Source organism: Gilliamella sp. A7 (genome assembly GCF_002142015.1).
Lineage (GTDB): Bacteria > Pseudomonadota > Gammaproteobacteria > Enterobacterales > Orbaceae > Gilliamella > Gilliamella apis_A.
Genome location: NZ_NASN01000011.1, coordinates 1 through 57,671, shown reverse-complemented (window position 1 = coordinate 57,671; position 57,671 = coordinate 1). Strand labels below are relative to the sequence as shown.

Sequence of the window (57,671 nt, the reverse complement as noted above, 5' to 3'; positions counted from 1 at the left end):
ACTTGTCGCTTCATCAAGAAATAACAAGCAAGGTTTACGATATAATGCCCTAGCAATCAATAAACGCTGTTTTTGCCCACCTGATAAACTATTACCTAATTCGCTGACTAAGGTTTCATATCCCATGGGCATTTTCATAATTTCATTATGGATGTTACAGTGCTTAGCACATTCAACCAGCCATTCATGATTTTTTTCATTATCGAAACTGGCGATATTATCAGAAATAGATCCGGCAAAAAGTTTATCATTTTGTAATACACTGCCAACAATATCTCTATAATTATTGACACCAAACTTATAAATATCAATACCATTTATCAGAACTTCCCCTTGAGTTGGTTCAAGTAGGCCATTCATGACTTTAATCAAGGTTGTCTTTCCTGCACCTGATGGTCCAATAATTGCGACACTCTCACCAGCCTTAATTTTCATATTTATATTAGAAAAAATAGGCTGCGAAAGGTTATCATACTGATAAGCTATATTATGCAGTTCAAATTCAACAGGAATATCTTTCGGTAATTGATTTTTTGATTCAATATCATTTTCAGTATTGGTTAATACAATATCGGTTAACCGTTCGGTATGTAAATTTAGCATTTTCAAATCTAATACCATATTTATCAAATTTGCTGCTTGTTCCGAAAATTGAGATCTATATGCGGTAAATGCGATAAACATACCAAGTGTCATTTTATCATTCATTACCAACGATGCACCAACCCATAATATTAAGGTTTGCTCAACCAGCATAATTAATGTGTTCACACCATTAAATATCATATCTAATTTGGTTAGGCGAATATTGGCGTTAGTTGTATCAATATTCATATTAAGCCAATATTGAGCTCTAGACTCAGTGAGTTTTAATGATTTTAGTGTATCAATACCATATAAACTCTCCATAAAATGGGAATTAGCTTTGGCCTCTTTCACAATCTTTTCTTCAGATGCTTGTCGATAACGCTGATAAGTTACCACTCTTAATATTATATAAATTAGAGTAAAACCGCAGACAATCCAAACCAACCAGCCACCATACAGTAGCATCATGATAAAGACACCGATTGTCATCAAAATGTTAATAATACTACTTACGATACTTTTTGTTAGCGTTGAACGTATTATCTCTAATGAAACAAAACGAGACTGAATGTCACCTAGTTTTCTTTTTTCAAAATAGGCTAAAGGTAACTTCATTAGATGCCCAAAAAGCCCGGCTTTCCATTGAATATCAACTAAAGATTCCATAATCAATGATGACCAAGATCGTAACATGGCAATAAAAGTTCTAAATAAAATAAAGAACAGTAATCCAATGCAGATTAAACCTAATAAACTATGATCTTTGGCGATAATTACATGGTCCATAACCAATTGCGTTCCAATCGGAAGTAATAAATTAATGGATTCAATAATAAGAGATAGTGACAGAATTTTAACTAAAAACCCTTTTAAACCATCAATTTGAAACAACATTTTTAGCAAACTAAGCTGACTACGTTGTGTCCGTGGTTGAAACTCTTTATCTGGCCATAACTCAAGTGCTATCCCACTGAAATGCTTTGACATTTCATTTATACCCACTTCTCGACGACCAAATGCCGGATCATGTAAAATAAATTTGTTTCTTTTAACGGCAACTAATACCACAAAATGATTGAGATCCCAGTGTAAGATACAGGGAGTTTTTAACTGGTTTATCTCATTTAAATCTAATGAAAGTGGGCGGCTTTGTAATTGAACGCAAGCAGACATATCAATTAATGTCGCAAGAGTGACACCATGTGATGAAACACCTATCTGATTTCGGAGGCTAAATAAATCAACATTCATGCCATAATAGCGACAAATCATGGTTAAACAGGCTAGACCACATTCAGCAGCTTCGGTTTGCAAAATTTGTGGTATTTTTCTTCGCCATCCAAAATGTAAACTTTGAAGTATATGCTGAAATTGATTTCTAGCCATTGATTGGTCCTGTAATACTTTTCTGAATATCATAAAAAGGTGATAGCATCCATTGATAAATAGGTCTTTTCTCTAAAAATAGAGTAATATCAGCTTTCATACCATTAGTTAATTTAATCTTATTATTGAACTTAGCCATTTGCTGTTTATCAAGCGATACCATTACTTTGTAATATGCTTGGTAATTAATGGTGTTTTGCGATAGTGGAGAACTGCTATAAGTCGACATTTCTTGATTAGAAGCCGGCACCTTAGATATTGACATAATTTTACCGGAAAACTGACCGAATTTTTGATAAGGATAGGCTTCATAACGAATATTAAGTTTATCATTAACCGAGATATAAGGAACGCTATCATTAGGAACCCAAAGTACTAAATAATAACCATTAGTGTTCGCTGGAATAATTTGCGCAAGACTATCATCATTTTTTACCATCTGTCCTTCTGTAACACTTAGTGATTCAATACGACCATCACTAGGCGCACTTATAATTAACATTCCTCTGGCGTTAACTTCAGTTAATTGACGTTGTAAATCATTTAATTGATATTGGTATTCAGATATTTTGTTATCAAAATCAGCTATCTTGGTCACTAATTCACTGTTGAGCTGAATAATACCTAATTTTTCTTGGATGATTTGATTCTGTAGTGATTGATAGGCGTTTTGTTGTTGATAGTATAAATATCTTTGATTATTAAATTGTTCATTATTAATAAGTCCCTTCTTTTGGTAAACAGCAAAGTTCTGCATGCTTTCATACATATCTGTCATACCTTTTTCGGCATTTTTAACCAAAGATAAAGATTCTTGATGGGATTTATTATACTCGTCTATTTGTTGCTGTAGCGCATTTAATGTGATCTGCTTGTTTTCAGTTAGTGTGGCAATAATTTTCGATATATTATTAATTTGATTATTAATTGCTTCAACTGTTATTTGGGTTACATTACCTGACTGTGTGGTTCGGCTTACATCTAATTCATAAATAGGATCGCCTTTTTTAACTATATCGCCAACTTTAACATGACTATTAGTAATGAAACCTTGCTGTGGTGCAAATAGATTAATAGCTCTTGGTTGAGTGGTAATTTCACCAGCGACATTAATTCGTCGAGTATAGGTGCCGAATATTACCGTGAGTAATAAAATGATAATAAAGATAATTGATAATAAGAAAACTAACCATGCTGAACATCCTTTAAGTAATAATGCCTTTCCCATCCATTTAGCTTTTTGGTAATTAACAGCTTCTTGACGAAACAATCGACTATCTTCCATACAATATGTTACCTATTCTTTCTTATCATTAAGTAGCTACGATAGATTTATTATTTATTTTTTCTAATTATTTAGTTAAGTATGTATACTCTATTTTTTATAAGACTATCATATTGAAAATATGCTAATTATTTTCGACTTTATTGTGATATTTCAATTTTTTAATGTATAAACAAACCAATTAAAGGGTGTTAAAAAATTTTTAAAATAATTAAAACTAGCATCTAAATTAATTAGGTATTTTATAATTTAAAAATAATCACTTATTGAAAAATTGCTAAATCTTAGTTTAAGATGTCTTTGTTTCAATTCACTAGATGACATTTCAAAATAAAACGAGAAACGAATCTCGCTTCCCGTTTTACCACTTTAAACAATATAAATTAAGGACAATCAGCTACTACTATCTTCTACCAAGACCGATTAGGCCTAAACCTGCACCGATAATTTGGCTAATAGCACCGATACCAGCTTCAACGATTTGACCGATACCTTGGCCTAAAGCACCACCAGCTTGTTGACCTAAACCACCATTGTCTGGGTTCTTAGCATCAATGATCCAACCAATACCTTTACCTAAAGCACCACCAGCATCAGCGATGAAACCAGCACCAGATACTTGTTCAACTTCTACTTTGTTTAATTCTTTCATTTTGTTTTCCTTATTCCAAAATAGTTAATTTTAAATTTGAATCTAAACGATACCAATTAATACATGGTGTCGCTTAAATTCCTCTTTATTTAAGCAGAAAAGAAAATGCCAATCAAGTCAAATTTTAACAAAAAAACCCTTATTTATAAATAAATTAATTATTTCAATAAACTAAGATAAATAATCAAACAAATTAGTGTAAACGTTAACAATTAAAACTGATTAAAAATCACTCGTTTTAACGAAATCAGTAACAAAATAGGTAATATGGTTAATTCTCATTCAGAAACCAAAATAGGAATTCTTAACAACGCTTTTTAACCGAAATTGTGACGTATATTTTCTTCATTTTTAGCTGTTTTGGTGATCAATTTTTTATACATCACACGCAACTAGCTAAGCTAATTTAAACTTAGACAAAAATTAGCCTGACCTTTTTATTAAATTTTTTACTTTTTATCCCATTATAAAAACTATAGTCACAATATAGTTAATAAAATATCATCAGATAAAAATATTAAGTTGTCGTTAAAAGTGTCAATTTGCAAGCTAAATAATCGATTTAAAGACTATCTAAACGAGAAATTTCGACAGTTTTAATCTTCAATAAATTAGAATAAGCATTTCTTTTATGACGCCACTTATCCAATATTACTAGATAAGAAATCATGTTTAATTATGATCTATTGAAAACGACTATTTGATTGATTTGAATGTAATGGATAAGTTAAGCATTTGCTCACTTTTTAGAAAGTACAAACTCAGTGAATTTATATAATTAACACTTGAAGCTATCTACTAATCTATAAAATACAACTACATCCAATATTCATATTGCAGATAAATCCATATATCTTTATGAATTTTTATATCAAAATAAGATATTGCTGGTAGATACCAGCAATACTTTTATAAAATACCATAGCTAACTTTATTAAGCAAAACCTTTCAAGCCAACGACATGAACATGTTCTTGGTTATTGATAACTTTACGAACTAGTTTATAGGTTGTACCTTTTTCTGGGCTAATGTTTTCTGGTGCAGCAATAATAAGCTGCATTTCTAATCTTTCGCATAACTCAAAGAGTGTAGCAATCGATTTAGCATCAAGACGAGCGGCCTCATCCAAAAATAATAGTCGACATGGTGAAATATCTTTATTACGTAAACGTTTAGACTCTTCTTCCCAACTTTGAATTACCATTAGTAGAATAGACATACCTGTACCAATCGCTTCACCGGTTGATAAAGCACCACTTTCAGCACGTAACCAACCATCAGCACCACGATTAACTTCCACATCCATCTCTAAATAGTTTCGATAATCTAGCAACTCCTCACCAATATTTTGTGCAGTTCGTTGTCCCATATCAATATGTGGATTTAAACGTTGATAAAGTTTGGCTAACGCTTCTGAGAAGGTAATACGATTATTACTAAATAGATCCTGATGTTCATTTTGATCATCAGCTAATGCAGCTAATAATGAAGAGTGTGCCTCACGAATACTAACATTCAAACGAACACCATTAACCTGGCCAAATGCCACTGCTTGTAATCCTTGATTAAGCATACGAATACGGTTTTGTTCACGTTGTATAGTTTTACGAATAATATTAGCCACACTTTTTGAACTAATAGCCAATTGCTGTTCTCGTGAAGTCAGTTCTTCAGTTAATCGTGACAACTCAATTTCCATTTGTTCAATGGCTTCAATCGGATCATCAGTTTTGACGATATCTTGGCGAATTCGTTCACGTAGATGTTTATAAACCGCAATATAAAACTGGATTTTACGTTCTGGTCTTTTCGGATCTTCGGATAATCTTAATACGTCACGTAAGTGTTCATTATCATTTACCGCTAAACGCAATGAACCAAGTGCCTTATCCGACATAGAACGTAGTTCATCAGCACTCAGATAAGCCAATTCTCGTCGATGTAATCGTCGTTCTACACTGTTTTCTTTAACAAGGCGTAGCACTAAACACCAACCAGCTTTTGCTTCAACAACTTGTTCACGTAACTGTTTATAATCACGCAGCGTTTGTGTTAAGCGTTTTTGCATTTGCGTCATTTCGCTTTCACACATAATAAGTTGTTTTTCCAAAGACGTGCATTGTTGGCGATTACTATTGAGTTTTTGATGAATTTCATCACGACGGATATGTGCTCGCTCTTCAGTGATTGCATCCGCTTTAACACCAATTTGTTCGATCTCTTTATGCAATTCATTAAGCATTTCTCGCTTAGTTTCAAATGCACTTTTAAGTGATGCTAATGTTTGATTATATTGATTATATTTATCTTGATACTGTTGCATTTGACGACGGGCTTCACCTCGTTGTCCTTCAACAACTTCTAATCGAGCACGTAATTTTTCATTGAGATCGCTATTTTCATTCAACATACCAGCAGAATCTTCATAGCTAAAATGTGCTCGACGTTGCATCACTTCTGTTAAAGCAAAAACTTGTTGGCGAATAGTTTGCTGCTGAGCTTTTACCGTATTGTACTGTTCACGTAACGATTCGTTCTGCTCAGGATCACTTTGCAATACCGCAACAATAGGTTCAAGTTCTGCAATGGTATGGCGATGACGACTAACATATTGCGCTGCCTCTTGCGCTTCAGCAACTTGCTCACGTAGATCATCAACCCGATCCGCTAAATCATCATCAGCCAATAAATGCATTTGAGCTATCAAACGATTTACTGTGATTAACTGCTCTTTACAATTTGCAACTTGTTGTTGATTTTGTTTATCAATACTTTCTTGTGCCAAGAGCTGACGTTCGATTTCATTACGTCTTGTCGATAATTTTTGCGCTTCAGCTTCTGGATCGATATCAAATGCTACAGATAGATATTCACCAATAAACTGCCCAATATTTTGCTCAATACGTTGTAATTTTTGCAGATCAAATGAAATTGTTGCATAACGTTCATGTAGTTCATCGCGTTCTGCCGATAATTTTTCAAGATGAATTTCACGTGCTGCTCGGCCAAATAAAGGCACCTTAGGAAAACTGGAGAAGCGCCATTGACGATCACCAGTTTTAACCAACACTGATTTGGTCATTTCTTCACAATCAAAAACACTATCGTCAAATGACGATGGATCACCTTCGATAAAATAGATATCTTCTGGATAATCTTCTTCACTACTTGTCAGGCTTTCAAGTTGAGCTTTTACCAATGATAAATCAGGTACCACAATAGCTTGTCTTGATGGGCCATATAATGCTGAAAAGTAAGGTGCATCATCAATCGTTACATCTTCATAAATTTCAGAAAGTAATACACCATTAAACCTTTCTGCTAACGTCGATAAACGGCCATCATCAACACCACTTGGTTGATTGAGTTGTTCAATTTGTGCATCAAGTTGATTACGTTTGAAGTTTATTTGATCACGTTGTGTAACTAAAGTACGTTCCTGTTCCAGCAATTGTTGCATATGTTGCGTGACAGCATGACTGTTAGTAAACGTTTGCTCTGTTTGTTCTTGTAATGCGATAAGTGCATCTTGGGCTTTTAACCATACCGGTGCTTTTTGTCGATAAGCACCTATTTGAGTTTGAATTTGCTCAAGCTCTTGCCTAAATTCAATACGTTTTTCACTTGATTCATTGGCAAGCTCAGCATTTTGATCTAGTTGAACTTCTAGCTCTTGTTTGAATTCATCAAGCTCATCATAATTAAGTTGACGACCAAAACGCTTACAAAATTGAGTTAATAATGATTCAGCTTCTTTTTGCTCAAAAAAGCGTTGCTCTAATTCATCTAATTGCAGTTGTAAATGTTCTGCTTGATCGGCTTGGTAACATTGTGAAGGCCACTGCTTTAATGCTTCTCTAGCGGCACTCCAAGCATCACTACGCACTACGTCTCCTACTAGTTTAATAACTAGTTGATAAGCTCTATCAAATTGATTAATTGCGGCATCTGAAACACTTAGTCTTTGCTCTAATTCTAATAGTTGTTCAGTAACTTCTTTTTGTTTTTCTTCAAAAATTTCAAAATGATTTTCAACGTTACTTATACCTAATTTTGGTAATTGGCATAGTTGTTGAGCATTTTTTAAAGCTTGAATAGCTTGTTGGTATTGGATTGCCCGAGTCTGCTGCACATCTAAAGCTTGTTGATAATCAGCTAATTGGGTTTTTATTTCATCAACTTCTTGCTCAGTCTGCTCAACCTGATCACGGTAATTTTGATACTGTTCATTGGCTTCGAGGACAACTTCATTTTGCTCTTCAAGTTTCAAATTCAGATCATCTAAGTCCGCTTGATAACGGTCTATTTTTTCTTGTTGACGTAAAGCTGTTTGCGCAAGGTTAAGATGATCATTGGCAGCCTGAAGATCCGTTTCTAAGTCGCTTTGAGCATCTTGATATTCTTTTAATTCTTTTGCCATTTCAATTTGGCGAAATTGATTACTAATCAGCAGATCTTGCGTTTTAAACATGTCACGACGCAATCCTAAAACCGATTCAATATGGACTCTACGTTCATTAGCATGACGCATATAGTCAGCAGCAACGTAGTTGGTAGACTCAGTAATAAGGTGTTTGAATAAATCACGATCCGATTGTGTTACTCGAATAGCTTCAAGTGTCATTCTATTTTCACGTAATGCTGCTTCCATATCTTGGAAGGCTTTTCTGACGCCACTATTTTCCGGCAACAAATAATCACGCAATGATCGTGTAATAGCACTTGAAATCCCCCCATATAGAGAAGCTTCAATCAAGCGATAATATTTACTTCGGTCAGATGAAGAGCGTAACCGTTTCGGTAATATACCAAAATCAAACATGACTGAATGATAATCGGTAATAGAGTTAAATTGTTTAAAAATAACGCCTTCCATTGACTCAATTTTATCTTTTAATTCTGGTAGTGATAAAATTCGAGCCTGTTTATCATTTAAACGTTCCGTTACCAATTCAGTTGGACTAATATTGACAGGTAAACCTTGTATTAAAAAAGGTTTAATATCTACTTTTTTGTCACGCCCTGCTACTTGCTGTAAACGTACACCACAGATAATTCGCTGATTACGAGAGTTGATAACATCTAGCATTGAGTAACAAACACCAGGCTTTAACTTACCATGTAAACCTTTATCTCGAGAACCTGAAGTTGCACCCGCTTCAGTGGTATTTCTAAAATGTAATAAAGTCAAATCAGGAATTAGCGCTGTGACAAATGCAGCCATAGTCGTTGATTTACCCGCGCCATTACCACCTGAAAGCGTGGTAACCAGCTGATCAAGCTCAAAGGTTCGAGCAAAAAAACCGTTCCAGTTAATTAAGGTTAATGAGTGAAATTTACCGTGTCCCATCATCATTATTCAATCTCCTCATTAACATCTTCATCTTGTTCTTCACTATTATCATCATCCAAAATAAGTGATGATTCTATTTTAATCGCTTCACCGTCACGAATTAAGCGTAATTGCGCCTCTTGCGCATCATCACTACTGCGAACATCAGCGCCAAAGCGGAAAATAGATTCATTTATACGAAAACGACTACTGTCATTACCTACAATAAAGAAGATCATGCCTAGTCGACGTAAGCGATTTAATGCAGTTTTTACTTTATCAAACAGTTTTTGACGATCTAAGTCAGATCCCGTTGAACGTTGATTAACTAATTTCAACAATTTACTTTCATCCGCTAAGGAAACCAGTTCATCAAAAAGTTCTTGCAAAGTGAAGATACCTTCATGCGCTAATCGTTCAGGGCTTAAATAGAGATAACACAACACTTTACCCACTAGCATGTCTAATTCAGAAAGAACTGAACGGGGAATTAAAGTGGTTGAACGAGGACGAAGATAAAAAAAGCCTTCTGGAGCACGAATAAGCTCAACATTATAACGTTGATAAAACTGTTCAAGTTCAAATTGAAAATCCATCAAAAATGCATGATTGTCCAGCTCATCAATACCAATATGGCGGCCTGAGCGTAATAAACTATCTAGTTCAGGAAAAATTGGATTGGCAATAGCTTGAGCCAATTTCACTGGCATATATTTATCTATAGACGCTTGAGAACTTACAGCAATACGTCCCATGACTTCATCGAGATGATGAGCAGTTTGTTCCATTTCTATATCTTTAGTATCTGTTGATGACATGTGCTTGTACCTTAGCTCCATAATCGTTAATAGGTTTCCATTCGGCAGGAATACCAAGTAAATCACTTTCGGCAATACCTAATCGAATAGCCTGATCAATAAACAATCTTGCAATATCAAAATGCTGTTCTCGAGGGAACTGTGCTAAATAACTATGAATAGCAATACTCATATCAAGTGGTTTATTTTCTTGTTTAAAGATCAATAAATTTTGTTCAATATGTGCAACTATGTGCTCTTGAATTTCTTCAATCATTTCAAATTCGAGTTCGGAAGGTAACTCGCCTGTCACTTCAGCTTCATGTAATGCCAATTCTTCATCACGCATATCCAGTAAACGTTCAGCATTCGCAAAAGTAAGTGACCATGGTGAATCAAAATAGCTTTGGATCGATTTGCGTAATCGTTGAGAAAAAACTCGATTCTTATCTAAATCAATTGCAGTACGAATAAATTTATGAACGTGCCTATCATAACCTATCCATAGATCTATTGCTTTTTGTCCCCAACCAATAATTCGGTCTAATTTACTTTGTAAATCAATAACTACATTATTAATTTTATCTAACTCAGGATTATCTAAAGTCGCATCTTGTATTAAAAGCAAACTAGCTTGTAGTTTATCACCAGCGGCGGCTAATGTGTCTTGCAATTCACGTAAGGTTTGTGATGTTTCTGTCAGTAAACCCTCACAACTACTAATTGCCGCCTGCCAATCTTGACTTAATAATGCAGAAATATTTTGTTTTACATCAGCTTGTTGTTCATCCATCACTCGCTGAGTGATATCGATGCTATCAAAGATTTCAGCTACTGAATATTTTAAAGGTGCAAAAACATTACGATGCCAATGTAAATCATCACCACCTTCAAGAGCAGCATCTGCAGCACGTTTTAATTCTTGTGCCACAATTGAAAGCTGAATTGACAAACGTAAGGTCGAAAATTCGCGTTGACGAATATAGTAATCAGAAATACCAATTCCCAAAGGAGTCAATCGATAAATAGAATAACCATCGGTCATTTCGCTAGCAAAGCGCGTGATTAAACGCTGACGGACTAAATCATTAATCGCATTATTAGCACGAACAGTAATAGTATCTTCACTTTGCTCAAAAATATGAGAAACATGTCGAAAACCATCGATTAATTCAGATTCAGTCATTTCGCCATCAAAGCGCTCGCTGTTTAATACAGCTATTGCTAATAAAAAGGCTAATCGCTCAACAGGCAAAGCAATCGAAAAATCATTTTTTTTTGCCCAAGAGACCAGTTCTGGCACTGATTGGGAAAAATCCATCATAGTGATTCCTTAATTAAGGATGTTCAGCAAGCCTGACATCTTAAAATAATATGAGAAACACAATATATTGTGTTATGGACAAAATTTTATCGATTATATAACAAATTGTAGTAGTTAAAAATAGCTAAGTTTAGGATTTATTATTAGATGTAATATACTATATTTCATTTTCTTAAATTACTTTTTCTACCTTAATCAAATTGACTTCTATAGATACAAAAGTAATGGACTATTAACCTACAACTTGTGCCTTTTATAAATCCAACAAAATTGAAGTGCAGTGGCAATTTATCAATTATTGAGAATAAAAATGGTAAACCGCTGACCAACACTCCTGTCATTGTTGATGTAGTTAATAATTTAGATAAAACAGAAATAACCAATGATAAAGGTCAAGCAACTATTATACCAAATCAAAGGTCAAATGTTATTGGGTTAAAATTGGCTTTTAGTAAAAAATAACCAATTAGTGAAACAAAATTAATTTATATGTAAAAAACGGGATTATTATCCCGTTTCCTATTAATAAGACGATTAAACTTCAGCATTAATTGGACGAGGTATAAGAAAACTACAAATTAGAGCTAATACCGTAATCGCTAATCCAAGTAACATACCATTGAAATAACCATTAATTGAGCTACCATTCATCATCTGAATTGCTGGTAATAATGCAAAACTTAAGCCAGCACCTAAATTAAATGCACCAGCATTCATACCAGGTAGAAAACCTGGATTTTCGCTAGGTGATAAAACAACACCTAAGCCATTTAAAATAATATTGGCCATGCCTGCATAGAAAATACCTAGCACAATAACTCCTACTGATAAAATAGGTAGAGAATGAATGCCATAAAACATAATAATTAAGATGCCAATAACACAGCCCACAAGACCTAATTTTAGCACATTGTTATAACCCATTGTTGGTGCCAATCTTCCGGAAAAAGGCCCCACAAACCAACCAATTAAAGCATAAGGAGTTAGAAAAATGAGGGAAGCCCAATCAGCTTCTAATCCAAAGCCAATCTCATGATTTTGAGCAATTGACATGACTAAACCATTAACAATGGCGAAAATACCCGTCATGGTTAAAGTAGTTGTTAATAACAAAGCCCATGTAGCACGTTTTTTCAAATGATTGGTGGTAACAAGCGGTTGTTTATTTCTTTTTTCTACATGCCAAAACAGAATAAAACATAAGATAGCAAACAGTGTTAATCCTACCACAATCAACCAATTTGCATTACCAAGTTTACCCGCTTCATTAAGAGCGAGTAATAGCGCAGCTATAGTTAGAACAATTAACAAAACACCTAACCAATCCATTTTAGTACCTGCCGATGGTTTAGATTCGGAGGCAAAACGATGAACAAAGAAAGTGGAAATTGCAGCCACTATAGCGATAACCCAAAATACAGAACGAAAACCGAAATGAGTTGCAAGTAGGCCACCAGCTATCGCATCAACACCAGCAATACCGCCATTTACTGCTGTTATTATTCCCATCAACATACCATACTGTTTAACATCTTTTACTTCAAAACTTAACATTAACAAGCATAAAGGTACGACTGGTCCTGAGACACCTTGAATAATCCGAGCGGCATATAACACTTCAATATTTGGTGCAACGGCAGCTAAAACTGTACCTAATGTCATGATTAATAACATAGCAGTTAAGACTTTTTTTCGTCCTTTTATATCACTTAATCGTGGTAAAAATAATGAAAATAAAGCTGCTGCTGTGAAAAACGAGGTTTGCGATAGCCCAACAGCAGCATCATTAGTTCCTAACTCTTTTGCTATGGTTACTAATACAGGGCTTAACATACTAGCATTAAGTTGAAAAGCAACACATGCAGCAAGCAAAGCCATCATCAGTGTAAATACACTGGATTTATCTTTACTTTTTTCAATCATAGATTAACCTCACCTATTCGTTCAAGGGAGTCAACAATTAAATCCCAAAAACCGGTATGATCAAGTTCAGTTGCAACCTGAGTATGACAACTATCATCAGGAGGAAAACGAAAATCAGCCACGGTCATTCCTAAAGTTAATGTACCTGTCAATTCAATATCAACTGGTACTCGTTTAGTTTTTATTAACTCAGGATTAATAACATAAGCAACAGCGCAAGGATCATGCACTGGCGGATAAGTAAAACCTTGAGCTTGTTTGTACATTTTTCCGAAGAATTCCAGCATTTCCAAAACAAATTTAGCTGGTTTTGTTTTTATTGCAGATATTTTTTCAATTACTTCTGGTGTAGCTAATGCTTGATGGGTAAGATCTAACCCAACCATAGTAACGGGCCATTTTTCATTAAATACTATGTGAGCTGCTTCTGGATCTATCTTGATATTAAACTCTGCGACTGCGCTCCAGTTACCAACATGATACCCACCTCCCATCAAAACAACTTCTTTTACACGTTCAACAATCTTCGGCTCTTTACGTACCGCCATTGCAATATTGGTTAAACCGCCTGTTGGTACCAATGTGACTGTTTTGGGTGGATGAGACATGATGGTATCAATAATTAAATCAATAGCATGCCTTTTATCTAATTGAATTGCAGGTTCCGGTAAAACAGGTCCATCAAGTCCAGAGTCACCATGAATATCAGGTGCCACTTCTACATTTCTAATTAAAGGTCTTACTGCTCCTGCTGCAAAAGGTACATTTGTAATGTTAGCGATACGTGCAACAGATAATGCATTTCGAGTTACTTTTTCTAATGTTTGGTTACCAACAACCGTAGTTACCGCTAGCAATTCAATATTTGGATTACCATGAGCTAATAAAAGTGCGATAGCATCATCATGACCGGGATCGCAATCAAGGATAATTTTTTTTGGCTGATTCATCATAAATCGGTTCCTCAAGTAAATTTATATATTTGCCATTCGTTTCAGCACATTTTGATGCGATGGCATATTTGATGCACCTTCGCGCTCAACGGCTAAAGATGCAAAAGCTGAAGCATAAACTGCTGCTTGATAAAGGGTTTCTCCTTTAGCCAATGAAGCACAAAAAGCCCCATTAAAAGCATCGCCAGCACCAGTTGTATCAACAGGAACAGCTAAAAAAGGCTTAATATGTTGATGATGTTTACCATCATAGACAAGAGAGCCTTTACTACCTAAAGTAATAATGACTGTTTGAATCCCTAATGAATAGATTTTTTCCGCAGCAAGCTTGGCACTATCGAAATCATTAACTTCAACTCCAGACATTAAACTTGCTTCAGTTTCATTTGGAGTAACAATATCGATATAAGATAATAGCTGTTGAATATCTTTAGAATAAGGTGCCGGGTTTAACACCACTTTAACCCCCATTGCTTTAGCCAATTTCATTGCATTTAAAACAGCATCAATATTATTTTCAAGTTGAACTAATAGAATATCAGATTGTTTAAGATAACTTTCCAACATTACAATTTCTTTATTAGTAATTGTTAAATTTGCACCAGGATAGATGGCAATCATATTCTCGCCATTTTCTTCAGAAACATAAATGACAGCATTGCCTGTAGGTTCTTTATCTGATTGATACAAAGTAAATGAGTTAATTTTCGATGAAGATAAATGATCATGAGCAAATTGACTAAATTGGTCGGTTCCAACTTTTGCGACAAAATGAACTTTTGCATCAGCATGGCTTGCAGCAAGCGCTTGATTAGCACCTTTTCCACCTGGACCAATCATACTTTTTTTCGCCAGAATTGATTCACCACCTTTTGGAAATCTTGCCACTTGCGCAACAATATCAACATTAAATGAACCTAAAATACAAACATTACCGTTCATTCTGTCTCCTCGTTTTTTAAATTTCTGTTTTTCATATCTGGTCATTAATGAGGTAATACACTCTTTATCAGTAACATTGCTTACTAATCTGTGCCTTTTTATCATGGCACCACCGTGACAACGAATAACTAATAATTGCTTCGCCAGCGTAGAGAGATCTTTTCTAATAGTCTCTTTAGATACTTTGAATATTTCCGAAAAATATTGGACACTACCTTTTTCATGTTTATCTAAATAAGCTAAGATAGCTTTTTGTCTTTCTTCTAAGAACATAAAGTAAACCTCTTGATGATTAATTCAAAGTATAGCTGGATTAAATCCTTAAAAGAGTGATAATAATCATAACTTATGAGATAAAACAGAAGCAAACGGAACAAAGATAGGTTGAACCCAACTGCTTTAAAAATAGTAAAATTTAATGAAAATTATTCATTTTATTATTGTCACATCTATTAGTAATAACTATCAGCAAAACAACTATACTTTTGCTATAACTCATAACGCTATATCAAGTTATCATAAAAAATAATAATCTAATTTCGATAATAAAAAATTAATTCCTTACTCGCACTGTCGCTAATTTATGCTAAAATCTCAAAACATGAATAATCTTTCTTAACATAAGGATGTAATGCAATGCATATCGGTATACCAAAAGAACGGTTAGCCAATGAAGCTAGAGTTGCAGCAACACCTCAAACCGTTGGACAACTGTTAAAACTAGGATTTACAGTTTCAGTAGAACAAGGTGCTGGACATGCTGCTCATTTCGAAGACCAAGCTTTTATTGATGCTGGAGCCACTATTCAAAGTACAAAGGATATTTGGCAAAATGATGTTATTTTAAAATTTCATGCGCCAACTGATGAAGAAATCGCTCTAATGAAAGAGGGATTAACGCTTATCAGCTATATTTATCCTGCTCAACATAAAGACCTTTTAGAAAAACTTGCAACTAAAAATATCACTGTAATGGCGATGGATTGTGTACCTCGTATTTCACGAGCTCAATCACTTGATGCATTAAGTTCAATGTCGAACATAGCTGGTTACCGTTCAGTTATTGAAGCAGCAAACCAGTTCGGTCGTTTCTTTACTGGACAAGTAACAGCAGCAGGTAAAGTACCACCAGCAAAAGTGTTGGTAATTGGTGCGGGTGTTGCGGGCCTTGCTGCAATTGGTGCGGCAGTTAGCTTAGGTGCTATTGTTCGTGCATTCGATACACGACCTGAAGTTGCAGAACAAATTAATAGTATGGGTGCTGACTTCTTAGAATTGGATTTCGAAGAAGAAGCCGGTTCCGGTGATGGCTATGCTAAACAAATGTCTGCTGCTTTTATTGAAGCAGAAATGGCATTATTTGCTGAACAAGCAAAAGATGTTGATATCATTATCACTACAGCATTAATTCCAGGCAAACCTGCACCAAAACTTATCTCAAAAGAGATGGTTGAATCAATGAAACCAGGTAGTGTTATTGTTGATTTAGCAGCGTTAACTGGCGGTAACTGCGAATTAACTAAACCAGGTGAAGTATTCGAAACTGATAATAATGTTAAAATTGTTGGTTATACTGATTTAGCGAACCGTATGCCAGCACAAGCATCGCAATTATATGGCACTAACATTGTTAATTTATTAAAACTACTTGCCAAAGAGAAAGATGGCAACATTGATATCAACTTTGATGATGTAGTGATTCGTGGTGTAACCGTAGTTAAAGACAAAGAAATAACTTGGCCTGCTCCTCCAATTCAAGTTTCAGCTCAACCACAGAAAAAAACGGTTGAACCTGTGGCCAAGCCTGAACCAAAACCAATGCCACCAGCCAAAAAATATGGCATTTTAGCTTTGTTAATTATTGCCTATTTCTGGTTAGCAAACTCAGTACCTGAAAGCTTTTTAGGTCACTTCACTGTATTTGCATTATCATGTGTAGTTGGTTATTACGTAGTTTGGAATGTAACTCATTCATTACATACACCGCTAATGTCCGTTACTAATGCTATATCGGGTATTATATTAGTCGGTGCAATATTGCAAGTCGGTGATGATAATGGTTTAACTACGGCGATTGCCTTTGTTGCTATTTTGATTGCTAGTATCAATATTTTTGGTGGATTCTTTGTTACCCAAAGAATGCTAAAAATGTTCCAACGTGGCAAGTAAGGGAGATTATTGATAATGTTAAGTCATGGAATCATTCAAGCAGCTTATGTTATTGCTGCATTACTTTTTATCTTTAGTTTACGAGGCCTATCAAATCAAGAATCAGCTAAATCTGGAAACATTTATGGCATGATTGGTATGGCAATAGCTCTTATCGCAGCAATTGCCAGCATACATGGTGGGTTACACTGGATCATTATTGCCATGATTATCGGTGCTGCTATTGGTTTGTACCTAGCAAAAAATGTTGAAATGACACAAATGCCTGAATTGGTTGCTTTGTTACATAGCTTTGTGGGTATGGCAGCCGTTCTTGTTGGTATAAACAGCTTTTTAGATCCGCACCAGCTTGCACCGAATGAAGTAACAATTCATTTAGTTGAAATTTTTGTAGGTGTATTTATCGGTGCAGTTACCTTCTCAGGATCAATTGTAGCATTTGGAAAGTTAAATGGTAAAATTAGCTCAAAACCATTATCTCTCCCATATAAACACTACCTAAATCTAGCTGCAATAGTTGTATCAGTTATCTTGATGTTTACATTTATTAATGTACAAACTGGCGCAGGAGCCTTAGTTTGTTTACTTATCATGACAATTATTGCATTAGTGTTTGGTTTCCACCTTGTAGCATCAATTGGTGGTGCAGATATGCCTGTTGTTATCTCAATGCTTAATTCCTATTCTGGTTGGGCGGCAGCAGCGGCAGGCTTTATGTTACAAAATGATCTCCTAATTGTAACTGGTGCGTTAGTGGGTTCTTCTGGGGCAATTCTTTCTTACATCATGTGTAAAGCAATGAATCGTTCATTTATCAGCGTAATTGCCGGTGGTTTTGGTAGTGATGGCAGTTCATCAAGCTCTTCAGAAGAAGAACAAGGTGAGTATCGTGAAATGCAACCAGCAGAAGTTGCACAAACCTTAAAAGAAGCTCGCTCAGTGATTATTGTACCAGGTTATGGTATGGCTGTAGCTCAAGCTCAGGGCGCAGTTAGTAACATTACTGAAAAACTTCGTGGTATGGGTATAGAAGTTCGCTTTGGTATTCATCCAGTTGCTGGACGTTTACCTGGCCATATGAACGTATTATTAGCTGAAGCAAAAGTCCCTTATGATATTGTATTAGAAATGGATGAAATTAATGATGACTTCCCTGATACAGATGTTGTTTGGGTAATTGGTGCTAACGATACAGTTAACCCAGCGGCAGAAGAAGATCCTAATAGTCCTATCGCAGGAATGCCGGTTCTAGAAGTTTGGAAAGCAAAAACTGTCATTATTTCAAAACGCTCAATGAACACCGGCTATGCTGGCGTGCAAAACCCACTATTCTTTAAAGAAAATAGCTACATGTTATTTGGTGATGCTAAAGATAGTGTTGAAAAAGTGTTGCAAAATTTATAATAATGTAACCATTAAAAATAACAACAAACTGCGACTTAAGTCGCAGTTTTTTTAATGACAATTTTTATTTTTTGAATGTTTTAGATAAAAAACCAATAATGAGATCGGTAACTTCACGATGTATCTCCCCTCTCGCACGATAACCACCATCTTTACAAATAATACTTTCATCTTGTTTCTCTTGATTTAAGATATCTAATGCATTGGATTTACAAATTTGAATAAAACTGAAATGCATTGCATCTGGAATAATAATATAATTTGAGGACGATTTTGGTAGAAATTCTTGTACATAACCTGATTCAAGTTTGGCATCTGTATCACCTATATCAACTCCAGCACCAATAATAAGAGCAGGAATTTTAATTTTTTCTAAGCTATCTACGGTGAATCCTCTTGTCAAACCAGCATCTAGAGATATGAATGCCTTTATCCTAGGGTCTAACATACTCTTATTCAGTTCTGGATTGGCCAAACCAAGTTCTGACATCAAATGACAACCTTTTAAATATGAATACTTTTTACAATCCTCATTGAAAGTGTCAGTATTAAATCTAGCGCCAGAAAGTGCAATTACTGACCAACCACCTAAAAAATGGCCTATAGCGGCAATCTGATTAAAATTAATAATATTTGTGAGTATTTGATCTTCAGCCAGAGCATCAATAGTTTTGCTTAAATCCTGCGGACGTAACCATAGTTTAGCTAACTGCTCAGTATTCTTATCAAATATGGTTGTTCCTAAATGATTAGGAGCTACAACAATATATCCTTTTGCAGCTAATTCATGTGCAAGCCAGCTTAAATTTTGCCAACTTCAACCATAACCATGTGAAAAAATTAATGGCGATTTAGTATTTTTTATTTCTTGTACTGCATCAGCTATAGTTATTGAAATTTGCTTATTATTAGGGGCGTACCAAACAGCAATATCTAGTGGTCTTACACCTTACACATCACAGTAAAATTATTTAGAATCAATATGTTATGAAGAATTAAAAATAGAGAGAAGAGAAAAAATAAAATAAATTAATTGATTGTAAAGAAAATGAGTTTAACTATACATTATCCTCAACTAGATTCTTTTTATCATAATTGAAATCTAAATTATAACTTGGATATAAATATAAAATGAAAGAAATGATCAATGATTTTCAAGTTTTATTTGTTCTTTATGATAAAGGTAATAAGCCCCTCGAGAAACCATTCGAAGTTGAAAAATAAGATTTTCTATTAATTTTTGACGTTGAATACTATCAAAGTCAAGCGCTTCAGCACCAGCATTAAAAGCAATGGTAACCATCGCTTCTGCTTGAGCTTCATTATAATGATGTGGCATTTGATTAGCATTATCTAAATAGTCAACAAGCTCGACGATAAAATGCTGAATTTCACGTGCAATCGCCGATCGAAAATCAGAAGATGTTCCGGCTTTTTCACGCAGCAATAATAGAAATACTTTAGGATTTTTATCTATAAATTCAATAAAGGTGGTTACAGAAGTTCGAAGCACGCTGCCACCTTTTTCAATACGTTTTCGAGCTTGTCTTAACAATTGACGAAGCGTTAAACCGCTTTCATCAACCATCGCTAAACCTAATTCATCCATATCACGAAAATGTCGATAAAATGAGGTAGCAGCAATACCTGCTTCACGAGCAACTTCACGTAAACTTAAACTTGCAAAACCTTGTTCAGCATTAAGTTGATTAAACGCAGCATCAATTAAACTTCGACGCGTTCTTTCCTTTTGCTGCGCTCTGATACCACCGGTTTTAATATTTTTCATTTTCAACATTCAACATAATACAAATATAAGTTATCAATTTATTTGCGCTAATAATCGCTCTTTTTCTGCAAATACTTTTGGCATATGATCGCGAATAGTTTTAGCTATGGTTTCGTAACGAGCACGTAATGGAGAACCAGGTCGATAAATCAAAGCAATACTTCGTGTCGGTATAGGATCATTACAAGGAATATAACAAATATTATCGCGAGTACGCTCATTCGGAGCTGCAAGCTCTGGAAATAAAGTAATACCTCGTCCAGCAGATATCATACTTCGCAATGTTTCCAAACTCGTTGCTTTAAATTGTTTGTCTTCATCAATTCCTACTTGAAAACAATATCCCATTGCATGTTCACGCAAACAGTGACCATCTTCTAACATTAAAAATTTTTGTCCTTTTAAATTAGAAAGTTTAACTGTTTGTTTAGTTGCTAATTCATCATTTGCTGGAACGGCTAGAAACATTGGTTCATTAAATAGTGGTAATTCAATAAATTGTGCCGTTTCTTTTACTTGAGCAATAATCGCACAATCCAGTTTTCCACTCTCAAGTTGAGCAACAATATTGGCAGTTTGAGCTTCATGTAAATAAAGCTCTAGTTGAGGAAAAGATTCATGTAATACCGTAATTACATGCGGTAATAAATAAGGTGCAATAGTAGGAATCAAACCTATATGCATCGGACCAGACATCTCTTCGCCTTGACGACTAGCCATCTCTTTTAAAATTTGTATATTACGTAAAATTTCTTTAGCTTGCTCAACAAGCATCATACCGGTTTGGGTAAATAACACTTTGCGACTAGTTCGCTCAAGTAACATTACACCTAATTCGTCTTCAAGTTTTCTGATTTGACCACTTAATGTTGGTTGACTAACATTACAAGCATCTGCTGCTTTACGAAAGTGCCGAAATTCAGCTAACGATACAAAATATTCCAAATCACGAATATTCATAGTGTCCCCAAAAAATTATCAGTTAATGGTTATATACTCAGAAATCTAATAAATAGATATAAAATAATACTATTTTTGTATAAAAATCATTTATAAAATAAGAGTATCAAATTCAGTAAAATTAATTAGTCATTTAAATACAGATAAAATCTGTTGTTGTGCACTATTTCTTGATGCTTAATAGGCTAATTTTATTAATTGTACTATACAAACTGCTATTGTTGATAATTATGTTTAAAAAATCAAATAGAATCTTTGATGATTATAAACTATATCCCTTTATTCTACTTACCTTAGTCTCATTAAGAAAAATGGAAAGTTAAAAATAATTGCGATATAATCGCGCGTTAGATTGCTATTTAGACTATAATTAATTTGAGGTGTGCTATTTTTAAACAAGTTTCTCGCTTTTATCGTAAAATGTTTCAGCATGAAGAACGGCAAAAATCGCACTATGTCTCCATTTCCCGTAATGAACATAATATTTCTCGTAAAAATATAAGCGAAAATGCCTTAAAAGTTCTTTATCGCCTAAATAAACAAGGATATGAAGCTTATCTCGTTGGTGGATGTATTAGAGATCTTCTTTTAGGTAAAAAACCTAAGGACTTTGATATTGCCACAAATGCTACTCCTGAGCAAATCCAAAAGGTGTTTCGTAATTGTCGCTTGATTGGAAGACGTTTTCGCCTAGCTCATATTATGTTCGGTAAAGAAATAATTGAAGTAGCTACTTTTCGTGGTGAACATGATGGTCAAAGCGAACATACCAACATATCTAAACGTTCACAATCTGGCATGCTATTACGTGACAATGTATATGGTACGATTGAACAAGATGCTATTCGCCGTGACTTCACGATGAATGCTCTTTATTACAATGTTAAAGACTTTACTATCCGTGATTACTGTGGCGGGTTAAACGATTTAAAAAATGGCATTATTCGATTAATTGGCGATCCACAAACAAGGTACCGTGAAGATCCAGTTAGAATGTTAAGAACGATTCGTTTTGCGGCCAAACTTAACATGAAAATTGATCATGCAACAGCTGATCCCATAAAAACGCTTGCTCCATTGTTAAAAAATATTCCATCAGCGCGACTTTTCGATGAATCTTTAAAGCTATTACAATCTGGTAATGGTTACAACACTTATATTTTATTAAAACAGTATCAACTATTTGAACAACTTTTCCCGGTAGTTGAACGCTTATTTGTACACAATAATAATGGTAATTTAGAGAAAATTATTGCTCACGTATTAAAAAATACTGATTATCGAATAGCAAACGAACAACGTGTCAATCCAGCTTTTCTCTATGCAGCCTTTTTTTGGTATCCAATTATAGAACAAACTCAACTTAACTGTATTGAAAGTGGCTTACAATACTATGATTCTTTTTCTATGGCTATTAATGATGTGTTAAGCGAACAGTGCCGAATTATCGCAATTCCCAAACGATTAACAAATATAATGAGTGACATTTGGCGCTTACAATTAAGAATGAAGAAGCGTGAAGGGAAACGCGCCTTTGTGATTTTGGAACATCCAAAATTTCGTGCCGCTTATGATTTATTAGAAATGCGAGCATCTATTGAAAAAGGTGAATTGTTAGATTTAACCAAATGGTGGGATGAATTTCAACATGAATCAACCGAAAGAAAAATATCTATGGTTAAACAACTCGGTAAAAGCAATAAACGACGAACTAAACGTTAATTTTCATTCGCACTTTTATAAATAATCGCTATAATGTTTTAATTAAAATAATCATAATTACAATCTAATCATTGATGAAAAAATTATCACTCTCTCTTATTGCTATAGCGGTTACATTTTCTTTGTACAATTATAATAGTCCTAGCTACGCAATTGGTTTGCCTGAAAATGACACTAATAACCCCCAGTGTCTAATTAATGTACCAAAATTTGAGCGACCTATTGTAAATGGTGATATAAATAATTTACCAGTTAATGCAGAGGCAGATCAATTTGAAGCGATTTATCCTAATTTAGCTATTTATAGTGGCAACGTTTATGTTGAACAGGGTAACCGTACAGTTCAAGCTGATAAAGTGACTATTGACTCTAAAGATGCAAATAACCGCATGGTGACATTAGATGGAAACATCATTTATCAAGATAACTTGATAAAAATGAATGGTAATCATGCTGTAATGAATCTTAATAGCAATGATTCGAATATACATCCTAGTGAGTATCATTTAGTTGATCGGCTTGGTCGTGGTAAAGCCGATGAAATGAAACTGGAAAAAAATCGCTATATCATTCTAAAAAATGGTAGTTTTACTTCTTGCCCAGTAGATGATAGTACTTGGAATATTAAAGGTACTACAGTAATTCATGATAACGAAGAGCAATTACTTGAAGCCTGGAATGCAGTATTTAGCATCGGCAAAGTACCTGTTCTATATTCGCCTTATTTACAATTACCAACAGGCAATAAAAGACGATCTGGTTTATTAATACCCACTTTTGGTTACGACAGTATTGATGGTGTTGACTTCGCCTTACCTTTTTATTGGAATATCGCGCCTAATTATGATGCAACTTTAACACCAAAAATATTACAACATCGTGGTGTACAATTACAAAACGAATTCCGTTATTTAAATCAGTTAGGATTAGGAACTATCGCGTTTGACTGGTTGCAACATGATAACCAATACAATGAAGATAGAAAAAAATTACTAAATGGAAATAATTATGGTAATAATAATAATCGATGGTTATTCCATTGGAAAAATGAAGAACTAATAAATTATAATTGGCGATTATATACTGATGTTACAAGGGTTAGTGATAATCAATATTTAACGGATCTTAGCTCTAAATATGCCTCTCAGACAGATGGATATTTAACACAATTTTATAAATTAGCTTATAATGATGAAAATTGGGATGTAGCTTTAGGTTACAAACATTTTCAACCTTTTCATTATAATAACCTTTACCAAACCCAGCCACAATTAGATATTAACTATTATACTTACGATCTGGGTCCACTAAAATTCAAAACATTTGCACAAATATCTCACTTTATAAATGCTACAAAAAATAAACCTAATGCATGGCGAACGCACCTTGAACCAACGCTTAACTATACGGTAACTAATTCTTGGGCTTCACTAGCAACTGAAACGGGGTTTATGGCCACCAATTACAAACAGCAAAACCTTAAAAGATACAATAAGATAAATAAAAAATCAGATAAAAAATTAGACAGTAATGTAAATCGATTTATGCCTAAATTTAGTATGGATGGTAAAGTGATTTTCGAACGCGATATTGAGTTTGTAGATGGTTATACCCAAACACTTGAGCCACGCATTAAATATACTTATATTCCCTATCGCAATCAATCCAATATTGATAACTATGATTCAAGTTATTTACAGGCTGATTACGCCGGCTTATTTAGAGATCAGTCTTATAGTGGTCTAGACCGTATAGCTTCAACAAATAAACTCGCTACAGGCGTGACTACACGCTTCTATGATAGTAATAAGGTTGAAAAATTTAATTTATCTCTTGGTCAAATTACTTATTTCACTAAATCTAAAACAAGTGAGAATAATAATGAATTAGATAAAAATTCAGATACGGGCAGTATTACATGGGCAACAGATAATTTTTGGCGTATCAGTAATGATATTGTTTTTCGTAGTGGCATCCAATATGATACTCGCATTGACACTATTGCTTTAGCCAATACTACTTTTGAATATCGACCTACAAGTGATAAATTAATGCAATTATCCTATCGATATGCAAATCATAATTATATTGCTACCGTAGATGACAGATATAAAGAATCATCAGATAAACGCTATAAACAAGATCTATCCCAAACGGGTATTATGGCTAGTTGGCCATTATCTGAAACAGTGAGTGTAGTCGGTTCTTATTATTATGATATGAAACAGAATCAAATTGCAGATAGCTTTGTTGGCTTACACTATAGTGATTGTTGTTGGGGAGTAACAATACAATATGGCCGAAAGCTAACCGATTGGGACGACAAGACTCATGTGAGCAAATATAAAAATAAATTTTCTATTAACTTTGAATTACAAGGTTTAGGTAATAGTCGTGATAGCAAAGCCAAAATGTTAGACTTTGGTAAGTTACCTTATACGTCAACGTTTGAATAAACTAACTGATAAATTTATAGCGATACAATTAATATCACAACAACATAATGAGTTAAATAAATATGAAATTATTAAAACTTTTTATTGCATTAAACTTAAGTATTAGTGTAGTACTTTTTACACCACTTTCAGCTCATGCTACTCCCAAAGTTATAGAACAGGTTGCTGCAGTGGTTAATAATAATGTCATTTTAGAAAGTGATGTTAATGATATGCTAAAAACCATCAAAGCTAGCGCCGAGCCGGGTACTTTACCTAGTGACAAAGTACTCCGACACCAGATCATAGAACGTTTAATAATTGAAAATTTAATTTTACAAAAAGCAGCTAAAGCGAAAATTACTATTAGTGATGACGAAGTAACTGGGGCGATTGATAGTATAGCAGCTGAAAATGGTATGACTATCGATCAATTAAGAAGTAAATTATCTGCTATGGGAATTAGCTATAGCACTTATCGAGAACGTATTCATAATGATATGTTGATTGAGCAAGCTCGTATGCATGAGGTTAGGCCAAGAATTAAAGTGTATCCTAGGGAAGTAGAGCAATTAACCAAGACAATGACTAATCAACCAACTAATAATATAGATGTCAAAATTAGTCATATTTTAATTTCAATTCCAGAAAAAGCATCTAAACAACAAATTGAAAGTGCCACAAATAAAGCTATGGATATTATTAATCGAGCTAAAAAAGGTGAAAATTTTGCTAAATTAGCCACATCATACTCTAATGATGATCTGGCACTAAAAGGTGGCGCTATGGGATGGCGAAAGCTTAATGAACTACCTACCATTTTCGAAGAACGCCTTATTCGTGCAGCAAAAGGGAGTGTAATAGGACCTCTCCGTTCAGGCGTTGGTATTCATATAATAAAAGTTGATGATACTCGTTCTGAAGCGCCGAAAAAAATCACCCTTCAAGAAGTGAATGCTCGACATATATTAATTAAAACTAATGTATTAGTTACTGATCAAGTTGCTAAACAAAAATTAATTGATATCCGTGAAGCTATTACTAGTGGAGCAACCACATTTACTGCTGCGGCAAAAGCTAATTCTGAAGATGCTGGCTCCAAAGATAGTGGTGGTAATTTAGGCTGGAATAGACCTGAAGTTTATGATAATGGCTTTAAAAGTGCATTATTACAATTGAAAAAAGGTGAAATCAGTCAACCAGTAAGATCATCTTATGGTTGGCATTTAATTGAATTAATTGATACTAGACAAACTGACGGTACTAATTTGGTTAAAAAAGATCAAGCTTACCGACTTATTTTTAACCGAAAATTTGCTGAAGAAGCTCAAATTTGGATTCAAGAACTAAAAGGTGATGCTTATATTAAAATTACAGGTGAAGGAAAGAATGAATAGTCGTGTTCATCAAGGGCATTTTGCCCGCAAGCGATTTGGTCAAAACTTTCTAAATGATAATTATATTATTGAAAGTATTGTAGCAGCGATACAACCTAAACAAGGTCAAGCCTTAGTTGAGATTGGCCCAGGACTTGCTGCATTGACAATACCAGTAAGTAAACATGTTGATCATCTAACTGTTATTGAAATTGATAGGGATTTAGCCAATCGATTAGTTGAAAATCCTTTTTTACAAAATAAAATTAGCGTGATTGAGCAAGATGCATTAACGTTTGATTTTAATCAATTGTTCGATAAATTAGGTCAACAATTAAGAGTATTTGGTAATTTACCTTACAATATTTCAACGCCTTTGATGTTTCATTTATTTGAATATGCACCTATTATTGCCGATATGCATTTTATGTTACAAAAAGAGGTCGTTACTCGTTTAGTTGCTGCGCCAAATAGTAAAGATTATGGTCGCTTAAGCGTTATGGCACAATATTACTGCCAAATTATCCCTGTTTTAGAAGTACCGCCTACTTCTTTTAAACCGGCCCCTAAAGTGGATTCTGCTGTAGTGAAATTAATACCTTATAAGGAAAAACCTTATTTGGTTAATGATGTCAAAATACTTTCACGCATTACTACAGAAGCATTTAATCAAAGACGTAAAACCATACGCAATAGTTTAGGTAATTTATTTACGACAGACCAAATGCTTGAATTAGATATTGATCCAAATTTACGAGCCGAAAATTTGACAGTAAAACAATATTGTCTATTGGCAAACGCTTGGAAATAAGCTTATGGCAAATCTATTAATTGGTGATATCCATGGTTGTTATGATGAATTTATGCGCTTACTTGAAAAAGCAAATTTTTCATCCTCGGATACGTTATGGTTAACAGGGGATTTAGTTGCCAGAGGCCCTAATTCACTAGAAGTTATTAGATTTGTTAAACGATATAGTCAACAAATTAGATTAGTATTAGGTAATCATGATTTACATTTGTTATCAATCTATGCCAATGTTACACCCTCTAAAAAGAAGGATAACCTTGACGAATTAATTCATGCTGATGATTTTGACGAATTAATGAACTGGTTACGTAAACAACCACTAGTCCAAATAGATGAAAAATTAAAACTTATTATGACCCATGCGGGAATAACACCACAATGGGATTTGGAAACATTAAAAAAATGTGCCCATGATCTAAATGTCGTTTTAAGTAGTGATTCATACCCCCTTTTCCTCGACAAAATGTATGGTAATTTCCCCGATGAATGGTCAACAGAACTACAAGGATTAGATCGACTACGGTATATTGCCAATGCGTTAACGCGAATGCGCTATTGTTACGAAGATGGTCGACTTGATTTTTATTATAAAAACCAACCTGATCAAGCGCCTTCAAAGCTTAAACCTTGGTTTGCTTTGCCGAGAAAAATCCCAACAGATTATAGTATAGCTTTTGGTCATTGGGCTGCGCTGAATGGAAAAGGAACACCTGAAAGCATTTACGCACTTGATACAGGATGTTGTTGGGGAGGGAAACTAACTTGTTTGCGATTTGAAGATAAGAAATACTTCAAAAAGAAAAACATTGAAACTAATTAAATTATAAAAAGGCTATTTTATTATGTCTGTACTATCTGTTGTGAAATCAATCTGGAAAATTATCAATTTAATCAGAGAAATTTTTCTCAATCTTGTTTTCTTAATTATTATTTTATTGATTTTTAGTGGTATAGCATTAATAAAAGAAGCAAATAAGCAAGATGTCATTCCTCAATTTGGCACATTAATTATGGATCTTGAGGGCGTCGTCGTTGATAACTCACTTTATAGTGATGAAATTTATGAAATACAAAATAAGATATATGGCAAAAGAGTGAATCTATCTCGTGAAAATAGCTTATTTAATTTAGTGCAAAAGATATCTCAAGCAACATCCGATCCTAATATTAAAAGTATGGTGTTGAAATTAGATAATTTTGTCGGTGCTGATATGAGCTCTTTACAGTATATTGGTAAATATTTGGCGGAATTCAAAGCCGCCAATAAACCTATCTATGCCATTGGTTCAAACTTTAATCAAAGTCAATATTATTTAGCCAGTTATGCTAATAAAATCTACTTGACTCCATTAGGTGCTGTAAATGTATTTGGATTATCAACCAATAACCTATATTACAAAACACTGTTAGATAATTTAAAGATAAATACGCATGTTTTTCGTGTCGGTACTTATAAGTCTGCTATTGAGCCATTCATTCGAGATAATATGTCGGAAGAGGCGAGAAGTAACACCTCTCGATGGTTAAACCTAATGTGGAACAACTATCTTGCTGACATTTCAATAGAAAGGAAAAAAGCACCGACACAATTAGTACCATTACCTGAGAATATGCTATCAGAATTAAAAGCGGCTAATGGCAATATGGCACAATATGCTTTAGCAAATGGTTTGATTGATGCAATAGCAACTAATCACGAATTTGAACTAGAAATCAATATAAAAAATAGAGTAAGTATTTATGATTACCGACTCAAGGAAAATACTAAACTTGCAAATAAAGAGCCTAAAATAGCCGTTGTTTTTGTCAATGGAACAATCACCAATGGAGAAAATAGCAGCAACGTTGCCGGAAGCCAAGATATCGTTAAGCAATTAAGAAATATTCGTAAAAATTTAAATAGAAATAATATACAAGCAGTTATACTTAGAGTAAATAGCCCTGGGGGAAGTGTTGATGCTTCAGAAGCGATTCGCAATGAATTAGAAGCTTTACGTCGTTACCAAATTCCGGTTGTTGTCTCCATGGGCGGTATGGCTGCTTCTGGCGGTTATTGGATATCAACTGCATCAGACTTTATTGTTGCCAGCCCAAATACAATTACCGGATCAATTGGCATCTTTGGTATAGTACCAACCTTTGAAAAATCACTTTCTCATATCGGTGTCTATAATGATGGAGTCTCAACATCACCATTAGCAAACAGAGGCGTAACTCAGAATCTATCCAGTGAAATGAACCAATTTATTCAAATGAATATTGATCATGGTTATCATACTTTTATCTCTTTAGTAGCAAAAGCACGAAATATGACTACAGAACAAGTAGATAATATAGCCCAAGGTCAAGTATGGTTGGGTTCAGAAGGAAGTGAAAATGGTTTAGTTGATAAACTAGGTGATTTTGATGATGCAATTGAAATGGCTGCTACATTAGCTAATATTTCAAATTACCAAATAGATTGGCAAAAACAAGAAGGTAATTGGCTTAATGCTTTTTATTCAGATATGATAGCCATGATGCCGAAATCAACAGCAGAAATATTGTTTGAAAACATACCAGAAGTAAAACAGATCAAACAACAAGTCTCGTTCTTAGATAAATTCCAAGATGGACAAAATCGTTATATTTACTGCCTAAATTGTGCTGATATTAGATAATTAAAATAATCCACCTTAACGGTGGATTTTTTTTAATTCTTATTTGTCTGCATGGAAAAAATAACGCATATTATTCATTGCAGCATGAATGAGATTATAATTAGGAGTTTCATTTACTTCATTATTATAAGCATCGAAATAATGACTAATACCTAGACGATTAACAAAATAAATGTTGTCTTTAGTCCGTACAGCATAAGAACTATAATTTGACATCAGTAACCAATCTCGATCTTTTATTGGACTAAACAAATCATATCCAGTCGAATAGTCAGTAATATCATTTTTTACATGTAAATAATGGCGCATGATCGAAGGCACAACATCTTCATGGCTAGTAAATTTATTTGTATTATCATTTATATGTTGAAGATCTTTTGCTCCAATAATAATAAAAGGTACTTTAGTTTGAGCATCCGTATAGTTGCCATTATGTCCCCAAAAACCTAACTTATTATCATTCATTTCTTGAGAATGATCACCAGTAATAACAATCAACGTATTATCTAACGAACCAGACTGTTTAAGTTCATCATAAACTTTTTGCAATAAATAATCATCATAATAGACACTCTGTTTATAACGATTAAAAATTGGAACGGGATCTGTATTATTATTTAATGTCATGTAATTGAGGTCACCAACTGGTTTAAATTTTATTTCAAAATCTTTTGGGAAATCATAAGCGTGTGGTGCGTCAAAAAACAAAAAAGAAAAACTCGGGTTAGATTTGTCCCTAGATCTATACCAATTTATCCAGTCATCAGTTATTTGTTCATCACGACTTGACGCAAGACCATTTTTACTACTGATTCTTAAATTTTTGATAGTTAAAAAAGCAGTACGATCAAATTCAGGAGCAGTAACTTTAGCTGAAGTAAAAATCCCAATATTATAATTTTCTTTTTGTAGAGTAGTTATAAATAGCGAAGGGATACTGTTTCTTAAAAATGAATCCCAGTATGTGCCAGGAATACCATAAAAAAGACCAAAAATACCGGTTCGAGTAGCATTACCTGTTGAATAATGATTATTAAAAATGATACCGTTATTCTGTGTAACAAAATGATAAGTATTGGGGGAAATATCTGGACTAAAAGTATCATAACGCCAAGAGTCTAATACAATAAACATAATATTAGGTGTTGCTTGATTATCTGGATTAATCAAAAGATCTTTTTTAGGATAATAGATACTTGCGTGCTTATTATTCCTCTCAATAAGTACTTTACGTTGTCCTGATTTATCAAAAAATCCCATTATCTTTTTTGAGGTAAATGGACGGTATAAAGGAATATATTCTTTGACAACCATAATCGGTGAATAAGCGTAATAAAAAGCTACCATATGTATCAGATGACTGATAACAAAACAACAAGCAAGAAAAACTGTCGGTATAATTAATATTTTAGATCGAATAACTTTAGGGTTAAATTTTTTATCAAATAGATAGAGAATTAAATATTCCACTCCACAAAAAACAGATATTAACAAAAACATTAATATATAAGTCGCAGTTGAAAAATCCACAACCTGACCGGAAAAAACCATAGATAATACCGACTCATTGATATGAAATCGATATTGTTGGAAAACAATAGTATCTATATATAAGACAATTTGGAATAAACTGAATATAAGTGCCAAACAGATATTAGTTAATTTTTTATTCATCCAAAGCAAGGGAAGAGATAAAATAAAAAATAATAAGTAAGCTGAAAAAAAATGACCTAAAACTGCAATAAAAGCAAAAAGGCTTCCATCCCAAGTCAAAGAGGTGCCTAGTACCCAAAAATATTGTACTGCTATTATTGACGAAATAAAAATATTCACTAACAAGAACAAATAAAGTTTTTTCATAGAAAACCATTCAATAAAAGGCTAAATTTTTTAATAATAATGTTTTTTTTATTTTGAGTCAGCGCCTCCTCAAAATTTTTAATAAAAAAAACAATAAATGTATAAAGATTAATATTAAATTAACAAAAAGGGCTCTCTGTAGAGCCCTCTTATAATGTTATGAATGATTATCTTCGATCAGCAAATATTCGCAGTAACATAATAAATAAATTGATAAAATCTAGATAAAGCGTTAATGCACCTAATATCACATAACGCCTGAACATATTTTGATCGTCTTTTGATAAGTGGACACCAAATTGCTTAAGTTTTTGTGTATCATAAGCAGTCAATCCGGCAAAAACAAATACGCCAATATAAGTTACTGCCCACATTAAAGGTTCGCTGTGCAAAAATAGATTAACTAAAGAGGCGATAACAATACCAATTAGTCCCATGAATAAAAAGCTACCAAAACCAGATAAATCACGTTTAGTCGTATAGCCATAAAATGCTAACGCACTAAACATTCCAGCGGTAATAAAAAAGACACTGGCAATTGAAGATGACGTATAATAAATAAAATATATAGAAAAAGTACAACCATTTATTACTGAATAAAGCATAAATAAAGTTGTTGCTGCAGCACCAGACAAACGATTAATCATTCCTGAAATAACAAATACCAATCCAATTTCAGCAATTAAAAGTACCCACATCACTCGTGATAATAAAATGAGAAACTCATAACTAGTTGATGCGAACCAAGCAACAAAAGCAGTTAAAAGTAAACCAACCGCCATCCAACCATACACTTGACTCATGTATGTTTGTATACGGCTACTTGTCTGTTCTATAATTGAACCATTAGGAGTATAACTTGACATATCTTTCCTCTCATGAAAATAACATAACGACCTTATTATATATTAAATAGGGATTAATACCATTTCTTCAAGGCATTTTCATCTGATTGCTTTGCCTCTACCCAGTTTTCACCACTAGCAGTTTGTTCTTTCTTCCAAAATGGTGCTTTATTTTTTAATACATCCATAATAAATTCAGTTGCGGCAAAAGCATCTCCGCGATGTGCCGAACTAATACCGACAAAAACGATACTCTCATTAGCATTAATTTTGCCAACACGATGTACTAATGCAACTCGACTAATTGACCACCGTTCTCTCGCTTGATGAATAATATTGCTCAACACTTTTTCTGTCATTTGTGGATAATATTCTAACGTTAAACTAATCACTTGATGTTCTAAACTACGCACTTTTCCCATAAAAGTGACTACAGCTCCATCTTGAGGTAACTCATAGAGCCATGTTATTAATGAATTTATGTCAATAGCTGATTGGTTAATTTTAATAATATTCATATTATTACCCACCGGTTACTGGTGGAAAAAACGCAATTTCATCATTACGTTGAATTATATGATGATAATCAACTAGAGTATGATTTACCGCACATAATACGGTTTTTTCTTTTAAAGCTAATGACCATTTGTCACCTCGTAAACTAAGCTGCTCTAAAAGTTGAGCTATTGACATTTGATCTACCATTAATTCCAAAGATTCAATGCCTAACAACTCTCTAATTTGTGCAAAAAAATAAATTTTATTCATACTTTCATTGTTCTATTTTGTTTAAGTTATATTCGCCTGATTTACCACCAACTTTATTTAATAATCTAACTTGATTGATAATCATATCTTTCTGACTAGCTTTACACATATCATATATCGTTAATGCAGCTACAGAAGCAGCAATCAATGCTTCCATTTCTACGCCAGTTTTACCTGTTACCTTACAAACTGACTCTATTCTTACACTATGATTTTCAAATAGAGGTTCAATATTGACCTCAATTTTACTAAGTAGTAATGGATGACAAAGTGGTATTAACTCCCATGTCCGTTTCGCAGCTTGAATTCCTGCAATTCTAGCAGTCGCAAACACGTCACCTTTATGATGTTTTCCTTCAATAATCATATTAAATGTTTCTGTATTCATTAATACTATTGATTCTGCCCTAGCCTCTCGATAGGTTATCTGTTTTTCCGAAACATCCACCATATGAGCATCACCACGTTGATTAATATGTGAAAATGACGCTGACATTTTTAAATACCCTTAAACTCATGTTTTAATTTGTCACTCAAGATAACAAATTTTGTTTATCGATACTACTAGCATACACATAAAGTGTTGAATATTTAATTTAGAAATAATTAATTTGTCAGTGTAATTTTTGCGAGTTATATAAAATCTGCGTACAATAGCAATTTTTATAACTGTAATAGTGATTGTTAATGCTGATTGCCCATGTAGCCTTACCTGTACCCCTTTATCAACTGTTTGATTACACACTTACAACGCAGGCTGAAATTGGTATGCGAGTTAAAGTGCGGTTTGGTAAACGAGAAATGATTGGAATTATCGTTAAAATTGATCAGCAAACAACTTTTGAGATCGAAAACTTAAAACCTATTATCGAAATTATTGATACAAAAAACCCCTTTCCTAAACCAATTTGGCAATTATTAAATTGGGCAACCAGCTATTACCATTTTCCAATTGGTGAAGTAATATTTCATGCTATGCCGATCCTATTAAGGCAAGGTCGTCCTGCCATCAAAGATGGAATAAAACATTGGCAATTAACATCAAAAGGGCAACAAATTGATTTAAACCTATTATCACGAACACCAAAACAAAAATTATTAGTATCTTCACTCCGAAACCACTGTTTGAATGAAAGTGAATTTAGCTCTAATATCTATCAAGAATTACAGAAAAAACAACTTATCGAGCAAGTTTATCATCAACCTGATAAAATTTGCTGGCATGCAAATTATTCAACCAACAAATCACCGATACAATTAAATAATGAACAATTAAATGCAATTTCGACTATTAATAAACAAAACAAACAATTTGGCGTTTTTTTGCTTGATGGTATAACCGGTTCTGGTAAGACAGAAGTCTATCTAAATATTATCTCTGATGTTTTAGCGCAAGGAAAACAAGCTCTAGTATTAGTTCCTGAAATTGGTTTAACACCGCAAACTATCAAACGTTTTAAGCAGCGTTTTAATGCACCGATTGATATTTTACATTCAGGCCTAACTGATAAGGAACGTTTTGAGGTTTGGTTAAGAAGTAAAGATGGTGACAATGCTATTGTTGTAGGTACACGATCGGCACTTTTTACTCCATTTCAAAATTTAGGTATCATGATTATTGATGAAGAACATGATAGCTCCTACAAACAGCAAGAAGGCTGGCGTTACAATGCTAGAGACTTAGCAATCATTCGCGCAAAAATTGAAAATATACCTATTGTTTTAGGTTCGGCTACTCCCTCGCTTGAAACCATTAATAATGCCCAAAACCTTAAGTATCAACACCTCAAGCTTACACAACGGGCAGGCAATGCCAAATTAGCCAAACAATCTATTTTAGATATCCGCGGCATGGTTCTAGCGTCAGGACTTTCTCAACCATTAATAGCACAGATAAAAGAACATTTAGATAATAATAATCAAGTTATGTTGTTTCTTAATCGTAGGGGATTTGCACCATTAATCATTTGTCATGATTGCGGTTGGATTGCTGAGTGCCCTCGTTGTGATCGACCTTATACCTTTCATAAAAAACAAAATAGACTAATTTGTCATTTTTGTGATACACCTAGAGACATTCCCCAACAATGTCCTAAATGTGGTTCGACACAATTATTACCTATTGGATTTGGAACAGAACAACTAGAAAAACAACTTAATATATTATTTCCAAATATAAAAGTCACTCGTATTGATCGCGATACGATAACCAAAAAAGAGGCGCTAAACTCTTATTTACATGACATCCAACAAGGCGGTGCACATATCTTAGTTGGTACGCAAATTCTTGCCAAAGGACATCATTTCCCTGACGTAACATTAGTGGGAATAGTGGATGTTGATGGAGCCCTATTTTCAAATGATTTTAGAGCCACGGAAAGATTCGCTCAAATATATACCCAAGTGTCAGGACGAGCCGGTCGAGAGACAAAAGCTGGTGAAGTAATTCTTCAAACCTATCATCCAGAGCATCCATTATTAAATATATTACTAACGCAAGGTTATCAAGCCTTTGCCAAACAAACCTTACAAGAACGCAAGCAAACATTATTACCCCCATTTAGTTATCAGGTGCTAATTCGTGCCGCTGATCGTAATAACCTACAAGCACCAAAATTTTTACAGCAAATCCATGATTGGCTAAAAGAGAATTATGATCAAAATTTATGGCAACTTGGCCCTATGCCTGCAAGCCAAGCGAAAAAAGCGGGCTATAATCGTTGGCATTTACTATTGCAACATAGTAACCGGCAATTATTACAGCAAATATTAGATAATCTTCTTACGGTTCTTATACGGTGTAATGATGCATCAAGAGTAAGATGGAGCATTGACGTTGATCCAATTGAGAATTAAACATCTCTTCCAACAGGTTATCTGTTGAAAGAGACTAAATTTATAATGCAATTTTTCCTATATTTTTATCAAGTGTTGCTTGACCTATACCTGAAACCTCTTTTAATTGTTCTATAGAAATAAAAGGGCCAAATTTTTCTCGATATTCAATAATCTTTTGAGCCTTACTTATACCAATACCAGTTAAACCTTTAGTTAATTCTTCAGCTGTTGCATTGTTAATATTAACTTGAACAACTTGTTTTTGTACCTCTATGGTAGTGGTTTCTGATTTTGAATCCGCAAAACTAATAGTTGAAAAAAAGAGACTTGAGAATAAAAAACTCAATATTGTAAAAATTTTCATTTGATTAACTCCAAAATAATTATGCAACTTAATTTGCAAATTAACTATCTCACTTCGTTAATTAAATGAATTTTACTAATAATAAAAATGCGAAAAGCCACCTAAGTGGCTTTACTTTAATTACAGTTAATAGAAATTTACTGCGAGTTCAATCACATATTTGCATCAGGCATTATTTCAATTTTTGATTTAGAACGGATATCATCATGAAGATAATAATAAGTATCCGCAGCAAATAATGGTAATAATTCTGATGAAATATCTTTATATTCTGTTGGTGTATTTACTTTAGTCAACGCAACAATATAAGCGGTATTATTTTTTAAAAATTCTGCTCCATAAGTCACAGATTTAACACCTTTAATAGGCTGTTTTAAATTAAATACCATATCAACAACTTGCTTATCTAAATTAGTTGAGTCTCTGTGTAACTCATATCGTTGACTTAATCTAATTTTATCTGATTTGCCAGTAGTATTTAATTCAGTCAAAAGATTTTCAACATTAGATTTAAAACGATTATCAGATATATCTTTAGTTAACTGTTTTTTAATGGCATCTTTAACTTCATCAAATGGCGCAATTCCCTCAGGACGATTATCAGTAACTTGAATAACAAAATCATAACTACCTTGTCTTCTTTCAATTGGAATTAAATCAGATATTTTATGAGTTAACTGACCATCTACTATCATTTCTTCACTAAAAACTAAATCGCTTATTTCTGGATGGATCATGATTGAAAAAGGATCTTGATAAGTTGTCCAATCAGTGGTGTTCATAACAAGTCCAGTTTTTTCTGCTAATTCCTCAATAGATTTCGGCGATTCACTTAATGCGACTTTAATTTTATCTTCAATTGCATTGAATTCTTTTTGTATTTTTTGATTAGCTATGCTTGTTTCAATCTTAGCTCTAACTAAATCAAGATCCATACTTTTGGCTGGCCGTACACCATCTAACTTAATTATAGTAAATCCATCATCCGTCGGTATCGGTGTTGAAATTTGATTAACTTTTTTTAATTTTGCTTTTTTAAATAGTTCTGGTAAGGAATTATCATCAGCAAACCAACCTAATGAACCATTCTTACCATAAGGTGAAATATCATTATTTAAATTAACAGTTTGTGCAATTTGTTCAAAATTAGCGCCTGTAGCTAATTCTTTAGTGATTTTATAAGCTTGCGCTTTATCTGTTACATAAATTACACTAAAAGCTTTTTGCGCTGGGTAACTATATTCACGAATATTCTTATTATATTCTGCTTTAATTTCATCTTCATTGACTTTAATCGACTTAGCAATAAGATCTTTAGAGTTATAAATATATTTAATTTTTACACGTTCTTTTTTATGAAAACTATTTTGATGTTCATCATAATATTTCTGTTCATCAGCTTCAGAAATATTTATATCTTTATTGTCATCGATTGATGGATCAACTACCGTGACATAAACATTTCTTGTTTGATTTTTCAATAATCCAATTTCTGAATCAGACGGTAAAACAAAACTCGATTGAATAAGGGCATTCATAACTTGTTGTTGTTGCAATGAAGTTTTTAATATTTCGACATAGCTTTCAGGCGTATAACCATTTCTAGCGATCAAATTCAAATAGTTCTGATAATCAAATTTACCATCTATATAGAAAACTCTTTGTTGTCCAATATAATCTTTTATACGCTCGTTACTAATAGCCGTGTCAATTTTATCCGCAAACTTATAAGCCAAATAATTATCTATTTGCTGAGCTAAAATATTACGACGCAACATTTTAATAAGAGAAGCATCGCCGGAAGTTTTGGCCATCTCCTGTTTGACTTGCACTTCAAATCTTGCACGACTTATACCTTCACCATCAACTTTAGCGATGTATAATTGCTCATCGTTGGCACTATTACCACTACCACCAAAACCGAAAAATCCAACGCCGGTAAAAATAAAACATAAAATAATGATTGCAAAGATTATTTTAACAGCAACACTATTTGCTGCTGTTCTAATTGTTTCCATCATAACTGGCTATTCTCCATACACCTGAATTTTAATTTCGCAAGTATAGCATATTTGCTAAAATAGGCTATTACTCAATTAAAAGCCGATAAAAAAGCCAACATACGGTTGACTTTTTTGATTTATAAAACTCTAAAAAAATGGCTAATAAATTTATAGTTTTTTGTTATTTTTGCTAGCTTTTTCGCTAGTTTTTGTTTTTTTCGTTTTCGCTTCCATTGTTACAGGCTCAATACCAAATGGATTATTTTGTAAGGCAATAGTGAATACTTCATCAATCCATTTTACTGGTTTAATTTCAATTTCAGATTTCACATTATCAGGAATATCTTCAAGATCTTTAACATTATCAATTGGAATCAATGCAGTTTTAATACCACCTCTATGAGCGGCTAATAACTTTTCTTTTAATCCACCAATTGGTAATACTTCACCTCGTAAGGTTATTTCACCTGTCATCGCAACATCAGAGCGTACAGGATTACCGGTTAAAGTCGAAACCAACGAAGTACACATTGCAATACCTGCACTCGGGCCATCTTTTGGTGTTGCACCATCAGGAACATGCACATGTATATCGCGTTTTTCATAGAAATCGTTATTAATTCCTAATTTCTCTGCTCGCGAACGAACAACAGTAAGTGCAGTTTGGATCGATTCTTGCATTACATCACCAAGAGAGCCGGTATAAGTTAATTTTCCTTTACCAACAACACTTACCGATTCAATCGTCAATAAATCACCACCGACTTCCGTCCATGCTAAACCAGTAACTTGACCAATTCGATTTTCACTTTCTGATTTTCCATAATCAAAACGTTGTACCCCTAAAAAATCTTTTAGGTTGTCTTGGTTAATACTTACTTTATGTAATTTACTATTTAAAGCCAACTGTTTAACCACTTTACGGCAAATTTTAGCTATTTCTCTTTCTAAGCTTCGTACACCGGCTTCACGAGTATAATAACGAATGATTCCGATAATAGCGGAGTCATCAATATCAATTTCTTTAGCTTTCAAACCACTGTTAGCTATCTGCTTAGAGACTAAATGTTGTTTAGCTATATTTAATTTTTCATCTTCAGTATATCCAGATAGCCGAATGACTTCCATTCTATCAAGTAATGGGGCTGGGATATTCATTGAATTAGCCGTTGCCACAAACATTACGTCAGATAAATCGTAGTCTACTTCTAAATAATGATCATTAAATGCATTATTTTGTTCAGGATCTAGTACTTCAAGCAATGCGGAAGCAGGATCTCCTCGCATATCCGAAGCCATTTTGTCTATTTCATCTAACAAAAATAGGGGATTCTTAACTCCAACTTTAACCATACGTTGGATTAATTTACCTGGCATAGATCCGATATAAGTTCTTCTGTGGCCTCGAATTTCCGCCTCATCACGAACACCACCTAGTGCCATACGCACATATTGTCTACCAGTTGCTTTTGCAATAGATTGGCCTAAAGATGTTTTACCTACCCCAGGAGGCCCAACTAAGCATAAAATTGGACCTTTTACCTTATTAACTCGCCCTTGTACGGCTAAATATTCCAATATTCGGTCTTTAACTCGCTCAAGCCCGTAATGATCTTTATCTAAAACCTTTTGCGCAGCTTGAATATCTTTTTTTACTTTACTACGTTTATGCCAAGGTAACTGTAACATCCAATCGATATAACCTCGAACGACAGTTGCTTCAGCTGACATAGCTGGCATCATTTTAAGTTTATTCAGTTCGGATAGTGTTTTTTCCTTAGCCTCCTGAGGCATTTTTGCCTTAGAAATTTTTAAGTTTAACTCTTCATATTCATCAGGTTTATTATCTATATCACCGAGTTCTTTATGGATTGCTTTAATTTGCTCATTCAGATAATACTCTTTTTGAGCTTTTTCCATTTGTTGTTTAACCCGTTGACGAATATTTTTTTCCACTTGCAACAAATCGATTTCGGATTCCATTAATGAAATCAATAATTCAAAACGTTTTTCTAAATCAGCCGTAACCAAAATGTCTTGTTTTTGCTCAACTTTTATAAACAAGGTTGCGGCAATAGAATCAGCAAGTTGTGATGGTTCTTTGATAAGATGAATAGAATCAACAACCTCTTGTGTCACTTTTTTATTAAGTTTAGCATAATCATCAAAGTTCGACAGTAGTACTCTTGTCATTGCTTGATTGATTTTATCTGTTTTCTTCGATTCTTTTAACGGTTTGATGTTGGCTATTAAAAAATCATCTTCTTTTCGTTCAACTATATCAACAATTTTAGCTCGAGTTACCCCTTCAACCAATACTTTCACTGTACCATCAGGTAATTGCAGTAATTGTAAGACATTAGCAACGGTACCTACTTCATATAAATCTTCAACATTTGGTTCATCTTGAGAAGGATGCTTTTGTGTAACAAGGAAAACTTGCTTATCCATTTCCATTGCACTTTCTAAGCAACGAATTGATTTATTTCGACCAACAAAGAGAGGAATCACCATATGAGGAAATACAACAACATCACGTAATGGTAAAATAGGCATAATCATTTGTTTAGTTTGTTTTGTCTTCATTTTATTCTCTCGGTAGTACAAACTTATCTGTCTTATATTGGGGCCATTTTAAGATATTCAAGCTTATTATTTGATGTTTTAAATACGTAAGTGTATCAAGTCACCTACGTATTATAGGGTGCTGAACATTAACGATGACTTATCTGCTTAAAAAAGATTTATTAGTTTACCTCTTAAGCAGATAATTCTGCATTTTCACTATAAATTAATTTAGGCGGTTGCAACCGTTCAACAGTTTCTTCATCAACAAGTACTTTTTTTACATTATCTATTGATGGTAAATCATACATTGTATCTAACAATATATTTTCCACAATTGAGCGTAATCCTCTAGCACCTGTTTTACGTTTCATAGCTTTTATAGCAATTGCCTCTAAAGCTGCTTTCGAAAATTCTAGCTCTACACCGTCTAATTCCAATAATGCATTAAACTGTTTAGTTAAAGCATTTTTAGGTTCAGTTAATATATTGACTAAAGCATCTTTATCAAGTTCAGATAAAGTACCAATGACAGGCAATCTACCAATAAATTCTGGAATTAAACCAAATTTGACCAAATCTTCTGCTTCTATTTGAGCTAGTAATTCAGATTCAGTTGCTTTATTTTTGCTACTTTTTACATCTGCACCAAAACCAATACCGGTATTGGTAGAAACTCGATTTTCAATAACTTTATCCAAACCACTGAAAGCACCACCACAAATAAACAGAATCTTCGAGGTATCAACTTGTAAAAACTCTTGTTGCGGATGCTTACGCCCACCTTTTGGAGGAACTGATGCAACAGTACCTTCAATTATTTTTAACAATGCTTGTTGTACCCCTTCACCAGATACATCACGCGTGATGGATGGATTATCTGATTTTCTTGAGATTTTATCTATTTCATCAACATAGATAATTCCTCGTTGAGCTTTCTCTACGTCATAATCACAGCTTTGTAATAATTTTTGAATAATATTTTCAACATCTTCGCCAACATAACCGGCTTCAGTTAAAGTTGTTGCATCTGCCATGGCAAAAGGAACATCTAAAAAGCGCGCTAATGTTTCAGCTAATAATGTTTTACCGCTACCAGTGGGGCCTATTAATAAAATATTACTTTTACCTAACTCTACATCACTACGTATGGAATAACTACGTAAGCGTTTATAATGATTATAAACAGCTACAGATAAAACTTTCTTTGCTCGTTCTTGACCAATGACATATTCATCTAGATGATCACGTATTTCATGAGGAGTTGGCAATGGTTTACTTATAAACTCTTCATGAGAAAGAAAACTTTTGCTCTCTTCTTTTAAAATATCATTACACAAACCAATACATTCATTACAAATATAAATAGATGATGGCCCAGCAATTAGTTTACGGACTTCATGCTCACTTTTGCCACAAAAAGTACAATAGAGTAATTTTTCTGAGTTTTCTTTATCCACTTTTACCACCTATTTAGTATTTAAGATCGTTTATTGTATATGGCATCAACTAATCCATATTCAACAGCTCTTTCAGCTGACATGAAATTATCACGATCTGTATCTTTCTCAATTACACTTATATCCTGCCCTGTATGCATTGATAAGATATTATTTAATCGACTTTTAACTTGTAAAATTTCTTGGGCATGAATTTGAATATCGGATGCTTGACCTTGAAAACCACCCAAAGGTTGGTGAATCATAACACGCGCATTCGGTAGACAGTAACGTTTACCTTTAGTTCCCGCAGTCAAAAGCAATGATCCCATTGAGCATGCTTGTCCTAAACAGATAGTACTGACATCTGGTCTTATAAACTGCATTGTGTCATATATAGCCATACCAGCAGTGACCACACCACCAGGAGAGTTAATATATAAATAAATATCTTTTTCAGGATCTTCTGCTTCAAGAAAAAGCATTTGAGCTATTATTAGATTCGCCATATTATCTTCGACTTGTCCAGTCAAAAATATAATTCTTTCTTTTAATAGTCGTGAGTAAATGTCATAAGCTCTTTCGCCTCGAGAGCTTTGCTCAACAACCATTGGAATCACACTCATGCATGGTTCTAAAGGCATTTTTATCTCCTAATTAAACAAAATAGCCCAAACAATTAATCCTTATTTGGGCTTTATAATAATTTTTTTAATTAATTAAAATAACAAATTGCTTATGCAACTTGCTGATTCATTAATTCTGAAAACGAATAGGTTTTATCTGTTACTTTAGCACTAGCTAATAATAAATCAACTACTTGATCTTCTAGTGCAACAGAACGGATATTATCCATTGCTTTCTTATCTTTATGGTAATAATCTACTACTTCTTTTGGATCTTCATAAGCTGTTGCAATTTCATCAATCAACGATTGAACTTTAGTATCATCAGCTTGTAATTTATTGCTTTCAATAATTTCACTAAATAGTAATCCAACTAATACACGACGTTTAGCTTCTACTTCAAATAACTCTTTAGGAAGATCCATTGCTTGTTTAGCATTACCACCAAAACGAGTTACCGCTTGTTGACGTAACACATCAACTTCACGATCAACTAAAGCAGCAGGAACTTCTGTATCGTTATTTTTAACTAAACCATCAATAGCTTGTGATTTAATTTTATTTCGAATTGTAGCATTAAGTTCACGTAACATATTTTTGCGTACTTCTGCTCGTAAACTTTCAACAGTTCCATCAGCAATACCGAATCTTTTAACCACATCTTCAGTAAGCTCTGGAAGTTCAAGTTCTTCAACTTTCTTAAGTGTAGCAGCAAATACCGCAGGCTTACCCTTTAAGTTTTCAGCATGATAATCTTCTGGGAAAGTAACATTAATATCAAATTGATCACCGGCTTTGTGGCCAATAATTGCATCTTCAAACCCAGGAATCATACGACCTTGTCCTAAAACAAGAGCAAAATCATCAGCTTTACCACCTTCAAATTCATTCCCGTCAACTTTACCTAAAAAGTCAAGAGTAACACGGTTTTGTTCTTTAGCTTCTTGTTCAACAACTTTCCAAGAACCTTGTTGTTTACGTAAAGTTTCAATCATTGTGTCAACATCTGCATCAACAACTTCGGCAACTGGTTTTTCAACTTCGATTTTATCTAAATCTTTAATTTTGATTTCAGGATAAACTTCAAACTCAACAGTAAAAGTATAATCTTCACCATCTTTATATTCTTTTGGAGTATATACTGGTGCACCAGCTGGATTTAATTTTTCTTGAATGATAGCATCGATAAAATTACGTTGCATTAAATCGCTTAAAGCATCTTGTAAAATAGAAGCACCATAGCGTTGCTCAACAATTTTTAAAGGAACCTTTCCTTTACGAAAACCATCGATACGAACTTTTTTAGCAGTATTTAAAAGTTCTTTATTAACCGCTTTAGTGATATCTTCTGATTTAATGGTAATTGATAAACGACGACCTAAACCTTGTGTTGTTTCTACCGAAACTTGCATCTTTATACCTCGAAATTATTAAATATATTCGCTCATAATCATATTATAAACAATAATTGAGCTAATTAATTTTAAAAAATAGGAAAGCATTATACCGACCGTAGTCGACTACGTCGAGATATTTAACTGCTTCTTCTCAAGTGCTTTCAAACGCTTATTCATTTCATCAATATGTAATACTAATGAAGCTGTTTTACGCCATACTTTATTTTGTTGTAATGGGATTCCTGATGAATATACACCCGGTTCGGTAATTGGGCGCATTACCATTCCCATTCCCGTCACTGTAACTTGATCGCAAATTTCCATATGTCCGTTTATCACACTAGCACCGCCAATTAAACAATGGCGACCAATAGTTAAACTACCCGCCATGATTACACCACCAGCAATAGCTGTATGATCACCAATAATATCGTTATGAGCTATTTGACATTGATTATCAATAATAACACCATTGCCAATAACAGTATCATCTAGAGCACCACGGTCAATGGTTGTTGATGCACCAATTTCAACATTGTTACCTATTACAACTCGGCCTAATTGAGGGATTTTTATCCATTTGCCTTTATCATTAGCATAACCAAATCCATCTGCACCTATTACTGTTCCTGATTGGATTAAACAATTTTCACCAATAACACAGTTATGATAAACAGATATATTTGACCATAGTTTAGTGCCCGCTCCGATAATAGTATCCTTGCCAATAAAGCAACCGGCCCCAATAATACAATTATCACCAAGAACAACACCACTTTCAATTACAGCATTGGCTCCGATAGCAATATTGTTACCTAGTTGTGCTGTTGGATCAATAACTGCTGAATCAGCAATATCTTTAGCCGGTAAGGGAGTTGTATCCAAAATTTGGGCTAATTTTGCATAACATAGATAAGGATCTTTTACTATTAAAGCAGCCCCGTTCCAATATTTAAGACTATCTTCAGTCATGACAATCGCAGAGGCATCACATGTAGATAAATTATTTTGGAATTTTTTATCAGACAAAAAAGTTATTTGACCTTGCTTGGCACTTTTCATCGATGCGACACCAGTGATGATTAATGTACCATCACCGTATAAAGTAGCTCCCAACTGTTCAGCTAATTGCTCTAAACTAAAAGCAAACATTACTCTTTAACCTTTTCCAAAACTTTATTTGTAATATCGACAGCATCTGAAGCTGATAAAGTTGCTTCTGCTTTTAAAATCAAATCATATTTTTCATCTTCAACAATTTTTTTAACAACTTCTTGAATTTTACTTAACAATTTGGTTGCTTCCTCTGTTTCACGTTTACGATAATCATTAGAGAATGCTTTTGCTTTGTTCTCAAAATCAGAAATAATCTTATTCAATTTTGTTTTTTCAGAAGAAGATAAAGTTAAACCTTCTTTTTTTAAACGTGCTGCCGCATCGCTGGCTTTCTTTTCTTCTTGTTGCAATGCTTTCGCTCTGCTTTCAAATTCTTTATCTAACTCTTTTCCAACCGTTTCTCGTTGTGGCATTTGTTGTAATACTGACATAACATCAATAACTCCAATTTTAACTTCAGCATTTGCTGTGCCAGCAAAAAGTAATACAACACTAAGACCAAGAACAGATATAATTTTTTTCACTTTATTCACCTATGTATTTTAGTTATTCACAACTTGGTATTACCATGTTGAACCTATATTAAATTGAAATTGTTGCGCTGAATCACCATCATATTTCTTAAATGGTTGTGCATAAGAAAATACCAATGGACCTAATGGTGACATCCACTGCACTGCAAGACCTGCTGACATTCTAATATCTGATGGAGAACTATAGTCAGGAATGTTTTTTCCTTTTATATTCCATTCTGTATCCCAAACCGTACCAGCATCAAAAAATATTGATGTTCTAATACTATCGGCATATTTTTCACTGGCAAATGGAGTTGGAACAACCAATTCGGTGCTGGCAAATGCCAACGCATTCCCCCCGATGGCATCACTTGATTTTTCACACTCAGATGTATCATTTAATGTTCGACAACCATTCTTATTAAAATATACCGCTTTAGGACCAACAGTATTTGCTTTAAAGCCACGTAAAACGGTTGAACCACCAGCATAGAAATTTTCATAAAATGGCAATTCTTTACCACCAAATCCACCACCATAGCCTAATCGACCTCGTGCTAAAAATACCCAATTATGATCTGCATCAATTGGATGATAATAAGATGCATCAGTAACCATTTTATAGTATCGATTATCAAAGACTGGAGCCGTCGCTTTTATATTTGCCGTTACTTTTAAGCCATCAGTAGGAAAATATCCACGATCTAATGAATTATATGTCCAATAAGCACTCAACAATAAATCGTTGGTGTCATATGAAAAAGATTTATCTTTATTTTTCATATTTTCACCCATAGATTGAAAATAGCGCCACATATTATACTGTGCCTGCATATCTGTTAATTTATGGTTAGCATATTCTGCACCAAAACGAATAAAATTATTTTCACTTATTGGGAAACCTAAATTAGCAGTAGCACCCCAAGTTTTACTTGAATATTCTGACTCATCATCATCGCTGTCAGTTTTATACGTATTGTAATAAACACTACCACCTAAACTGACGCCATCTACCGTAAAATATGGGTCGACAATTGATATCGATGCTGTTTTATCATTACTAGTAGTATTAATATCAAATGAAACACTATTACCAGTACCTAGCCAGTTATCTTGTGAAATACCTGCATTAAAGCTGACACCACTATCAGAGCCAACACCAACACCAAATTTAATACTACCGGTATTTCGCTCGGAAACTTTATAAATGATATCAACTTGATCATCAACACCAGGAACTCGTTCAGTATTCGCTTCTACCGTATCAAAAAATCCGAGTCGATTTATTCGATCTTTACCAAGTTCAACCAAACCATTACTCAACCACGAACCTTCCATTTGACGAAGTTCACGACGTACGACGCTTTCACTAGTAACCGTATTTCCGACAATCTTAATATTACGAACATAAAAACGCTGACCAACATCAACGAAAACGATCAACTTGACGGTATGTGATACATCATCCATTTCTGGTTGAATAGATACTTGCGGGTAAGCATAACCAAAATTCGCTAATAAACGCTTTACATTATCCTCAATATCAGTAATTTTTTTACCGCTATAAAGTTCGCCAACAGTCAATTTTTCTTTGGCTATTTTTGCTATTGCTTCTTTATGACCAGCAAAATTACCTTTGAAGTCCAATTTGGATAATTTATATTGTTCACCTTCATGGATATTAATAGTTACATAAATACCTTTTTTATCTGGAGTTAAACTAACTTGCGTAGATTCAATGTTAAAACGTGCATAACCTCGATTTAGATAAAAGCTTTGCAATTCATCTAAGTCAGATGCTAATTTTTGTTTTTGGTATTTACGATCCCCGAGCATATTCCACCATGGAACCTCATCACGTAAAGTAAAACGAGAAATAAGTTCTTCCGACGAAAATGCTTTTGCACCAACAATATTGATTTGATCAATTAATGCCGATTTACCTTCAGCAATCACTAGTTTTAAATCAACACGATTACGAGATAGTGGCGTAACTACAGCTTTAATTTGAGCATTATATTTACCGACACTGTAATAAAAATCTTCTAGACCTTTTTCAATACCAGAAAGCATTGTCCGATCTAATGCATCACCTTCTCGAATACCAGTGCTATCTAAATTTTTCTTCAACATATCATCTTTAACAGATTTATTACCGGAGAAAGTAATACTGGCAATAGTAGGGCGTTCTTGTACATGTACAATTAATCTATCACCATCTCTTGATACGGTGATATCTTCGAAATTACCACTAGAGTAAAGAGATTTAATAATACGGCCTAAGTCAGCTTCATTTACATAATCACCAACTTGAACTGGCATTTCAAGCATGGCTGCACCAATAGTTACTCGTTGCAAGCCTTCAAACTTGATATCTTTAACAACAAAATCATCAACACAAAATGCATTGGAACTATATACTGCTGTAGTACTAAACAGCAAAGATGCTATAAGTAATTTATTTATTTTCATCGTATATATTTATAACCTCATCCCATTACAATCGTAAAATATCATTAAATAGTGCAATTCCCATTATTACCATTAATAAAACAGATCCGATACGAAAAAAACGTTCTTGTGCTTTATTTGATAAGGCATTTCCTTTTATTCTTTCAAATAACAAAAAAAGCAGCTGCCCACCATCTAACATTGGTAATGGAACAAGATTGATTACACCTAAGCTTATACTTATAAAGGCAAGGAAATATAAGTAGGAAGTAAAACCATAACTTGCTGTTTGCCCTGCGCTTTTTGCTATTGTTATTGGTCCTGATAAGTGTTTAAGGCCAATAACTCCTGTTACTAATTGATAAAGAGATCGAACTGTTAACTTGGTTGTTAATATAGTTTGTTCCATCGCCTTATCAAATCCATTTAAAAAACTATACTGCTTAATTACCGAATCAGATGTAGGATAAAATCCTGCAACACCTTCTCCATTTTTATTTATTTTAGGTGTTAAAGTTAGATTGATATCTTTACCATTACGATCCACTTTCAACGCAATGACTTCAGCTTTTTTTATTGTATTTGTAAAATCATTCCAATTTGTATATAAATGGTCATTATAACTAATTATTTTATCACCAACTTGCAAACCTGCTTGTTCAGCAGCCGAATTAGTCACAATTTTACTCACAATTGGATAAATTTCCAACTGTTTAGGTATAAAACCAAAAGTGGTTATAGCAGAATCCTTCTCTATATCGAAATACCAATGACTAATATTGACATTTTTAGTCACTTCTTTTGGATTTTTATCTCCCCTTGAACTATCTATATAGGTAACATTAATATTCTGATTACCTAAAGCAGTAACTAATGCAATATTTACATCATTCCAACTATCAATTTTTGTATTATCTATCATTTTTAACTCTGAATTAGCTGGAATGTTCAGGGTTGCAGCTGGAGTTAAAGGTATAACATTTTTTATTTTAACGGGATATTCAACGACTCCCATCAAAAAGATAAGCCAATAAATAAGTACTGCTAGAACAAAATTGGCAAATGGGCCGGCAAAAATAATTGCTGCTCTTTGCCATATTTTCTTTTTATCATAGGCAAATTTTTCAAAATTAGGTGCTAATTCACTAGCTCGACTATCAAGCATTCTAACATAGCCGCCCAATGGAATCATAGCGATAACTAACTCTGTTCCACTTGTAAACTTATGTGCCCATATTTTTTTACCAAAACCGATCGAAAAACATTCAACATGAACCTTACATAACCTAGCCACATAAAAATGTCCGAACTCATGTACAGTGACTAATATACTGATAGTAATAATAAATAACAACAGTGACCAGAGCAAAATCAATAACCTTTTAAAATATATGTAAAGATAGTGCTGTAAAAATTGGAACTGCCGCAGTTAAACTATCAATCCGATCTAAAATGCCACCATGTCCAGGGATAATATTACCGCTATCTTTAATGCCTGCTTCTCGTTTAAACATACTTTCTGTCAAATCACCCAATACTGAGACTAAAATAGCTAACAAAGAACTCAATATAAAATTCATGAAACTAATTTGGAAATAACCAGTTAAATAAACAAATACGCTAATTAAAATAGCTGAACCAACTCCCCCTAAAAAGCCTTCTATCGTTTTACCCGGTGATACTTTTGCTGCTAATTTTCGTTTACCTATCGCTCTTCCAACAAAATATGCACCCGTATCGGTCGCCCATACTAACACAAATACATATAGCAACCAAACAGCTCCAATATAAGGATTAAATGCATAATTAAGTGACCTTAGTTCAATCATACCGACAAAGAAAGGAAATAGTGTAAAAAAAGCAAACAATAACTTAATAGGTTGAGAATTAGCCCAGTATTTTGCTGAGTTTGGATAACCAATAACCAGTAATAACGCAACTAACCACCACATAATTGAAATACAAATTATATAATGGAATAATCTATATTTTATTAATTCCATATTTGGAATTAGATAAACTAAAACTAATAATATTACAACAGAAAATGTAAAAACAATTTTATGTAATGGTTTAGTGATAGCTAAAAAATTAGTCCATTCCCAAGCAGCGATTCCACAAACAGTGATAATTAGATAAGAAAATATTGATAATGGAGCAAAAAACAAAGCAATAATTACCAGTGGAATAAGTATTAGTGCAGTTAAAATACGGTGAATTAACATTAAAGTTCCTCATTTTGAACACCGCCGAAACGTCGTTCTCTAGCATTAAACACAGTTATCGCTTCATCGAAGGATATTGAATTAAAGTCAGGCCATAGCGTGTCGGTAAAATAGAGCTCAGCATAGGCACTTTGCCATAATAAAAAGTTACTCATTCGATACTCACCACCTGTACGAATAACTAATTCAACTTCAGGCAAATCACTCATACAAATACTTGAAGCAAAGCTATCTTCATTAATATCTTCAATTTTTATTTTTCCTTGTAGAACCTTAGTTACCATTTTTTGTGCGGATTGTACAATATCCCAACGACCACCATAATTAGCCGCAATATTGAGAACAAGGCCGGTATTATGTTGTGTTAAACATTGAGCATCAATAATCAGTTTTTGAAGATGTTCATTAAACTTTGAAATATCACCAATAATATTTAAACGAACGTTATGTTTATTTAAATTTTTGATTTCCCGATTTAAAGCATAAATAAAAAGTGATATTAAAGCTGAAACTTCATTGAATGGTCGCTTCCAATTTTCACTACTAAATGCATATAAAGTCAGTACTTTGATATTTAGTTTTGCTGCATGAGTGACAATTTTACGAACCGCTTTTAAACCAGCTCGATGACCAATTGCCCTTAATTGATTACGTTGTTGAGCCCAACGACCATTACCATCCATTATAATAGCAACATGGTTTGGGATGTATCTTGGTTGTGTCATTTAATATCTCGTAATATCTCAATCATTTTAATCATAATTTCGATAATCAACGGGTACCATAAACCACAATTGTTTTACCATGTGCTGAAATCAAATGTTGGTCTTCAAGCATTTTTAAAATCCTACCCACTGTTTCTCGTGAACAACCAACTATTTGACCGATTTCCTGACGGGTAATTTTAATTTGCATCCCATCTGGATGAGTCATTGCGTCAGGTTGTTTGGTTAAATTCAATAAGGTTTGTGCAATTCGACCAGCTACATCTAAAAAGGCTAAGTTGCTCACTTTTTCGGATGTCACTTGTAATCGACTTGCCATTTGACTAGCGAGTCGCATTAAAATATCGGGGTTAACTTGTACAAGCTGTTTAAATTTTTTATAAGAGATTTCAGCCACTTCACAACTTGTTTTCGCTTTAACCCAAGCACTACGTTCAGTTCCCTCTTCGAAAAGACCTAATTCACCTAAAAATTGATTTTGATTTAAATAAGACAAAATCATCTCATTACCTTCATCATCTTTAATTAATACAGCAACAGATCCTTTTAAAATGTAATAGAGAGTTTCGGCTTTTTCCCCCTGATGAATAAGGGTACTTTTAGCTGGATATTTGTGAATATGGCAATGAGATAAAAACCATTCTAATGTTGTATCTGATTGCTGTTTACCAATCATTATTCCGTCCTCTCCATTTAATTACTGCGATAACACTATAACAAAGTTACACAATAAATCATATACTCCTTAAAACGATTTTAATCATTATTTAATAATTTTGATATCAATTGATTCATGTAATTCAGACCAAAAAATTGCCGCAGTTCCATTAATTAAATAAAGTTTTACTTCACTAACTTTATCTGCAAGTGTTTTTTCTTGCAGACCATAATCAGTACCTTCTCGTAGGACATAAGATTCAATAAGATTATTTAATGTTTGAGGTTCTAGTTGTTGCCAAGGAATAATCATGGATGTAGTTATTAATTCGACTATATTATTTTATTGTATCAATTTAATACTAAAACGTGCACAATTAAATTTTATGCTAAGAAAAACTTTTTATCTATTACACTGTAAGTAAGTTTATTTTATGAAAAAACCACTCAATAGAGTGGTTTTAATCAATTTTACAACTAATGAAATGTTATTTTGCTGTAACTTGAAGTTTGAAGCCTTGAATACCAGCTTTAGTACCAGCGATACTATATACTGAGTTATGTTTTGCTCCAGTTAAGCTACCATCTTTGTTTACCGCACCTAAAGCAATTGAATCATTAGTATTATCACCAACTACAGTATACACACCTTGAGTAACCTCTGCTGTAGATGCTACACTACCAGTAGTGTCACTAGAAGGGCCTGAAAGATTCCATGTGAATTTATATGATGCAGTAGTTATTCTATCGTTAGTACCTGGTACAACCGTATCACTATTGTCGCCTTTCACTTTTTGCCAAACAACAGCACCTAAACGGTCACCATATTGTGGAGTTGATAGTTTCGCATAGTCAGCATCAGACATATTGGCTGGTTTAACTGGACTAGCTAAATTTACACTCATATCAAGTACACCAGCTGTATTGTATTTGAAAATACCAAGTTTTGTAGTTTCGGAAGATATAATTGGCCCTACTGGGTTATTAGGATCTGGATCACCAGAACCACCGCCAGTTGGTCCATTGTCATCAATAGTTGGATTATGGTCAGGATCTGCACTACTCCAAATATCAGCAATGCTTAACCATTCGTTTGTATTTGGGTTACCATATGTGGTTTTCTCTTGAAGTTGTAAACCAACAGTTACTGCACCTGCCATATCTTCAGTAATTTTAAAGTAGAGATGTCCTTGTTCATCACCAGTACTGACAAATTTAATCTCACTAGAAAGTTTCTCAGTCACATTAGACCATACAAGCTGATTTTTATCATCTAATGTTTTAATCCATACTTTTAAAGTGTCTTTTACTGCACCATCTAAATCTAAATCGCCATCTGCATCTCTTAATTCATAAAAGACGTGAATAAAATCACCAACTTGCGCTTTTCTATCATGACCACCAGCATTACTGCCTTGCTCATCGGTTGTAATACGAACAGTAACAGCACGTTCTTTATTTTTAGTAGAGTAAATAACCGGTGCATTACCTTGTATTTCATTACTTGTTGTTCTTGATAGATCTGCTGCATAAGCACTACTAGCTGCATAACCAGCTAAGAATAAGCCTAATGCGACTTTTTTGATTGTTAGATTTTTCATGTTTAACTTCCTATTTTCTTTAATAAATTAACATGTTGTATTTATATAAATACACCATTTTTTGGTGTTCCCTTTTAAATTATCAACGATAAATCGTGACAATTAAAAACTCTTTTAAGCTTAATAAACAGTAACTTGTAATAAAAAGCCTTGGTCACCAGCACATGCCGTTTTAGTAATAGATACTTGCTCCCACTTCACATACTCAGGCGCACCATCAACTTTTTCAATACTTTTACCTATAACCGCATAACTGTCTTCACCGCTGTTATTGCTACCGTTATCTTTCGATTTAATGCCTCGAATCTTATAATGGGCATTTTTACCCATACTTACGTTAAACCATGGCCCATTTCGATAATCAGGATTAGTAAAGCTATTTACTATATTAGTCGCATTATCCCCAGGACACGCGCTACTATTTGATCCAACAAGTGACCAAACAACAAATGGATCTTTTATTACTTCACCAGCCATATCATAAGCAACTACATAATAATCACCGTGAACTTTCCACTCTTTTGGACCATTCGGATTAAAGACTAGGTAAGGACTATTATCACTAGTTGCAACTAATACATTACCTTCGCTTCGATAAACTTCAAGCTTACCTGCCTGTCCACCATTAAAGTGAACTACAGCGTGGTTCAAGGATCGTCCATATTGGTTTAGTTTAGCTACAAAATCAACCGAACCAGTAATATTTGAAGCAACATCAATAGCATAAGTATCACCGAGTACCTCGGTATCCTTAGCTGTAGCCGCATTGCTTGATATTTTTTGTCCCATCTTAATTTTTTCAAATGATTTAACAATGACACAAGGATCTGTTGACGGACAATTTTTCACATCGCCTGAAGTTCCATCAATCAAATTAATTTGCTTACCATTACTTGTTGCTGTCCACAAGTTAGTAACCGAAGATTCAAAAGTATTAGCAATACTTTCCATTAAAACATCATCACTAAATCCATCATAATCAGTCAGACTTCGAGTTCCTACGCCATCTTTTGGCATAACCAACGTCGCCATAACCGTAACAGCATCTGTACCATTTGCTGGATTTTGAATTGGGTCAGCACTTGGTCTACCAAGTTTATCAATAGCCCAAACCCCAACTTTACGCAATTCAGTATTAGGCAAAACCTCAAATGAGACGGCATTAGATTTTGCAGATCTGCCTTTACCGTCAGTAACGGTTACCGATAAGGAATAAATACCATTAGTACTAACTGGTTGGCGTTGACCATCCTTATCAAGATACTTTGGAGCAACTATTTTCCAATCTTCAACAGTTGCTGGTGGATTAAGCCACGAAGACTCCGTACAGGTTCCTATTGCCGAACATAAGAAACCGCCACCATTATCGATCTCTAGCATATTACCAGACCATTCCAACTTAGATACGCCTTTAGCATTATGCAAAGCAATAATGATATTAGATGTTGAACCTTCAATTAATTGAACAGATTCTAATCCTAAATCGACAGTCATTTTTTTCTCTTTATATTCAAGGACAATATAGTTGTTACGATCAACTAAATCATATCGACTGCCTTTTAAAGATCGTGCTGATTGCACCATATCTGGATCTAATTGATCTTTTAATGGTGTACCAATTCGATAATTCAAGGTTAATTCTGCTGTGGTAGCTTTTTGGTTATCTTGTCCACGTTTATGTTGTGCTTTAATAGTGAATAGAGGAACAGGGGTATAATCTAACCCTACAGTTATCGCTCGAGGATCTTTTTGTAAGTTATCTTTACCAAATAACGCAACTTTATCACCAAAATATTGTTCATACATTAGTGATCCACCTAAATGTGGATATTGTGGCAAATAACCTTGGAAACGGATATCAAAACCTCTAGCCGCTCTCTCTAAATAATCATCAAAATCTTTAGAGTCCTTCCAGTCTGATAATGGATGATAATAGTTAGCCGCTAATTTCATGTAATCACTCCATGCTTCGGCTCCAATACCTAAACGGTTATGCGCACGTTGAAAGTCGTGATCCAAAAACACATTATAACCAAGTAACCATTTTTTATCGGCAACATCCCAACGTTGACCAATACCAATATTACCTATGCGACGATTATGCTCATATTCTTGAAATGAAATTTGGCTAAATAGCAACATATCCTCAGTGTCAATCCAAGGACTAAATAATTTTAAATTAACATTATTAAATTGGCCTTTATCACTTAAGTCAAACTGTAATTGAGCAGTACCAAAACGACCTAAGAAATCCTGAGCTGCATTACGAACTGGATCAACAACTTGCGTCTTAACGCCATTACGGACATAACTTTCAGCGTAATTTTTACCTTTGTCCTTCAAATGTCCAGAAATACCACCATTTTCAGATGACGTAATTTGCTTCCAGTCTTGAGTTGCAAGCATTTGCAATGTAGAAGCAACCTGACTTGCTAAAGCATCTTTATCTTGTTTTACATCATAATTAGCATCGGAACTTAATTTAGGTAAATTAGAATGTTTATCTTTTTTATCATTACTAACTTTTATAGTAGGTAGTAAAGGCGAGTTTTCAGGCAGGACTAAACGATCACCAACCTCAACGATATCTTTCTTGTCAAAACGACCTGCATTCATCGCTCTTAGTTCTGAAATTGAAATGCTACTCAACAATGCAATCTGATATAAACTGCGTTGTTGATTATTTATCATCTCTCGAGCTTTAGTTCCATTTTTTAATTCAATTATCTTATTACTATCAACTGCATTTGACGATGTTTCAGAGCCAGTAGCATAAACAGGCTGTATAGACAACGTTGCAACAACGAAAGCCGAGATAATTTTTAAATTAAGACTATTTCTCATCTTAATTATTCCTTATATTCCTCTGACAAGCTTACAATGTTTTATGATTTTTATCATTACTGCATTGTCATTAATAGTTGTGATTATTTATTGGTTTTAATTAAACTTATTTATATTTAAATCACTTTTTTACAAAATTAATATTTCTTTACAAAACAATTAAATTTACTAGAATTTTATTACAAAAAAGTCATTTATCAAAATATTTTATTATTTTTTTTAATTTTTTTTGTAAAGAAAAATAATTACCATTATTTTTCAAAAGGTTATTCTTTTGGGGGGGTAAAGATAAATTAGCTTTTTCACTACTTTGTTGAAAAATAT

Annotated in this window: 42 protein-coding genes (1 of these 42 running past the window's edge); 9 read left to right on the top strand and 33 right to left on the bottom strand. The window is 33.8% G+C overall.

Features of this window, described 5'->3' with window-relative positions:
• The 9 genes from B6D18_RS04820 to rbsK form a co-directional block, all read right to left on the bottom strand.
• Positions 1-1,974 carry the 5' portion of a peptidase domain-containing ABC transporter gene (locus B6D18_RS04820; protein ID WP_086363406.1) on the bottom strand. 138 nt of this gene lie to the left of the window's left edge, so 1,974 of the gene's 2,112 nt are visible here — the first part of the coding sequence; the start codon lies at positions 1,972-1,974; its stop codon lies beyond the left edge, outside the window.
• Positions 1,967-3,259 (bottom strand): HlyD family secretion protein, encoded by a 1,293-nt coding sequence (locus tag B6D18_RS04815; protein ID WP_173795306.1) that lies wholly within the window; start codon positions 3,257-3,259, stop codon positions 1,967-1,969. Before B6D18_RS04815 ends, B6D18_RS04820 begins: the two co-directional genes overlap by 8 nt.
• 403 nt (positions 3,260-3,662) lie before the next feature.
• Complete coding sequence (locus B6D18_RS04810) at positions 3,663-3,911, bottom strand: hypothetical protein (protein WP_086363405.1); 249 nt, start codon at positions 3,909-3,911, stop codon at positions 3,663-3,665.
• Positions 3,912-4,845: 934 nt separating this feature from the next.
• Positions 4,846-9,264, bottom strand: a complete 4,419-nt coding sequence (gene mukB / locus B6D18_RS04805) for a chromosome partition protein MukB (protein ID WP_086363411.1) — start codon at positions 9,262-9,264, stop codon at positions 4,846-4,848.
• A 2-nt stretch (positions 9,265-9,266) separates the two neighbouring features.
• Entirely contained in the window at positions 9,267-9,998 is a 732-nt protein-coding gene (mukE, locus tag B6D18_RS04800; protein WP_086363410.1) for a chromosome partition protein MukE, read from the bottom strand.
• A gap of 43 nt (positions 9,999-10,041) precedes the next feature.
• Entirely contained in the window at positions 10,042-11,364 is a 1,323-nt protein-coding gene (mukF, locus tag B6D18_RS04795) for a chromosome partition protein MukF (RefSeq protein ID WP_086363404.1), read from the bottom strand.
• A gap of 534 nt (positions 11,365-11,898) precedes the next feature.
• Positions 11,899-13,287, bottom strand: coding sequence for an MFS transporter (locus B6D18_RS04785; protein ID WP_086363402.1), 1,389 nt, complete (start codon positions 13,285-13,287; stop codon positions 11,899-11,901).
• Positions 13,284-14,237, bottom strand: coding sequence for a nucleoside hydrolase (locus B6D18_RS04780; RefSeq protein WP_370527995.1), 954 nt, complete (start codon positions 14,235-14,237; stop codon positions 13,284-13,286). Before B6D18_RS04780 ends, B6D18_RS04785 begins: the two co-directional genes overlap by 4 nt.
• Before the next feature lie 24 nt (positions 14,238-14,261).
• Positions 14,262-15,455: a ribokinase gene (rbsK, locus tag B6D18_RS04775; RefSeq protein ID WP_086363401.1), complete on the bottom strand. Its 1,194-nt coding sequence runs from the start codon at positions 15,453-15,455 to the stop codon at positions 14,262-14,264.
• Between the two features lie 363 nt (positions 15,456-15,818).
• Here rbsK and pntA point away from each other — a divergent pair, with 363 nt between their 5' ends.
• Together pntA and pntB are read left to right on the top strand one after the other, a co-directional pair.
• Positions 15,819-17,351, top strand: coding sequence for a Re/Si-specific NAD(P)(+) transhydrogenase subunit alpha (pntA, locus tag B6D18_RS04770; RefSeq protein ID WP_086363400.1), 1,533 nt, complete (start codon positions 15,819-15,821; stop codon positions 17,349-17,351).
• Positions 17,352-17,366: 15 nt separating this feature from the next.
• The gene (gene pntB, locus B6D18_RS04765) at positions 17,367-18,755 is read left to right on the top strand and encodes a Re/Si-specific NAD(P)(+) transhydrogenase subunit beta (protein ID WP_086363399.1); all 1,389 of its coding nucleotides are present in this window, start codon (positions 17,367-17,369) and stop codon (positions 18,753-18,755) included.
• A 64-nt stretch (positions 18,756-18,819) separates the two neighbouring features.
• On the opposite strand, the gene B6D18_RS04760 is transcribed toward pntB, so the two are convergent.
• From B6D18_RS04760 to oxyR, 3 genes are all read right to left on the bottom strand, one after another.
• A complete protein-coding gene (locus tag B6D18_RS04760; protein ID WP_086363398.1) occupies positions 18,820-19,245 on the bottom strand; it encodes a hypothetical protein in 426 nt (141 codons plus the stop codon).
• A 654-nt stretch (positions 19,246-19,899) separates the two neighbouring features.
• The gene (gene fabR, locus B6D18_RS04755; RefSeq protein WP_086363397.1) at positions 19,900-20,544 is read right to left on the bottom strand and encodes an HTH-type transcriptional repressor FabR; all 645 of its coding nucleotides are present in this window, start codon (positions 20,542-20,544) and stop codon (positions 19,900-19,902) included.
• Positions 20,545-20,577: 33 nt separating this feature from the next.
• Positions 20,578-21,504 carry a DNA-binding transcriptional regulator OxyR gene (gene oxyR, locus B6D18_RS04750; protein ID WP_086363396.1) on the bottom strand — a complete coding sequence of 309 codons (927 nt, stop codon included), beginning with the start codon at positions 21,502-21,504 and terminating at the stop codon, positions 20,578-20,580.
• A 420-nt stretch (positions 21,505-21,924) separates the two neighbouring features.
• Between oxyR and pcnB the strand changes: the two genes are divergently transcribed.
• The 6 genes from pcnB to sppA all read left to right on the top strand — a co-directional run bounded on the left by pcnB (position 21,925) and on the right by sppA (position 30,508).
• Positions 21,925-23,226 carry a polynucleotide adenylyltransferase PcnB gene (pcnB, locus tag B6D18_RS04745; RefSeq protein ID WP_216818845.1) on the top strand — a complete coding sequence of 434 codons (1,302 nt, stop codon included), beginning with the start codon at positions 21,925-21,927 and terminating at the stop codon, positions 23,224-23,226.
• A gap of 74 nt (positions 23,227-23,300) precedes the next feature.
• Entirely contained in the window at positions 23,301-25,682 is a 2,382-nt protein-coding gene (gene lptD / locus B6D18_RS04740; RefSeq protein ID WP_086363394.1) for an LPS assembly protein LptD, read from the top strand.
• A 62-nt stretch (positions 25,683-25,744) separates the two neighbouring features.
• Positions 25,745-27,058 carry a peptidylprolyl isomerase SurA gene (surA, locus tag B6D18_RS04735; protein ID WP_086363393.1) on the top strand — a complete coding sequence of 438 codons (1,314 nt, stop codon included), beginning with the start codon at positions 25,745-25,747 and terminating at the stop codon, positions 27,056-27,058.
• Positions 27,051-27,848, top strand: coding sequence for a 16S rRNA (adenine(1518)-N(6)/adenine(1519)-N(6))-dimethyltransferase RsmA (rsmA, locus tag B6D18_RS04730; RefSeq protein WP_086363392.1), 798 nt, complete (start codon positions 27,051-27,053; stop codon positions 27,846-27,848). The genes surA and rsmA overlap by 8 nt, the downstream gene beginning before the upstream one ends.
• Positions 27,849-27,852: 4 nt before the next feature.
• Complete coding sequence (gene apaH, locus B6D18_RS04725) at positions 27,853-28,668, top strand: bis(5'-nucleosyl)-tetraphosphatase (symmetrical) ApaH (protein ID WP_086363391.1); 816 nt, start codon at positions 27,853-27,855, stop codon at positions 28,666-28,668.
• A 22-nt stretch (positions 28,669-28,690) separates the two neighbouring features.
• The gene (gene sppA / locus B6D18_RS04720) at positions 28,691-30,508 is read left to right on the top strand and encodes a signal peptide peptidase SppA (RefSeq protein ID WP_086363390.1); all 1,818 of its coding nucleotides are present in this window, start codon (positions 28,691-28,693) and stop codon (positions 30,506-30,508) included.
• 39 nt (positions 30,509-30,547) lie between these two features.
• Here the strand turns inward: sppA and B6D18_RS04715 are convergent, their stop codons facing one another.
• The 5 genes from B6D18_RS04715 to moaC all read right to left on the bottom strand — a co-directional run bounded on the left by B6D18_RS04715 (position 30,548) and on the right by moaC (position 34,477).
• Complete coding sequence (locus tag B6D18_RS04715) at positions 30,548-32,368, bottom strand: DUF3413 domain-containing protein (protein WP_086363389.1); 1,821 nt, start codon at positions 32,366-32,368, stop codon at positions 30,548-30,550.
• Between the two features lie 167 nt (positions 32,369-32,535).
• On the bottom strand, positions 32,536-33,234 hold the full coding sequence (locus tag B6D18_RS04710) for a Bax inhibitor-1/YccA family protein (protein WP_086363388.1): 699 nt from the start codon (positions 33,232-33,234) through the stop codon (positions 32,536-32,538).
• 53 nt (positions 33,235-33,287) lie between these two features.
• A complete protein-coding gene (gene moaE / locus B6D18_RS04705; RefSeq protein ID WP_086363387.1) occupies positions 33,288-33,731 on the bottom strand; it encodes a molybdopterin synthase catalytic subunit MoaE in 444 nt (147 codons plus the stop codon).
• Positions 33,732-33,735: 4 nt separating this feature from the next.
• Positions 33,736-33,981, bottom strand: coding sequence for a molybdopterin synthase sulfur carrier subunit (gene moaD / locus B6D18_RS04700; protein WP_086363386.1), 246 nt, complete (start codon positions 33,979-33,981; stop codon positions 33,736-33,738).
• 4 nt (positions 33,982-33,985) lie between these two features.
• Positions 33,986-34,477 (bottom strand): cyclic pyranopterin monophosphate synthase MoaC, encoded by a 492-nt coding sequence (gene moaC, locus B6D18_RS04695; protein WP_086363385.1) that lies wholly within the window; start codon positions 34,475-34,477, stop codon positions 33,986-33,988.
• A gap of 191 nt (positions 34,478-34,668) precedes the next feature.
• Between moaC and priA the strand changes: the two genes are divergently transcribed.
• Complete coding sequence (priA, locus tag B6D18_RS04690) at positions 34,669-36,837, top strand: primosomal protein N' (protein ID WP_086363384.1); 2,169 nt, start codon at positions 34,669-34,671, stop codon at positions 36,835-36,837.
• Between the two features lie 40 nt (positions 36,838-36,877).
• Here the strand turns inward: priA and B6D18_RS04685 are convergent, their stop codons facing one another.
• The 16 genes from B6D18_RS04685 to B6D18_RS04610 form a co-directional block, all read right to left on the bottom strand.
• Positions 36,878-37,183, bottom strand: coding sequence for a helix-hairpin-helix domain-containing protein (locus B6D18_RS04685; RefSeq protein ID WP_086363383.1), 306 nt, complete (start codon positions 37,181-37,183; stop codon positions 36,878-36,880).
• Between the two features lie 152 nt (positions 37,184-37,335).
• The gene (locus B6D18_RS04680; RefSeq protein WP_086363382.1) at positions 37,336-39,204 is read right to left on the bottom strand and encodes a SurA N-terminal domain-containing protein; all 1,869 of its coding nucleotides are present in this window, start codon (positions 39,202-39,204) and stop codon (positions 37,336-37,338) included.
• A 150-nt stretch (positions 39,205-39,354) separates the two neighbouring features.
• Positions 39,355-41,772 carry an endopeptidase La gene (lon, locus tag B6D18_RS04675; protein WP_086363381.1) on the bottom strand — a complete coding sequence of 806 codons (2,418 nt, stop codon included), beginning with the start codon at positions 41,770-41,772 and terminating at the stop codon, positions 39,355-39,357.
• 173 nt (positions 41,773-41,945) lie between these two features.
• On the bottom strand, positions 41,946-43,211 hold the full coding sequence (gene clpX, locus B6D18_RS04670; protein WP_173795305.1) for an ATP-dependent protease ATP-binding subunit ClpX: 1,266 nt from the start codon (positions 43,209-43,211) through the stop codon (positions 41,946-41,948).
• A 20-nt stretch (positions 43,212-43,231) separates the two neighbouring features.
• Positions 43,232-43,834: an ATP-dependent Clp endopeptidase proteolytic subunit ClpP gene (gene clpP, locus B6D18_RS04665; protein WP_086363379.1), complete on the bottom strand. Its 603-nt coding sequence runs from the start codon at positions 43,832-43,834 to the stop codon at positions 43,232-43,234.
• A 92-nt stretch (positions 43,835-43,926) separates the two neighbouring features.
• Entirely contained in the window at positions 43,927-45,228 is a 1,302-nt protein-coding gene (gene tig / locus B6D18_RS04660; RefSeq protein ID WP_086363378.1) for a trigger factor, read from the bottom strand.
• A 108-nt stretch (positions 45,229-45,336) separates the two neighbouring features.
• A complete protein-coding gene (gene lpxD, locus B6D18_RS04655; protein ID WP_086363377.1) occupies positions 45,337-46,365 on the bottom strand; it encodes a UDP-3-O-(3-hydroxymyristoyl)glucosamine N-acyltransferase in 1,029 nt (342 codons plus the stop codon).
• Entirely contained in the window at positions 46,365-46,853 is a 489-nt protein-coding gene (locus tag B6D18_RS04650) for an OmpH family outer membrane protein (RefSeq protein ID WP_158092519.1), read from the bottom strand. The genes lpxD and B6D18_RS04650 overlap by 1 nt, the downstream gene beginning before the upstream one ends.
• 39 nt (positions 46,854-46,892) lie before the next feature.
• Positions 46,893-49,316, bottom strand: a complete 2,424-nt coding sequence (bamA, locus tag B6D18_RS04645; protein WP_086363375.1) for an outer membrane protein assembly factor BamA — start codon at positions 49,314-49,316, stop codon at positions 46,893-46,895.
• A 25-nt stretch (positions 49,317-49,341) separates the two neighbouring features.
• On the bottom strand, positions 49,342-50,664 hold the full coding sequence (gene rseP / locus B6D18_RS04640) for an RIP metalloprotease RseP (RefSeq protein WP_158092518.1): 1,323 nt from the start codon (positions 50,662-50,664) through the stop codon (positions 49,342-49,344).
• Between the two features lie 13 nt (positions 50,665-50,677).
• Positions 50,678-51,520 carry a phosphatidate cytidylyltransferase gene (locus B6D18_RS04635; RefSeq protein ID WP_086363373.1) on the bottom strand — a complete coding sequence of 281 codons (843 nt, stop codon included), beginning with the start codon at positions 51,518-51,520 and terminating at the stop codon, positions 50,678-50,680.
• Positions 51,520-52,245 (bottom strand): isoprenyl transferase, encoded by a 726-nt coding sequence (locus B6D18_RS04630; RefSeq protein WP_086363372.1) that lies wholly within the window; start codon positions 52,243-52,245, stop codon positions 51,520-51,522. The genes B6D18_RS04635 and B6D18_RS04630 overlap by 1 nt, the downstream gene beginning before the upstream one ends.
• A gap of 46 nt (positions 52,246-52,291) precedes the next feature.
• Positions 52,292-52,924 (bottom strand): cAMP-activated global transcriptional regulator CRP, encoded by a 633-nt coding sequence (crp, locus tag B6D18_RS04625; RefSeq protein WP_034903327.1) that lies wholly within the window; start codon positions 52,922-52,924, stop codon positions 52,292-52,294.
• 84 nt (positions 52,925-53,008) lie between these two features.
• Complete coding sequence (locus tag B6D18_RS04620; RefSeq protein WP_086363371.1) at positions 53,009-53,215, bottom strand: YheU family protein; 207 nt, start codon at positions 53,213-53,215, stop codon at positions 53,009-53,011.
• Between the two features lie 175 nt (positions 53,216-53,390).
• On the bottom strand, positions 53,391-54,503 hold the full coding sequence (locus B6D18_RS04615) for a hypothetical protein (RefSeq protein ID WP_086363370.1): 1,113 nt from the start codon (positions 54,501-54,503) through the stop codon (positions 53,391-53,393).
• A gap of 120 nt (positions 54,504-54,623) precedes the next feature.
• Complete coding sequence (locus B6D18_RS04610; protein WP_086363369.1) at positions 54,624-57,347, bottom strand: inverse autotransporter beta domain-containing protein; 2,724 nt, start codon at positions 57,345-57,347, stop codon at positions 54,624-54,626.
• Positions 57,348-57,671: the final 324 nt, after the last annotated feature.

Bases quoted from the DNA above. Each gene is read 5' to 3' on its own strand.
- B6D18_RS04815 (WP_173795306.1), bottom strand. From the start codon at position 3,259: ATGGAAGATAGTCGATTGTTTCGTCAAGAAGCTGTTAATTACCAAAAA.
- B6D18_RS04810 (WP_086363405.1), bottom strand. From the start codon at position 3,911: ATGAAAGAATTAAACAAAGTAGAAGTTGAACAAGTATCTGGTGCTGGT.
- mukB (WP_086363411.1), bottom strand. From the start codon at position 9,264: ATGATGGGACACGGTAAATTTCACTCATTAACCTTAATTAACTGGAAC.
- mukE (WP_086363410.1), bottom strand. From the start codon at position 9,998: ATGGGACGTATTGCTGTAAGTTCTCAAGCGTCTATAGATAAATATATG.
- mukF (WP_086363404.1), bottom strand. From the start codon at position 11,364: ATGATGGATTTTTCCCAATCAGTGCCAGAACTGGTCTCTTGGGCAAAA.
- B6D18_RS04785 (WP_086363402.1), bottom strand. From the start codon at position 13,287: ATGATTGAAAAAAGTAAAGATAAATCCAGTGTATTTACACTGATGATG.
- B6D18_RS04780 (WP_370527995.1), bottom strand. From the start codon at position 14,237: ATGAATCAGCCAAAAAAAATTATCCTTGATTGCGATCCCGGTCATGAT.
- rbsK (WP_086363401.1), bottom strand. From the start codon at position 15,455: ATGTTCTTAGAAGAAAGACAAAAAGCTATCTTAGCTTATTTAGATAAA.
- pntA (WP_086363400.1), top strand. From the start codon at position 15,819: ATGCATATCGGTATACCAAAAGAACGGTTAGCCAATGAAGCTAGAGTT.
- pntB (WP_086363399.1), top strand. From the start codon at position 17,367: ATGTTAAGTCATGGAATCATTCAAGCAGCTTATGTTATTGCTGCATTA.
- B6D18_RS04760 (WP_086363398.1), bottom strand. From the start codon at position 19,245: ATGTCAGAACTTGGTTTGGCCAATCCAGAACTGAATAAGAGTATGTTA.
- fabR (WP_086363397.1), bottom strand. From the start codon at position 20,544: ATGAAAAATATTAAAACCGGTGGTATCAGAGCGCAGCAAAAGGAAAGA.
- oxyR (WP_086363396.1), bottom strand. From the start codon at position 21,504: ATGAATATTCGTGATTTGGAATATTTTGTATCGTTAGCTGAATTTCGG.
- pcnB (WP_216818845.1), top strand. From the start codon at position 21,925: ATGTTTCAGCATGAAGAACGGCAAAAATCGCACTATGTCTCCATTTCC.
- lptD (WP_086363394.1), top strand. From the start codon at position 23,301: ATGAAAAAATTATCACTCTCTCTTATTGCTATAGCGGTTACATTTTCT.
- surA (WP_086363393.1), top strand. From the start codon at position 25,745: ATGAAATTATTAAAACTTTTTATTGCATTAAACTTAAGTATTAGTGTA.
- rsmA (WP_086363392.1), top strand. From the start codon at position 27,051: ATGAATAGTCGTGTTCATCAAGGGCATTTTGCCCGCAAGCGATTTGGT.
- apaH (WP_086363391.1), top strand. From the start codon at position 27,853: ATGGCAAATCTATTAATTGGTGATATCCATGGTTGTTATGATGAATTT.
- sppA (WP_086363390.1), top strand. From the start codon at position 28,691: ATGTCTGTACTATCTGTTGTGAAATCAATCTGGAAAATTATCAATTTA.
- B6D18_RS04715 (WP_086363389.1), bottom strand. From the start codon at position 32,368: ATGAAAAAACTTTATTTGTTCTTGTTAGTGAATATTTTTATTTCGTCA.
- B6D18_RS04710 (WP_086363388.1), bottom strand. From the start codon at position 33,234: ATGTCAAGTTATACTCCTAATGGTTCAATTATAGAACAGACAAGTAGC.
- moaE (WP_086363387.1), bottom strand. From the start codon at position 33,731: ATGAATATTATTAAAATTAACCAATCAGCTATTGACATAAATTCATTA.
- moaD (WP_086363386.1), bottom strand. From the start codon at position 33,981: ATGAATAAAATTTATTTTTTTGCACAAATTAGAGAGTTGTTAGGCATT.
- moaC (WP_086363385.1), bottom strand. From the start codon at position 34,477: ATGTCAGCGTCATTTTCACATATTAATCAACGTGGTGATGCTCATATG.
- priA (WP_086363384.1), top strand. From the start codon at position 34,669: ATGCTGATTGCCCATGTAGCCTTACCTGTACCCCTTTATCAACTGTTT.
- B6D18_RS04685 (WP_086363383.1), bottom strand. From the start codon at position 37,183: ATGAAAATTTTTACAATATTGAGTTTTTTATTCTCAAGTCTCTTTTTT.
- B6D18_RS04680 (WP_086363382.1), bottom strand. From the start codon at position 39,204: ATGATGGAAACAATTAGAACAGCAGCAAATAGTGTTGCTGTTAAAATA.
- lon (WP_086363381.1), bottom strand. From the start codon at position 41,772: ATGAAGACAAAACAAACTAAACAAATGATTATGCCTATTTTACCATTA.
- clpP (WP_086363379.1), bottom strand. From the start codon at position 43,834: ATGCCTTTAGAACCATGCATGAGTGTGATTCCAATGGTTGTTGAGCAA.
- tig (WP_086363378.1), bottom strand. From the start codon at position 45,228: ATGCAAGTTTCGGTAGAAACAACACAAGGTTTAGGTCGTCGTTTATCA.
- lpxD (WP_086363377.1), bottom strand. From the start codon at position 46,365: ATGTTTGCTTTTAGTTTAGAGCAATTAGCTGAACAGTTGGGAGCTACT.
- bamA (WP_086363375.1), bottom strand. From the start codon at position 49,316: ATGAAAATAAATAAATTACTTATAGCATCTTTGCTGTTTAGTACTACA.
- B6D18_RS04635 (WP_086363373.1), bottom strand. From the start codon at position 51,520: ATGTTAATTCACCGTATTTTAACTGCACTAATACTTATTCCACTGGTA.
- B6D18_RS04630 (WP_086363372.1), bottom strand. From the start codon at position 52,245: ATGACACAACCAAGATACATCCCAAACCATGTTGCTATTATAATGGAT.
- B6D18_RS04620 (WP_086363371.1), bottom strand. From the start codon at position 53,215: ATGATTATTCCTTGGCAACAACTAGAACCTCAAACATTAAATAATCTT.
- B6D18_RS04615 (WP_086363370.1), bottom strand. From the start codon at position 54,503: ATGAAAAATCTAACAATCAAAAAAGTCGCATTAGGCTTATTCTTAGCT.
- B6D18_RS04610 (WP_086363369.1), bottom strand. From the start codon at position 57,347: ATGAGAAATAGTCTTAATTTAAAAATTATCTCGGCTTTCGTTGTTGCA.